Annotated in this window: 45 protein-coding genes, 1 tRNA gene and 3 pseudogenes (2 of these 49 cut by a window edge); 26 read left to right on the top strand and 23 right to left on the bottom strand. The window is 54.7% G+C overall.

All coding sequences use genetic code 11. The features are described 5' to 3' along the window. Both bacA and folB read right to left on the bottom strand, forming a co-directional pair. Window positions 1–15, bottom strand: partial view of an undecaprenyl-diphosphate phosphatase gene (bacA, locus tag ABU178_RS14470; RefSeq protein ID WP_397216126.1) — the start only. Its footprint begins 804 nt before the window's first position; 15 of the gene's 819 nt are visible here — the first part of the coding sequence; its start codon is at window positions 13–15; its stop codon lies beyond the left edge, outside the window. A gap of 191 nt (window positions 16–206) precedes the next feature. Next, on the bottom strand, window positions 207–566 hold the full coding sequence (folB, locus tag ABU178_RS14465) for a bifunctional dihydroneopterin aldolase/7,8-dihydroneopterin epimerase (protein ID WP_397216125.1): 360 nt from the start codon (window positions 564–566) through the stop codon (window positions 207–209). A gap of 107 nt (window positions 567–673) precedes the next feature. Here folB and plsY point away from each other — a divergent pair, with 107 nt between their 5' ends. Next, the gene (gene plsY / locus ABU178_RS14460; protein WP_397216123.1) at window positions 674–1,276 is read left to right on the top strand and encodes a glycerol-3-phosphate 1-O-acyltransferase PlsY; all 603 of its coding nucleotides are present in this window, start codon (window positions 674–676) and stop codon (window positions 1,274–1,276) included. 33 nt (window positions 1,277–1,309) lie between these two features. On the opposite strand, the gene tsaD is transcribed toward plsY, so the two are convergent. Continuing rightward, window positions 1,310–2,323 (bottom strand): tRNA (adenosine(37)-N6)-threonylcarbamoyltransferase complex transferase subunit TsaD, encoded by a 1,014-nt coding sequence (gene tsaD / locus ABU178_RS14455; protein WP_397216121.1) that lies wholly within the window; start codon window positions 2,321–2,323, stop codon window positions 1,310–1,312. A 278-nt stretch (window positions 2,324–2,601) separates the two neighbouring features. Here tsaD and rpsU point away from each other — a divergent pair, with 278 nt between their 5' ends. The 3 genes from rpsU (at window position 2,602) to rpoD (ending at window position 6,775) form a co-directional block, all read left to right on the top strand. Further along, window positions 2,602–2,817, top strand: coding sequence for a 30S ribosomal protein S21 (rpsU, locus tag ABU178_RS14450; protein ID WP_001144069.1), 216 nt, complete (start codon window positions 2,602–2,604; stop codon window positions 2,815–2,817). Between the two features lie 118 nt (window positions 2,818–2,935). Continuing rightward, complete coding sequence (gene dnaG, locus ABU178_RS14445) at window positions 2,936–4,684, top strand: DNA primase (protein WP_397216101.1); 1,749 nt, start codon at window positions 2,936–2,938, stop codon at window positions 4,682–4,684. A gap of 246 nt (window positions 4,685–4,930) precedes the next feature. Then, window positions 4,931–6,775 carry an RNA polymerase sigma factor RpoD gene (gene rpoD, locus ABU178_RS14440; RefSeq protein ID WP_397216100.1) on the top strand — a complete coding sequence of 615 codons (1,845 nt, stop codon included), beginning with the start codon at window positions 4,931–4,933 and terminating at the stop codon, window positions 6,773–6,775. Window positions 6,776–6,822: 47 nt separating this feature from the next. Here the strand turns inward: rpoD and ABU178_RS14435 are convergent, their stop codons facing one another. Together ABU178_RS14435 and mug are read right to left on the bottom strand one after the other, a co-directional pair. Beyond that, on the bottom strand, window positions 6,823–7,575 hold the full coding sequence (locus ABU178_RS14435; protein ID WP_397216098.1) for a substrate-binding domain-containing protein: 753 nt from the start codon (window positions 7,573–7,575) through the stop codon (window positions 6,823–6,825). Window positions 7,576–7,685: 110 nt separating this feature from the next. Next, on the bottom strand, window positions 7,686–8,204 hold the full coding sequence (gene mug / locus ABU178_RS14430; RefSeq protein ID WP_397216096.1) for a G/U mismatch-specific DNA glycosylase: 519 nt from the start codon (window positions 8,202–8,204) through the stop codon (window positions 7,686–7,688). Between the two features lie 509 nt (window positions 8,205–8,713). Here mug and ABU178_RS14425 point away from each other — a divergent pair. The 3 genes from ABU178_RS14425 (at window position 8,714) to ABU178_RS14415 (ending at window position 10,704) form a co-directional block, all read left to right on the top strand. Then, window positions 8,714–8,789, top strand: a tRNA-Ile gene (locus tag ABU178_RS14425). A gap of 553 nt (window positions 8,790–9,342) precedes the next feature. After that, window positions 9,343–9,525 carry a hypothetical protein gene (locus ABU178_RS14420; protein WP_397216095.1) on the top strand — a complete coding sequence of 61 codons (183 nt, stop codon included), beginning with the start codon at window positions 9,343–9,345 and terminating at the stop codon, window positions 9,523–9,525. Window positions 9,526–9,528: 3 nt separating this feature from the next. Beyond that, a complete protein-coding gene (locus ABU178_RS14415) occupies window positions 9,529–10,704 on the top strand; it encodes a hypothetical protein (protein WP_397216093.1) in 1,176 nt (391 codons plus the stop codon). A 557-nt stretch (window positions 10,705–11,261) separates the two neighbouring features. Here ABU178_RS14415 and ABU178_RS14410 read toward each other — a convergent pair. Then, a pseudogene (locus ABU178_RS14410) lies at window positions 11,262–12,008 on the bottom strand (hypothetical protein); the annotation flags it as partial. A 31-nt stretch (window positions 12,009–12,039) separates the two neighbouring features. Here ABU178_RS14410 and ABU178_RS14405 point away from each other — a divergent pair. Both ABU178_RS14405 and ABU178_RS14400 read left to right on the top strand, forming a co-directional pair. Further along, a pseudogene (locus ABU178_RS14405) lies at window positions 12,040–13,061 on the top strand (phage integrase). Between the two features lie 11 nt (window positions 13,062–13,072). Further along, window positions 13,073–13,588, top strand: coding sequence for a hypothetical protein (locus ABU178_RS14400; RefSeq protein WP_397216092.1), 516 nt, complete (start codon window positions 13,073–13,075; stop codon window positions 13,586–13,588). Between the two features lie 311 nt (window positions 13,589–13,899). Here ABU178_RS14400 and ABU178_RS14395 read toward each other — a convergent pair. Continuing rightward, window positions 13,900–14,069: pseudogene (locus tag ABU178_RS14395) on the bottom strand (phage tail protein); the annotation flags it as partial. A gap of 230 nt (window positions 14,070–14,299) precedes the next feature. Between ABU178_RS14395 and ABU178_RS14390 the strand changes: the two are divergent. After that, window positions 14,300–14,458 (top strand): hypothetical protein, encoded by a 159-nt coding sequence (locus tag ABU178_RS14390; RefSeq protein ID WP_397216090.1) that lies wholly within the window; start codon window positions 14,300–14,302, stop codon window positions 14,456–14,458. Between the two features lie 123 nt (window positions 14,459–14,581). Here ABU178_RS14390 and ABU178_RS14385 read toward each other — a convergent pair whose 3' ends face one another. The 3 genes from ABU178_RS14385 to malT all read right to left on the bottom strand — a co-directional run bounded on the left by ABU178_RS14385 (window position 14,582) and on the right by malT (window position 19,738). Next, window positions 14,582–14,890, bottom strand: coding sequence for a hypothetical protein (locus tag ABU178_RS14385; RefSeq protein WP_397216088.1), 309 nt, complete (start codon window positions 14,888–14,890; stop codon window positions 14,582–14,584). Between the two features lie 297 nt (window positions 14,891–15,187). Further along, window positions 15,188–16,480, bottom strand: a complete 1,293-nt coding sequence (locus tag ABU178_RS14380) for an HAAAP family serine/threonine permease (protein WP_397216086.1) — start codon at window positions 16,478–16,480, stop codon at window positions 15,188–15,190. A 555-nt stretch (window positions 16,481–17,035) separates the two neighbouring features. Further along, window positions 17,036–19,738, bottom strand: a complete 2,703-nt coding sequence (malT, locus tag ABU178_RS14375) for an HTH-type transcriptional regulator MalT (protein WP_397216085.1) — start codon at window positions 19,736–19,738, stop codon at window positions 17,036–17,038. Window positions 19,739–20,021: 283 nt separating this feature from the next. Here malT and malP point away from each other — a divergent pair, with 283 nt between their 5' ends. The 4 genes from malP to ABU178_RS14355 are packed head-to-tail and all read left to right on the top strand — an operon-like array spanning window position 20,022 to window position 25,032. After that, window positions 20,022–22,427, top strand: a complete 2,406-nt coding sequence (malP, locus tag ABU178_RS14370; protein ID WP_397216083.1) for a maltodextrin phosphorylase — start codon at window positions 20,022–20,024, stop codon at window positions 22,425–22,427. Window positions 22,428–22,435: 8 nt separating this feature from the next. After that, window positions 22,436–24,499 carry a 4-alpha-glucanotransferase gene (gene malQ, locus ABU178_RS14365; RefSeq protein WP_397216081.1) on the top strand — a complete coding sequence of 688 codons (2,064 nt, stop codon included), beginning with the start codon at window positions 22,436–22,438 and terminating at the stop codon, window positions 24,497–24,499. Further along, window positions 24,447–24,710 carry a hypothetical protein gene (locus ABU178_RS14360; protein ID WP_397216079.1) on the top strand — a complete coding sequence of 88 codons (264 nt, stop codon included), beginning with the start codon at window positions 24,447–24,449 and terminating at the stop codon, window positions 24,708–24,710. The genes malQ and ABU178_RS14360 overlap by 53 nt, the downstream gene beginning before the upstream one ends. Continuing rightward, on the top strand, window positions 24,703–25,032 hold the full coding sequence (locus ABU178_RS14355; RefSeq protein ID WP_397216077.1) for a helix-turn-helix domain-containing protein: 330 nt from the start codon (window positions 24,703–24,705) through the stop codon (window positions 25,030–25,032). Before ABU178_RS14360 ends, ABU178_RS14355 begins: the two co-directional genes overlap by 8 nt. Window positions 25,033–25,168: 136 nt before the next feature. Here ABU178_RS14355 and malM read toward each other — a convergent pair whose 3' ends face one another. The 3 genes from malM to malK form a co-directional block, all read right to left on the bottom strand. After that, entirely contained in the window at window positions 25,169–26,101 is a 933-nt protein-coding gene (gene malM, locus ABU178_RS14350; protein ID WP_397216075.1) for a maltose operon protein MalM, read from the bottom strand. Between the two features lie 94 nt (window positions 26,102–26,195). Continuing rightward, window positions 26,196–27,521, bottom strand: a complete 1,326-nt coding sequence (locus ABU178_RS14345) for a maltoporin (RefSeq protein ID WP_397216074.1) — start codon at window positions 27,519–27,521, stop codon at window positions 26,196–26,198. Window positions 27,522–27,534: 13 nt separating this feature from the next. Next, the gene (malK, locus tag ABU178_RS14340) at window positions 27,535–28,668 is read right to left on the bottom strand and encodes a maltose/maltodextrin ABC transporter ATP-binding protein MalK (RefSeq protein ID WP_397216072.1); all 1,134 of its coding nucleotides are present in this window, start codon (window positions 28,666–28,668) and stop codon (window positions 27,535–27,537) included. Between the two features lie 376 nt (window positions 28,669–29,044). Between malK and malE the strand changes: the two genes are divergently transcribed. The 4 genes from malE (at window position 29,045) to ddlA (ending at window position 34,002) form a co-directional block, all read left to right on the top strand. After that, the gene (gene malE, locus ABU178_RS14335) at window positions 29,045–30,235 is read left to right on the top strand and encodes a maltose/maltodextrin ABC transporter substrate-binding protein MalE (RefSeq protein ID WP_397216070.1); all 1,191 of its coding nucleotides are present in this window, start codon (window positions 29,045–29,047) and stop codon (window positions 30,233–30,235) included. Window positions 30,236–30,303: 68 nt separating this feature from the next. Beyond that, window positions 30,304–31,842, top strand: a complete 1,539-nt coding sequence (gene malF / locus ABU178_RS14330) for a maltose ABC transporter permease MalF (RefSeq protein WP_397216068.1) — start codon at window positions 30,304–30,306, stop codon at window positions 31,840–31,842. Window positions 31,843–31,852: 10 nt separating this feature from the next. Beyond that, the gene (gene malG / locus ABU178_RS14325; protein WP_397216066.1) at window positions 31,853–32,743 is read left to right on the top strand and encodes a maltose ABC transporter permease MalG; all 891 of its coding nucleotides are present in this window, start codon (window positions 31,853–31,855) and stop codon (window positions 32,741–32,743) included. Window positions 32,744–32,904: 161 nt separating this feature from the next. Next, window positions 32,905–34,002, top strand: coding sequence for a D-alanine--D-alanine ligase (gene ddlA, locus ABU178_RS14320; protein ID WP_397216064.1), 1,098 nt, complete (start codon window positions 32,905–32,907; stop codon window positions 34,000–34,002). Window positions 34,003–34,028: 26 nt separating this feature from the next. Here the strand turns inward: ddlA and ABU178_RS14315 are convergent, their stop codons facing one another. The 4 genes from ABU178_RS14315 to ABU178_RS14300 all read right to left on the bottom strand — a co-directional run bounded on the left by ABU178_RS14315 (window position 34,029) and on the right by ABU178_RS14300 (window position 39,220). Beyond that, window positions 34,029–35,441 carry a diguanylate cyclase gene (locus ABU178_RS14315; RefSeq protein WP_397216062.1) on the bottom strand — a complete coding sequence of 471 codons (1,413 nt, stop codon included), beginning with the start codon at window positions 35,439–35,441 and terminating at the stop codon, window positions 34,029–34,031. A gap of 295 nt (window positions 35,442–35,736) precedes the next feature. Beyond that, a complete protein-coding gene (locus tag ABU178_RS14310) occupies window positions 35,737–37,194 on the bottom strand; it encodes a SulP family inorganic anion transporter (RefSeq protein WP_397216671.1) in 1,458 nt (485 codons plus the stop codon). A gap of 2 nt (window positions 37,195–37,196) precedes the next feature. Further along, entirely contained in the window at window positions 37,197–37,832 is a 636-nt protein-coding gene (locus ABU178_RS14305; RefSeq protein WP_397216060.1) for a carbonic anhydrase, read from the bottom strand. Between the two features lie 578 nt (window positions 37,833–38,410). Beyond that, window positions 38,411–39,220: a 5'-nucleotidase, lipoprotein e(P4) family gene (locus ABU178_RS14300; RefSeq protein ID WP_397216058.1), complete on the bottom strand. Its 810-nt coding sequence runs from the start codon at window positions 39,218–39,220 to the stop codon at window positions 38,411–38,413. A 108-nt stretch (window positions 39,221–39,328) separates the two neighbouring features. Between ABU178_RS14300 and ABU178_RS14295 the strand changes: the two genes are divergently transcribed. After that, window positions 39,329–40,054, top strand: coding sequence for a polyphenol oxidase family protein (locus tag ABU178_RS14295; RefSeq protein WP_397216056.1), 726 nt, complete (start codon window positions 39,329–39,331; stop codon window positions 40,052–40,054). On the opposite strand, the gene ABU178_RS14290 is transcribed toward ABU178_RS14295, so the two are convergent. The 3 genes from ABU178_RS14290 to ABU178_RS14280 form a co-directional block, all read right to left on the bottom strand. Then, window positions 40,051–41,370: a gluconate:H+ symporter gene (locus tag ABU178_RS14290; RefSeq protein ID WP_397216054.1), complete on the bottom strand. Its 1,320-nt coding sequence runs from the start codon at window positions 41,368–41,370 to the stop codon at window positions 40,051–40,053. The genes ABU178_RS14295 and ABU178_RS14290 overlap by 4 nt on opposite strands. 98 nt (window positions 41,371–41,468) lie before the next feature. Then, window positions 41,469–42,500, bottom strand: a complete 1,032-nt coding sequence (gene idnD / locus ABU178_RS14285) for an L-idonate 5-dehydrogenase (protein ID WP_397216052.1) — start codon at window positions 42,498–42,500, stop codon at window positions 41,469–41,471. 187 nt (window positions 42,501–42,687) lie between these two features. Next, on the bottom strand, window positions 42,688–43,377 hold the full coding sequence (locus ABU178_RS14280; RefSeq protein WP_397216050.1) for a response regulator: 690 nt from the start codon (window positions 43,375–43,377) through the stop codon (window positions 42,688–42,690). Window positions 43,378–44,225: 848 nt separating this feature from the next. Between ABU178_RS14280 and ABU178_RS14275 the strand changes: the two genes are divergently transcribed. From ABU178_RS14275 to ABU178_RS14265, 3 genes are all read left to right on the top strand, one after another. After that, a complete protein-coding gene (locus tag ABU178_RS14275; protein WP_397216048.1) occupies window positions 44,226–45,842 on the top strand; it encodes an ATP-binding protein in 1,617 nt (538 codons plus the stop codon). A gap of 112 nt (window positions 45,843–45,954) precedes the next feature. Further along, window positions 45,955–46,578: a LuxR C-terminal-related transcriptional regulator gene (locus ABU178_RS14270; RefSeq protein ID WP_397216046.1), complete on the top strand. Its 624-nt coding sequence runs from the start codon at window positions 45,955–45,957 to the stop codon at window positions 46,576–46,578. A 338-nt stretch (window positions 46,579–46,916) separates the two neighbouring features. Then, window positions 46,917–48,938, top strand: a complete 2,022-nt coding sequence (locus tag ABU178_RS14265) for an oxidoreductase (RefSeq protein WP_397216044.1) — start codon at window positions 46,917–46,919, stop codon at window positions 48,936–48,938. On the opposite strand, the gene rlmG is transcribed toward ABU178_RS14265, so the two are convergent. Next, window positions 48,939–50,057, bottom strand: coding sequence for a 23S rRNA (guanine(1835)-N(2))-methyltransferase RlmG (gene rlmG, locus ABU178_RS14260; RefSeq protein ID WP_397216042.1), 1,119 nt, complete (start codon window positions 50,055–50,057; stop codon window positions 48,939–48,941). A gap of 82 nt (window positions 50,058–50,139) precedes the next feature. Here rlmG and ABU178_RS14255 point away from each other — a divergent pair, with 82 nt between their 5' ends. Then, window positions 50,140–50,643, top strand: coding sequence for a M48 family metallopeptidase (locus ABU178_RS14255; protein ID WP_397216040.1), 504 nt, complete (start codon window positions 50,140–50,142; stop codon window positions 50,641–50,643). Here the strand turns inward: ABU178_RS14255 and ABU178_RS14250 are convergent. After that, window positions 50,640–52,328: a chloride channel protein gene (locus ABU178_RS14250; RefSeq protein ID WP_397216038.1), complete on the bottom strand. Its 1,689-nt coding sequence runs from the start codon at window positions 52,326–52,328 to the stop codon at window positions 50,640–50,642. The two genes, ABU178_RS14255 and ABU178_RS14250, sit on opposite strands and share 4 nt — an antisense overlap. 150 nt (window positions 52,329–52,478) lie before the next feature. Between ABU178_RS14250 and ABU178_RS14245 the strand changes: the two genes are divergently transcribed. The 3 genes from ABU178_RS14245 to sstT all read left to right on the top strand — a co-directional run bounded on the left by ABU178_RS14245 (window position 52,479) and on the right by sstT (window position 56,170). Next, a complete protein-coding gene (locus ABU178_RS14245) occupies window positions 52,479–53,477 on the top strand; it encodes a Gfo/Idh/MocA family protein (RefSeq protein WP_397216036.1) in 999 nt (332 codons plus the stop codon). Between the two features lie 253 nt (window positions 53,478–53,730). Next, window positions 53,731–54,702: a TerC family protein gene (locus tag ABU178_RS14240; protein ID WP_397216034.1), complete on the top strand. Its 972-nt coding sequence runs from the start codon at window positions 53,731–53,733 to the stop codon at window positions 54,700–54,702. A 235-nt stretch (window positions 54,703–54,937) separates the two neighbouring features. Beyond that, window positions 54,938–56,170: a serine/threonine transporter SstT gene (gene sstT, locus ABU178_RS14235; protein WP_397216032.1), complete on the top strand. Its 1,233-nt coding sequence runs from the start codon at window positions 54,938–54,940 to the stop codon at window positions 56,168–56,170. Window positions 56,171–56,202: 32 nt separating this feature from the next. On the opposite strand, the gene ABU178_RS14230 is transcribed toward sstT, so the two are convergent. Continuing rightward, window positions 56,203–57,671 carry the 3' portion of a UxaA family hydrolase gene (locus ABU178_RS14230; RefSeq protein ID WP_397216031.1) on the bottom strand. The gene runs 22 nt beyond the window's last position, so only the last 1,469 of its 1,491 coding nucleotides appear in the window; the start codon falls outside the window, past its right edge; its stop codon occupies window positions 56,203–56,205.

The raw sequence follows: 57,671 nt of genomic DNA, 5'->3' as shown, positions 1-57,671 counted from the left end.
ATGAATATCTGCCATCAAATTTTCCTCTATCCATTTTTAACCATTAAAAAGGCGGTAGCGTGCCGCTCCCGCCTGAAATTATGCATATGCCAGAATTAGCGAAACCTTAACGTTTCCCGCCACTTTGGTTCGCGTAACCGAAACGGCAATCGTTATGACACACAATAATTTGGTTTGGTTTCATTGTGATGGCAATCACATCGGATTTATTTAGGAATAGTCCCGCGTTCCAGACGGACGCCAACCTGCGCCGCCTGGGCGACCGCGCCCGGTTTGCTGACCTTGATGCGCACGCCCGGCGTGTTGAATCGCGTCATCAGCAGGGAGGCGACCTCTTCCGCCACGCGCTCCACCAGGGCAAAGCGATGACCGGTAAGATGTTGCAGTATGGCGTCAGCCACATCGGCATAGCTCAGGCAGTGGTTCACGTCGTCGCTGGCCGCCGCCTGACGGTTGTCCCACGCCATTTCGACATCGAGCACCAGCTTTTGCTGAATGCCTTGTTCCCAGTCATAAACGCCAATGGTGGTAAACACCGTGAGTTGATCGATAAATACGATATCCATGATGACAGTCTCTGTTTTTGGCCATGCCGGATACCACTTCCGGCGGATTATGCGTATTATCCACTGTTGAAGAGAACAAAACGACCCTAAAGGAACGGTACGGTGTTATGAGTGCTATCGCGCTTGGTATGATTATTTTCGCGTATCTTTGCGGTTCGATTTCCAGCGCGATTTTGGTGTGCAAACTCGCCGGCCTGCCCGATCCACGCACTCACGGCTCAGGAAATCCTGGCGCGACTAACGTATTACGCCTCGGCGGCAAGGCCGCAGCGGCGGGCGTGCTGATCTTCGATGTTCTGAAAGGGATGGTTCCGGTCTGGCTGGCGTATCTGCTGCATGTATCGCCGCTTTATCTCGGCCTGACGGCAATTGCCGCCTGCCTCGGCCATATCTATCCGGTCTTTTTTCACTTTCGCGGCGGCAAAGGGGTCGCTACCGCCTTTGGCGCTATCGCGCCCATCGGCTGGGACTTAACCGGGTTGATGACCGGCACCTGGCTGCTGACCGTGCTGCTCAGCGGTTACTCCTCACTGGGGGCGATTGTCAGTGCGCTGATTGCGCCCTTCTACGTCTGGTGGTTTAAACCGCAGTTTACCTTTCCGGTTTCGATGCTCTCTTGTCTGATTCTGTTGCGTCATCATGACAATATTCAGCGCCTGTGGCGCGGGCAGGAAGGGAAAATCTGGAAGCGGAAGAAGAAAAAAGAGTGAACACAAAAAAGCCGACGATTGTCGGCTTTTTTATTATATGGCGGGCAGTTCGGCTAGCGGCCAGCGCGGCCGCACGCTGACGCTGAGATCGCCGCGCGTACCGCCCTTCAGGCGCACCATACCGGCATAGGCGATCATCGCGCCGTTATCGGTACAGAATTCCGGACGGGCGTAGAACACTTCGCCGCCGCGCGCCTGCATCATCTCCGCCATCCGCTCGCGCAGGGTGCGGTTAGCGCTGACGCCGCCGGCAATCACCAGACGCGTAAAGCGCGTCTGATCCAGCGCGCGTTTGCATTTTATCGCCAGCGTCTCCACCACCGCATCCTCAAAGGCGCGTGCGATATCGGCACGGGTTTGCGCGTCGTTATCGTGCTCGCGGATGGTGTTTGCCGCAAAGGTCTTCAGGCCGGAAAAGCTGAAGTCGAGGCCGGGACGATCGGTCATCGGACGCGGAAAAGTAAAGCGCCCCGCCGTGCCCTGCTGCGCCATTTTCGATAGCATCGGCCCGCCGGGATAGTCGAGTCCCAGCAGCTTGGCGGTCTTATCAAAAGCCTCACCGGCGGCATCGTCAATCGACTCGCCCAGCAGCTGATATTCGCCAATGCCAGTCACGGCAATCAGCTGCGTGTGGCCGCCGGAAACCAGCAGCGCGACAAAAGGAAACTCAGGCGGATTGTTTTCCAACATCGGTGCCAGCAGATGCCCTTCCATATGATGCACCGGCACCGCCGGCACCTCCCAGGCAAAGGCCAGCGAGCGCCCGATAGTGGCCCCGACCAGCAGCGCGCCTACCAATCCCGGACCAGCGGTATAAGCGACGGCATCAATCTGTTCCGGCTGCAGACCCGCCTCTTTCAACGCGGCCTGAATCAGCGGGACGGTTTTGCGCACGTGATCGCGCGACGCCAGTTCCGGCACCACACCGCCGTAATCGGCATGCAGTTTGACCTGACTGTAGAGCTGATTGGCCAGCAGACCGGCCTCATCGTCATAGATTGCGATGCCGGTTTCATCACATGACGTTTCAATACCCAGAACTCGCATAGCAGTTACCTCTTCTTGCGGCGCGCAGTGTATCACAGCTGATGTTGCGGTTGAGGTCGCTTTGCGTGGAAAAAGTGTTTTTCTGCCGCGCAATGAGTGCGCTATACTCAGCGCCCTGAAAAAACCGGCAGCCGCACAGGCAGACGCTCCTGTTGGTTTCAAATTGTTCATGGTGCTTTACAAGCCAACCCGTGTTGGAGTAAAATGCTGCACCATTTTGAAATGAGCTGGCGCCGCAGCCAGCAGCAAAAACCGAATTTTATCGAGGTGAGAGTTACATGCCGGTAATTAAAGTACGTGAAAACGAGCCGTTCGACGTAGCACTGCGTCGCTTCAAGCGTTCCTGCGAAAAAGCAGGCGTTCTGGCTGAAGTTCGTCGTCGTGAGTTCTATGAAAAACCCACTACCGAACGTAAGCGCGCTAAAGCGTCAGCAGTTAAGCGTCATGCCAAGAAACTGGCTCGCGAAAACGCACGCCGCACTCGTCTGTACTAATCTGTTTCGGAGGTTCGCCTCCATCGCGTTTTAAACGCAGAGCGAGTTACGTAAAAGGCCGTGCTTTCCGAAGGGAAGCGCGGCTTGTTGCCGTTTATGAGCTGAAAAACCGGGGCTTATGGCTGGACGAATTCCACGTGTATTTATAAATGATTTACTTGCCCGCACGGATATCGTGGATCTTATCGACGTCCGCGTAAAGCTGAAAAAGCAGGGCAAGAACTTCCACGCGTGCTGTCCTTTTCATAACGAGAAAACCCCCTCTTTCACCGTAAACGGCGAAAAACAGTTTTATCACTGCTTCGGCTGCGGCGCTCATGGCAACGCCATCGACTTCCTGATGAATTACGATCGTCTGGAGTTTGTGGAGAGCATCGAAGAGCTGGCCACCATGCATGGCCTTGAAGTGCCTTACGAAGCAGGCGGTAGTGGTCCGAGTCCACTGGAACGGCATCAGCGTCAAACGCTCTATCAGCTGATGGAAAGCCTGAACGGCTTTTATCAGCAGGCTCTCAGGCAAAACGACGCACAGCGCGCGCGCGACTATATCAGCGGTCGCGGTCTGAGCCAGGACGTTATTGACCATTTCGCCATCGGCTATGCGCCGCCGGGCTGGGATAACGTACTCAAGCGTTTCGGCAGTAACCGTGACGACCGCGACTCCCTGATGGAAGCGGGCATGCTGGTTAAAAACGATAACGGCCGCACCTATGACCGTTTTCGCGATCGCATGATGTTCCCGATTCGCGACAAGCGTGGACGAGTGATTGGTTTTGGCGGACGCGTGCTGGGCAACGACACGCCCAAGTATCTTAACTCGCCGGAAACCACCATTTTTCACAAAGGCCGTCAGCTTTATGGCCTGTTTGAAGCGCATAAAAATCATCCGCAACCTGCCCGCCTGTTGGTGGTGGAAGGTTATATGGATGTGGTGGCGCTGGCGCAGTTTGGTATCGATTATGCCGTTGCGTCGCTGGGCACCTCAACCACGGCTGAGCATATCCAACTTCTGTTCCGTACCACAGATACCGTTATTTGCTGTTATGACGGCGATCGCGCCGGTCGTGAAGCGGCATGGCGCGCGCTGGAAACCGCATTGCCTTACATGAATGACGGGCGTCAGCTACGCTTTATGTTTCTGCCTGACGGCGAAGACCCGGATACACTGGTGCGTAAAGAAGGGAAAGCAGCATTCGAAGCGCGCATGGAGCAGGCGACGCCGCTCTCCACGTTTCTGTTTGACTCGCTGTTGCCGCAGGTCGATCTGAGCACCCGCGACGGGAAAGCGCGCCTGAGTACCCTGGCGCTGCCGTTGATTAGTCAGATTCCGGGTGAAACGCTGCGTATTTACATGCGTCAGGAGTTGGGCAACAAGCTGGGCATTCTTGACGACCGCCAGCTGGAAAAGCTGATGCCGAAACAGGCAGCAAGCGGCGCGGCACCCGTGGCGCCTCAGCTGAAGCGCACCACCATGCGCGTGCTGGTGGCCTTGCTGGTGCAGAATCCCCATCTGGCAGCGATGGTCCCTTCTTTGCAGGGGCTTGAGCAGTCAAAAATGGCAGGTTTACCGCTGTTTGTGGAGTTAGTAACACGTTGCGATGAGAACCCTGGCCTGACCACTGGTCAGCTACTAGAGTTATATCGCGGCACAAATTTTAGTCAGACACTTGAAACGCTGGCAACCTGGAACCACATGATAGTGGATGAAGAAGTTGAAGCGGTGTTTCAGGACTCACTGGCAAGTATTTACGATTCTGCGCTCGAACAACGGCTTGAAGCACTGATTGCGCGCGATCGTACTCAAGGCTTAAGCGCGGAAGAGCGCCGCGAGCTGCAGTCATTGCTGACCGCGCTGGCAAAGAAATAACAGTTTTAACTGGATCGAGGGTTGACGGATTAGCCAGCTCCGATAGTGCACGGTCCAGGGGGCATTAAGCGGCAAGTAAGCCAGCTCCGACAACGAATTAACGCAAGCGGCTTCGGTGCCGATAATAATGGGCAAAGCCCTGGCCGCGACGAAGGCAGCGGCGATAATATCAAACGCCTTCATTGTTATTGTTGGCTCGCTGCCGACCAACACCAATCAAATTAACAGAAGTGTGGATACCGTCTTATGGAGCAAAACCCGCAGTCACAGCTTAAGCTACTTGTCACCCGTGGTAAGGAGCAAGGCTATCTGACCTATGCTGAGGTCAATGACCATCTGCCGGAAGATATCGTCGACTCCGATCAGATCGAAGACATCATCCAGATGATTAACGACATGGGTATTCAGGTGGTGGAAGAAGCCCCGGATGCCGATGATCTGATGCTGAATGAAAACAGCGCCGATACTGACGAAGATGCCGCGGAAGCCGCCGCTCAGGTGTTATCCAGCGTTGAATCTGAAATTGGCCGCACCACCGATCCGGTGCGCATGTACATGCGCGAAATGGGTACCGTTGAACTGCTGACGCGTGAAGGCGAAATCGACATCGCAAAACGCATCGAAGACGGTATCAACCAGGTTCAGTGTTCCGTTGCGGAATATCCGGAAGCGATCACTTATCTGCTGGATCAGTACGATAAAGTTGAAGCGGGCGAATCTCGCCTCTCCGATCTGATTACCGGTTTTGTCGATCCCAACGCCGAAGAAGATCTGGCGCCGACCGCGACGCACGTCGGCTCTGAGCTGTCTGAAGAAGATCGCGACGACGAAGATGATGAAGACGAAGAGAGCGACGACGACAGCTCGGATGACGATAACTCTATCGATCCTGAACTGGCGCGCGAGAAGTTCGTTGAACTGCGCAACCAGTATGAAGTCACGCGTACCGTCATCAAGAGCAAAGGCCGCAGCCACGCCGATGCCGTCGCCGAAATTCAAAACCTTTCTGACGTTTTCAAACAGTTCCGCCTGGTGCCGAAACAGTTCGACTACCTGGTGAATAACATGCGTGAAATGATGGAGCGCGTCCGTACTCAGGAACGCATCATCATGAAGCTCTGTGTTGAACTGAGCAAAATGCCGAAGAAAAACTTCATCACCCTGTTTACCGGCAACGAGACCAGTGAAAGCTGGTTCAAAGCCGCGCTGGCGATGAACAAGCCGTGGTCTGAAAAGCTGCGCGATGTGGAAGAAGATGTGCAGCGCTGTCTGCAGAAGCTGACGCAGATTGAAGAAGAGACCGGCCTGACCATCGAGCAGGTGAAAGATATCAACCGTCGTATGTCGATCGGTGAAGCCAAGGCGCGTCGCGCCAAGAAAGAGATGGTGGAAGCGAACCTGCGTCTGGTGATCTCTATCGCCAAGAAATACACCAACCGTGGCCTGCAGTTCCTCGACCTGATTCAGGAAGGCAACATTGGCCTGATGAAAGCGGTTGATAAGTTTGAATACCGTCGTGGTTATAAGTTCTCTACTTACGCCACCTGGTGGATCCGCCAGGCGATTACCCGCTCTATCGCGGACCAGGCGCGTACCATCCGTATTCCGGTGCATATGATTGAGACCATCAACAAGCTCAACCGTATTTCGCGCCAGATGCTGCAGGAGATGGGCCGCGAGCCTACGCCGGAAGAGCTGGCTGAGCGTATGCTGATGCCGGAAGATAAAATCCGTAAGGTGCTGAAAATCGCTAAAGAGCCGATCTCCATGGAGACGCCGATTGGTGATGATGAAGATTCGCATCTGGGCGACTTTATCGAGGACACCACGCTGGAGCTGCCGCTCGACTCCGCCACCTCAGAAAGCCTGCGTTCTGCAACGCATGACGTGCTGGCTGGCCTGACCGCGCGTGAAGCGAAGGTGCTGCGTATGCGTTTCGGTATCGACATGAATACCGACCATACGCTGGAAGAGGTAGGCAAACAGTTTGACGTAACGCGTGAGCGTATCCGTCAGATCGAAGCGAAAGCGCTGCGTAAACTGCGTCATCCGAGCCGTTCGGAAGTGCTGCGCAGCTTCCTCGACGATTAAAATAAGCTACGATGAAAACCCCGGCCTGCCGGGGTTTTTTTTGCCTGTCAGAAGGGCGTCAGCCCCTTTTCCGTCATCATCTCCCGCGCCTTATCTGAATTCAGATAATGAATAAACTCCCCGGCTTTTTGCGGCTGGCTGCTGGATTGCGTCACCACGGCGCCATACAGCGTATCCTGCTGCACTGATTGCGGAATCAATCCCACAATGGTGATCCCTTTCACCGCCTTCAGCTCGCTGTTTTGTTGGAAGCCGATAGCCGCTTTGCCATCCGCCACCACTTTGCCGACCGGCGTCGCCGGTATCACCACGACCTTCTTCGCTGTTTTACCGCCTAACCCGAGCTTAGCGAGCATCTCAGATTTAATGTAGCGACCGCTGGCGCTGTCCGAGATAGCGATGGAGTCAGACTCGGTAAGCACCTGCTTAAATTTCTGTACGTTGCTGATGTCCGGCGGCGTCACACCCTTTTTTACCGCCATCGCGATAAATGAGTGGGCCAGCACCTTATGGCTTTGCGCGCGCACCAGCCTCTCGTTTTCCAGCGGCTTGATGGCGTAATCCACCATGACCAGCACATCCGCATTATCCTGACGCGCCAGACGTTCAGGGATAGCCTGCGGCGTTTTTCCCATAGAAGGCGCTGCCTCCAGCTCGATTTGCGTGCCGGTTTGCCGCAGATAATCGCTTTTCAGACTTTCAATCACCGGATACATACCGCCGGAACAGAAAACGCGCAGCGTCGTCTGCGTCGGGGCAGCCCACCCCTGACCGGTGGTTAACAGAACTGCCAATAGCATTGTTAATCGTTTCACGCCTTTCCCCATTTATTGCCATAAAGAAAAGGGTTTAGCCCGTAACGGGGCGGCGAACAATCGGGGAAGAAGAATTAATCAGGCTGGCTCACGTTTCAGCGCTGATTTTTCTGTAACACAACATAAAGCTGTCGATACGCCTCGACCATCTCCTCCAGCGAAGCACGGTTTAATCCACTGGGATTCGGCAGCACCCAGATTTGCGTAGCGCCAGCGCTAACAGGCTGCTCTCCCCACTCCACTTTGTTCTGGCTGAAGGCGCGCTTATAGGCTTCCTTCCCCAACACGGCCAGCGCGCGTGGCTGATAGCGCTCAATCTTATCCTGTAGCCGCGCGCCACCCTCTCGCAGCTCCTGCGCTGCCAGCTCACTGGCCTGCACCGTCGGTCGCTCGACCAGCATGGTAATGCCGCAGCCGGTTTCCAGCAGCTGCTGCTCCTGTTCCGGCCTGAGCTGCTTATCAGTAAAACCAGCCAGATGGATCACCTTCCAGAACCGGTTGCCGGGATGAGCAAAATGAAAGCCGGTATGTGCGGACGATCGGCCGGGATTGATGCCGCAAAACAGAACGTTGAGATTGGGCGCCAGGATATCGGTAATACCGTGTTCACTCATGCTGCTTGTTTCTCCAGACCTGCTTTAAATTTGATGCTACGCCACTTGCGGCAAGGAGCGCACCGGCGCACTGTTTATCAACGCCTACAGCGGACGGCCGTGAGCCTTCTTAACGCTGCTACGCTGATGTCTGCTGTACCGACTTCATGCATGACGCATGCTGCTTCAGCAAGGAAACCTTTACAGCAGGGATAGCGATCATAGCAATTATTACGACCATCCTGTTCCAGCTTCGGAGATTTTCGATCGTTCCGGTATGAGGATTAATGACATTTCCGCTGAGATGATGATGAAGGCCTGCAGGCGGTGGTGAATGCGGCGCTGGCCAGGCTGGAGAGCGGCGAGCTGGTGGCTGTCCCGGCGCAAAAGTTTGTTATTTACGCCGTTTCTGATGAAATTATCGAAATTTCCGATATTTATCAATAAGTCAGCATTTGCTGCTAATTTAGCCAACCAACTTTAGAGCGCTGGATCGCCCCGGCCAGATACTTTATAATCCCCGCTCCGCTGGCCCCTTAGCTCAGTGGTTAGAGCAGGCGACTCATAATCGCTTGGTCGCTGGTTCAAACCCAGCAGGGGCCACCAAATTTAGTTAGTGATTTAAATCATGCAATTAAGCCATCTTTCGGAGGTGGCTTTTTTGTTTCTGATAGTTAACTGTCCCCTTTTTGTCCCCTCAGGCTTAGCTACGTACCAGCTGAACAGATGAAGCTTGAAATGCCGAACGCTCTCATCTGAAGGGCGTATACCTTTGTTGAGGAGTGTCAAAGTCCTCTTTACCAGGTTAAACCTGCATTTCCTTCCAGATGCTTTAATATATTGTTATGCAAAAATACCTAGCCATGAAGTATATGACATTATAATCAATTACTTACAAATGAAATTCTCTCTAATGGCGGCAAAATGTCGACAGCGATTTTGCTAGCCTTACCTCCCTATAAAAAATTAGTGCCATGTATGTTTGAACAACATACAATCGGATTTTAAATTAGTTTATCATAGTGGTGATTGACAATTAGGCTCAACCCACTACAAAAGCGCGCTTAACGAGTCAGTACCATACAAATCAATAAGCCAGCCTAAAACACACTCATTCACTTTCTAAGTTAGAATTACATCATTATATGGAACAAAAAAAATGAATATACCTCAAAGAGATCAGTTAATTCAGCTTATTGAAGAATTCGACGTTAGTGAATTAAAAGTATCTCTTGCTGAATATTGCAAAGATGACGAAGACATTAACGAAACGTTAATAAATGGAATACCAGTAGCTTATTATCTTTCACTGACTACTAAAGTTATCAAGCAATTACACTAAGAATTGGAAGATTCGGGTTACATTACATTACCTACAGCTTATGCATATGGAAGCGAGATTGGCAACGGTAATCTGGTTAGTGATTTATCAAGCTTAATTTCTCATATAAATTCAGAAAACTTTAATGCAACCACACAATTTCTTTTACGACTAGCGCATTACCAACGAGTTAACGGCTTTTGGGAGCTGAATATAAGAAGAACTATAAAAAAGAGCGAAAAAAAAATTGCAGAGGAAACCGATTCCTTAGAACTGCAGAAAATGGTTATTCGAGAAAGAGTCGAAGAACTTAAAGTTATAAAATCAGAAGCGGAAGAATATAAAAATAATGTTTTGACTTTTCTCAATGAAAATTCATCTCAAGTTAAAACACTTGAAGCAGCACTGCAGAATTTGATAAATCAAAGTGACAACATCAATAATATGTATACCAATGCATCTAACGTTGTTGAGAAGATAAACTCACAATTATCATTAGGAGAAAGTAAAAGAAAAGACATAGAGTCCCTTCACGATGAATCAAAAGACGAACTATCCGAAATAAAATCGAAAATTTCAGAAATTAAAAACGAAAACAATGATAACATTAATATATTTAATGCTCTCAAAAGGTCTTTTGAAGAAAAGCTAAGCTTCGTAGAAGATAAACATTCTCTATTTGTAGAGAGGAATAAATATTTAGATGATCTTATAGGTAGAGAGGTGGGTGCTTCGCTGTTCGAAACATTTAAACAGCGTAAAAATGAACTTTCCCCATCAGTGAAATTTTGGAAAATTGCAGTACCTCTATTAGCCTTCTTTTGTATTGTTTGGGTATTTCTTCTCTTTCACTGGAGTGAACCACAGCAAATTGACTACAAAATACTCTTAATAAATTCACTAAAAGCTCTCCCAGCAATTGGATTGTTATTATTTGGCATTGCACAATATGGGAAGGAAAGAAATTTTCAAGAAGAGTATGCTTTTAAGTCTGCTGTAGCGCTCACTCTCAATTCATATGCTGAACAGCTTTTATCAGATGAAAATAAAGACGCTCTTATATTAGCTTCTGTATCATCCATATATAAATCGCCTATCCACCAATCAAAAATTAAGATTGAAGATGGTAAAAGTGCTGTTGAATCTTTGTCTGATCTCATTTCGAAAATTAAAGAAATCAAACCTAAAACCAAAGAGTGAAGCATTTAAAAGGGGAGTAAAAAGCTACTCCTCTTTTATTACGAAAGCATTTCATTAATTTCAGTACACCCTCACCAACCCATTTAATTAAGCCATTGAAATACCATAATATTTTATAGATCGAGCAAAAAAGCAATTTGACCATTCTATTCTTAAGTTGCAGCAAAAAAACAAAAAAAATAAAAGGTTTATAAAAATACTTGAACTTCCATTGATCCTTAAAACATGAAAAGACTGAAATTCTTTTCGCTCTTTTCAGTTGGCGGACTCTAGCAGAAACCCAGCACCGGCGCGGTCTGACCATACCCTTTGTAAAAAATTAAAACTGAAAAATTTCTATGATGCAAAACCTGCAGGCGGGTGCGGTGTAGCGCCGATTTTGTCTGCGCGGCGATTATTTTGCCGGGGCTGACGCGCAGCCAGTGCCACGCTCTGCGGATGATCTTTCAGGGTTAATGTGCGTGATGGCTGCGCCTTTACGTGGCGCAGCGTACGTCTGATGCGTTCTGATAACGGGTAATAAAAAACCCGCTGTGATAGCGGGTTGGTGTGCTGGCTTACTTGCCGATGACGGGTGAATATTTCTTACTGAGCGCGGCAGCGTGCTGGCTACTCTGTGCGATGGCACTGCTGTTCGTGGGCTGGCCGGTTGACGGGTGCGTATGGCTGGCCAGCTGGTCAGCCAGTTGCTGCACAAGCGCCACGGTATCGAGCATCAGATGGGCCACGTTAATCTTCTCTGAACCAATCCACACTACCGGCGCGATAATTTCCTGACGCGTCCCGGCAATGCTCTGGCGCAGCTGGCCGATTTTCTCAGTCAGCTCCTGGCCGACTTTTATCGCCGCATTGCCGGTAATGTCCGTTTCGGCATTACCGCCCACTGTAACCAGCTGATTCTGCTGTGCGGTCACGCTGTAACTGCCGGTAGTGACGTGCTGAATTGCACCGGCCATCAGTGACGCCGTTCCGATCACAGTGGTCCTGTCCCTGGCTTTGACTTTCGTTTCCCTGCTGACTAGCTCACGCGTTTCCGTATCGGCTTTAACTTCCCGGCTCATGGACGTTTCACGGATGGCCTGATCGGTCTGGCGTTCCCAGTCTCCCGCCTGCGTTACGCGCTGTGATACTTCCGCGCGCTGCTGCTGTTCGCCCGGCTTCACGTCCGGCAGGCTGGTCCCTTCCGGCATGGTCTGGCGCACAAACGGCTTGCCCGGGCGTCCGCCGGTGAACCCGACCTCAACCAGCGTACACTCTGGCGGGAACTGAAACATGCCGGAATCATTACCGGCCATCGGAACAGGTGCTCGCATTGAGTACTTTTAAAGACAAAGCATGGCGATAAACAAATTACCCAACGGAAAATGGCAGGCACAGGTTTTCCCAAACGATCGCGACGGCAAAAGGATTCGCCGACAGTTTGCGACGAAGGGTGAAGCACAATCCTATGAGAAGTTCGTAAAAGAGCAGGCTCAAGATAAGCCCTGGCTGGGAGAGAAAGCACATAAGCGGCGGGTAATTGAGCTGGTTAAATTATGGTTCAACACGCATGGCATTACGTTGGCGGATGGTGAGAAGCGGCGAACCACGATGGCGTTCGCCTGCGAAGCGATGGGAAACCCACTCGCAACCGAGTTTAACGCGAAAATTTTTGCGTCTTACCGCGAGCAACGGTTAAACGGGAAGATCACCCGCTCCAGTCGAGTGAAAAAGGTTACGCCGCGCACGGTTAATTTAGAGCTGGCGTATTTCAGGGCGATGTTTAACGAACTGCGCCGGTTGGATGAGTGGACCGCCCCAAATCCGTTAGAGAACGTGCGCGAGTTTAAAATCAGTAAATCGGAGATGGCATATCTCACCATTGAGGAAATCAGAACTCTCCTCGCCGAATGTGAGAACAGCCGATCTAAAGATTTAACTACCATTGTGAAAATCTGCCTGGCAACTGACGCACGATGGAGTGAGGCCGAAGGCTTGAAGGGAAACCAAATCCGCGCTGGTCAGATCATTTATGTGAAAACTAAAGGCAAGAAAAACCGCGCGGTGCCGATAACTGAAAAATTACAGGCTGAACTGCCATCCAGCAGGAAAGCACAGGTGCTCTTTAAACCATGCTATTCAGCCTTTAGAAAGGCCATGCAGCGTGCCGCGGTATCGAAACAACTGCTGGGCAGCTTACGCATGTTTTGCGTCACACTTTCGCGTCTCATTTCATGATGAACGGGGGTAATATTCTTGTGCTTCAGCGGATTTTGGGGCACACGGATATAAAGGTGACGATGCGGTATGCACACTTCTCACCAGATTACTTAAACGAAGCTATCTTCTTTAATCATTTGGAAAAATCCAGATTATAATGGAATGACTTATGCTAGATAAAACTACATTAATGCTCCGTTTGGCGTCACCTACGAAAGAATCAACAATTGAGTATAAAAATGAATACAAAGAGCTTTGCGGGATCGCTGGAGAAATAATAACCCGTAATTTTTTGGATCTATGGAATACGCAGTATTTTCATATTGAACAAAGTTGGGGCACTAAGCCCGTATGGTTGTCTAATGGCAAGAGGCCTGATTTCATAGCATTTACTTCAGACCCATCTGAATTAATTCTGATCGATGCAAAATTCCACACGCCATATAAAAATAAATTTAGACAGAGCAAATCCGACCTAAATCAGTACAAGCAACTTGTAGATAATTTAGCGAGCAATGGAAGAACGGTAAATCTTATTTTTATAATGCCGATTGGGGGTGTAGCTATTAATTCATTTTATTGTTATACACTTGAGGATTTCTTGTCCGGTACAGATAGCGAAGATGGTGAGAGTAAACTGGTTGAGCTTTCTCAACCACTTAATGCACTCGAAATCCATTATTAATGGTTCATTATATGTTCCGTCGAGTCTTGAGGCAAAGGCAGCAGCAGAGCGCAACGCTATGTGCCACTTTTCATCACTATTCGGCCTGAAGAAAACATATAAATCAGTAAGTTAATGATTTCTCTGGCTTCAAATTGGGACTCATAATCGCTTGGTCGTTGATTCAATTCCAGCAGTGTCCACAACATTTGTTTAATAAACTCACAAAGTTAATCCAATTTTCGAAGCGGGATTTTTATTGCCTTATTGCCTGCTTTCTAAGAAGCGGTGAAATGGCGGTGTATCTTTACCGCCTCTTCCTCCAGCCTGGCTACCTGCAAGGTGCAGGTGTAACTCGCCAAAGCAAAAAGCGGATTGTTGCTGCAGGTGCGGTTGCCTCAGAAGCGAAAACCGTCTTTGCGGATGAGGGTTGTCACGTACGCCTCGTTGAGCAAGCCTGTTGCAGATCCCAGAATACTGAGGCAGAAATGCTGGTCACGCCAATATCGGCAAGGCTTACCAATACAATCTGTAACTGCTCATGCTGGATATGTGGCAATCAGCGCTTTCATTGCGGAATGAACATACAAGAAGTAAAAGCCAGGCTTGTAGACTAAACAATTAAATCCACCTTGATGGTGGTTCATCTGTAAGCAAACACCATTTAATAACCACCTTGTAAGCCCTTCGCCCGCTAACTACAATCCCAACGAGTACAACAAGGAACATACAATGCAAAATCGAGCCACCAACGCTAAGATCACCAAAGCACAAATCTATCGCTCTGTAGCGAGTTCAACAGCTATCGAGACAGGCGAAGCTGTGCAAAAAATTGAGCAAAATCTCAAGCAGTATCAAGCTCAAGCAAAAGCGGTGGGTTTGGCTTGTTAACCTGCCAAGATATCGTTAACCAGCTGCATCACAGGCTTATAGTTACCTGAGACGGCCACCTTTTCAGCAGCCGACTGTTTAAAGATATATCAGCAAAAACCATCCTGACGCCTGAACCTATTCTTACCTTCTGCCCTTCGATACAGAGACTGACCAATTAAAATCGCCCACCTCACTCTCCTTCATCGCTGAAGGTTTCTTTTTACGCTGCGGTTTTTTCATTTTCCGTTCCGTCTCGGCTTTTTCCTTTTCCAGCTTTACCGCCATTACTGCTTGTCGGGCTTCGGCGTTTAGCTCTTTCTCTTTTTTACTGTCCGGTTCCTTTCCGGTTCGCTGACGATACTTATCCATCAACCCCTTGAGTGTTTCATCTACTGCAACTCTTTCATCAGCGCTGAACTGATCGATGGAAATCATCTTCTTGTCATTCATAAATTTTGCCCGATAGTGATTTTACTGAACAAGTATACAGCATAGCCGGGCGTTTGACGGCGATTAAATCCAAATCGGCAATTTAAGTCTTTATGATTAATAAAGTCAGAATATAATGGCTGTTAAAATAAAATCATGCTCTTGCTTAAATAGTGAAATAATAATTTTCCGGTCTGCAATATATAATATTGCGTGCGCTATCTATGAAATTCCCTTAAGCGATAATCCCTTCAACCTGCACGGTCGAACACTCCCCCTGCCATAAAAACAAAGCGCCGTTATACGGCGCTTTCTGAATCAGTTAAACAGCGAATAGAAAATAGCTGAAATTGCCACCAGCCCCATCGCCGCTACAAACAGATTACTGATCTGTCCACTGTAGCGACGCATAGCGGGCACCTTTTGGATAGCATACATTGGCATCAGGAACAGGATCATCGCAATCACCGGGCCGCCGAGGGTTTCAATCATACCGAGAATGCTCGGGTTAAGGGTCGCGACAAGCCAGGTAGTCAGCAGCATAAACAGCGCGGTAAGCCGGTTGAGCTTCTGCGGAGCGATGGTTTTACCCCTGCTGCGCAGCGATTTAATCACCAGCCCGTTAAAACCTTCCCGCGCGCCCAGATAGTGGCCGAGGAATGATTTGGTAATCGCCACCATAGCGATCACCGGGCCCAGCCAGGCGATAACCGGCACATTAAAGTGGTTAGCCAGGTAAGAGAGAATAGTGATGTTCTGATCCCTGGCCGCATTGAGATCGGCAGGCGACAGGCTCAGCACACAGCTAAAAACAAAAAACATCACCGTCAGCACCATCATGATGTGGGCGTAAGCCAGAATACGGGAACATTTTTTCTCAGCCTCAGCACCATACTCCTCGCGCTTCGCCACGGCGAAAGAGGAGATAATCGGTGAGTGGTTAAATGAAAATACCATCACCGGAATCGCCAGCCAGAGAGTCATCCATAAACCATTGTCGTTGACACTGTGATCCAGCGAAAGCGTCTCCAGCGCCGCGCCGTGCCAGTGAGGAATCAGGTAACAGGCCATCAGCATCAGTACCGCCACAAAGGGGAACACCAGCACGCTCATCGCCTTCACAATCATCTGCTCGCCAAAGCGCACTACCGTCATCATTCCGAGGATCAGAAGCAGCGACAGCACAGCGCGTGGCGGCGACGGCATCTCCAGCTGATGGGTGATAAAGCTCTCCACCGTATTGGTGATTGCCACGCTGTACATCAGCAGGATCGGGTAAATGGCGAAAAAGTAGAGCAGCGTAATGATCTTGCCAGCCCCGACGCCGAAATGCTCTTCCACCACTTCGGTGATATCCTCGCCCGGATTTTTACCGGACAACACAAAGCGGGTCAGCGCGCGATGGGCAAAGAAGGTCATGGGAAAAGCGAGTATCGCCATGATAATCAGCGGGATCATGCCGCCCACCCCGGCATTGATCGGCAGGAAAAGAACCCCGGCGCCGATGGCCGTGCCGTATAAACCCAGCATCCACATGGTATCTGTCTTGCGCCATCCCGTTTTTGCTGGCGCCTCAACGGCGGCACTCCGGCCGGTTTGAGTGGTTTCCATCAGAATCTCCAGAATAGTGTTGATGTACAGCAAAATTACAAAAAACAGCCCCTGATAGCAGAGATAAATCCCGCCTTATTAGCATTTCTCGTAATTTATGTCGGTCTTGATAAACAAGCGGTACGGTACATTCAGATTGTTTATCTGGCCGTGAGCGCGATCTCAACTTAAGCGCAACAGCCTGTTTTTGGTAAAAATAATCGATAAGCTTCAAATTATTTCGACTATCTTTGCCTCACAAAATGAACGCAATCGATTGCTTTGTTTTCGGTTAATGCTGTTGATCCGCAGAGCATCCAGGCGTTTTTTTCCGCTATTAATCGAACCTGTATGTTAAAAAATGAACGGCTTTTAGCCCGCGCCAAAAATTCGGGCTGAATCATAAATCAGCTTTAACGTTACGTTAAAGCGTTAAGGCGTTGAACCGAAACAACCGCCTGTTCTTTGCGCAGCAGAACAAGGCACGAAAATATTTCAGGCCGGAAAAGAAAAGGAGTATGCGAGGCGTTTAAGCAGAACCACAGAAGGGATTATTTTTTACCGATTCGGGGCATGTCACACATATCCCATCATTCTCAGCAGCGACTGCGCCTGGTTCATGGCATCGGCGCGGTGCGAGACGCCCAGCTTCTGATAGAGATTACGGATATGCGTTTTGATGGTCGTCGCTGCGACTGCCAGCTCACCGGCAATTTGATCGTTACTGTAACCGGAATAAATCAGTCCCAGCACCTGCCACTCACGTTGCGTAAGCGGACTGGTGCGGATCAGCTCAGGCACTTCGGGATGATGGAGCAGGCGGCTGACAAAGCCTTCGTCAAAGTGGGCGAACTTATGGCGATGATGCTTATTAATTTCCCGCAAAATGCGCTGGGCACGATGGCTGTCCAGCTCGGAAAGGGTATTGAGCTGAATAAGCTGGCGTAGCTGTTGCGCCATCATCTCCCCTTCAATCACAAAGTGACTGACGAATCCGGTGCTGCGCGCCAGCTGTAGCGCCTCAATCAGCACCCGCTGCGCATCCCCTTTGCGTCCGATCTGCCAGTAAAGCTGGTTTTGCAGCAACAGGTTACGGTTCAGATCGCTCATCAGACGCAGCGCGCGCGCATTGTCATTCAGCTCTTCCAGCACCACTTCAGCCTGCCCGACATCACCCAACAGAATCTGCGCGCGGGCAATATTGCGCCACTGCCCCTGCAAAAAATGATTATTCGCGAATGCGGGCTTCGGCGTTTGCTGCAGCCAGTAAGCTGCACTTTTACTGTCGCCCATCATCTGCCAGTAGATCACGCGCACCTCATCGGCGTTGGCAATCCAGTCGCTGTGCCAGTTGCCGTTATTAAGCAGGTTTTCCAGGCGGTTAAGATGGCTGCGGGCATTATCCAGATTGCCGCGCGCCAGCGAACACTGTACCAGCAGCGCCAGACATTGAATTTGTTGCTGTGGCTGATAGCGGGCAAGCACTTTAATTCCCTCGCGCGCCGCGTTTTCAGCCTCATCCAGCCGCCCCCACGCCCACAGCAACTGGGCGCGGATGCGCAGCAGAAACTCATGCAGGGGAAACAGCGCCAGATGCTGCTCATTCACCAGGCTGAACGCCCTTTCCTGCGTCTCAAATGCCGCCTGCAAAAAACCCTGGGCAAACAGGATTTCACTCTGCTGGATCAGGCTCCAGAGCGCGTAGTGCCAGGCTTCATCGCGGCGCGCCATCTGTTCGGTCTGCTGCATCAGCCTGAGGGAATTCGCCAAATCGCCTTTGCAGTGCATCACCTCGCCATGCACCGAGGTGGCGACGATACGGCTGTAAAAGCTGGCCTGCGGCAGCGTATCCAGCGCCTGTTTTGCCAGCTGCTCGGCCTCATCGGTTTCGCCATTGTTGATAGCGACCTGCGCACGTAGCGCATCAAATTCGCCACGCAGCGTATTGCAGACCGCGCTGCGGCTCTCCTGCTCAAAACGCGCCAGCAGACTGTTTACCTCGGAATAGCGATGCTGACTCTGCATCAGCCAGGCTTGTAGCAGCACCAGCCTGGGATTCTCCAGCAGGCAGCTCCACGGCAGCGCTTTCATCGACGCCTCAAGCAGCGTCAGCTCGCTGCGATTGAACAGCACCCAGCCGTGGCTCACCAGCACATCGCGCAGCATGCTGGCATCGCCGGAGGCGAGCGCATGATGCATCGCTTCGCCGGGAAAGCCCTGCGCCATCCAGCTCTCTGCAGCGGCGCGGTGTATCGCTGGCAGTTCGGCCGCCAGCTCCCACTGGCAGCGCTGACGCAGAAAGCTGCCGAACAGCGGGTGATAACTAAACCAGCGGCCGGAGTCGTCCATGCGTTGCAGGAACAAGCCCTGCCGCTCAATCTCCTCCAACCGCATCTGGCCATTCTCTTCGCGCGTTACGCAGGCGATCAGTTCATCGTTCATTGAGCGCAGCAGCGCGCTTTTCAGCAGGAAATGACGCGTCGGCAGCGCCACGTTGTTCAGCACTTCCTCCACCAGATAATCGGAGAGGTGGCTGGCGTTGATGCCGGAAAGGCGACGCGCTGAATGCTGCGCGGAGCCGCTGCCCTGACGCGCTGACAGCGCGATCAGCTGTAGCGCGGTTACCCAGCCCGCCACGTCATCGCACAGGCGGCTGCTCTCTTCTGACTCCAGCGGCGCCGCAAGTCGGTGATCAAAGAACTGCTTCGCTTCCTGATGGGTAAACGCCAGCTGCTGGCTGCCCAGTTCGATCAGCTGCTCGCGCACGCGCAGGTTAGCAATGCCCAGCTGCGGCAGGTTACGCGACAGCAGAATCAGCGTGAGGTTTTCCGGCTGATGGCGCAGGAAAAAACGCATCGCTTCGTGAATGGCCGGGTTGGTAATCAGATGGTAATCGTCGACGATCAGCCACAGCGGCTGCTGCCACTCGGCCAGTTCGATAAAAAGTTGGGAAAAAAGTGCGTTCAGGCTGACGTATTGACGTTTTTGCGCCAGCGCCTCGCTGCGCGGACAGTGCCCGCTGCTCGCCTGCTGCAGCGCCGCAATCAGGTAATCGGCGAAACGCTCCGGCTGGTTATCTCCTTCATCCAGCGAGTACCAGCCCAGCTCACGCTTGCCCGCCGCCCATTGTGATACCAGCGTGGTTTTGCCGTAGCCCGCCGGACTGGTGATCAACACCAGCCGATAGTTGCCTGCGGCAGTCAATTTCTTGATTAAACGTTCACGCGCCACGGTGCCATCAAGGCGGACGGGTCGGCTGAGCTTGGACGGTATCAACATAGGCGCTCGTTTCACCCTCTAACATTCAGCGCATTATTTTTACGCCTGGTAATTATTTTTCACATAAGGTCATCCATATTCGCACTTTATGCAAGCAAACAGCTTAAGCAATCTTTACAAAAGTGCACGTAATCACATTCCTGCGCCGCTTTCAGATAAGGCTCACCTTTCTCCGCCCTTCCCCTCCTCCCTGCAGAATTCCTGGCGGGAGGAGGAGGCGCGAAAAACAGACAGGCACACTACGGCAAAATCCGTTTCACTCGCCTTTACAGGACGATGACCTATGACACAGCCTGCCTTTGATCGTGATCACTTCACCCATGCCCTGACGCGTCAGTGGCGACGTTTTGGCCTGGCGGACGCCACGGCGATGACGCGCCATCAATGGTGGCAGGCGATTAGCGGCGCGCTGGCCGATTTGCTGGCGGCGCAGCCCGCCGCCGCGCCCGCCGACGCGCCGCAACGGCACGTTAACTATCTCTCGATGGAATTTCTCATTGGCCGACTCACCGGCAACAACCTGCTGAATCTTGGCTGGTATCAGGCGGTCGATGCGGCGTTGGCATCCTGGGACATCCGGCTGAGCGAGGTGCTGGAAGAAGAAGTCGATCCGGCACTGGGCAATGGCGGTCTGGGACGTCTGGCGGCCTGCTTCCTGGATTCGATGGCGACCGTGGGCCAGCCCGCAACAGGCTACGGCCTGAACTATCAGTACGGCCTGTTCCGCCAGCGTTTTGTCGAAGGCGCGCAGCATGAAGCGCCGGACGACTGGCAGCGCGATCGTTATCCCTGGTTCAGCCATAACGCGGCGCTGAATGTGCAGGTGGGCCTGGGAGGCAAGGTTATCGGCGAACAGGGTCAGCTGCGCTGGCAGCCTGCTTATATTCTGCAGGGGGAAGCCTGGGATCTGCCGGTGGTGGGCTACCAGAACGGCGTCACGCAGCCGCTGCGCCTCTGGCAGGCGAAACATGCTCATCCCTTTGATTTAACCAAATTCAACAACGGCGATTTTCTCAAGGCGGAGCAACAAGGGATCGATGCGGAAAAGCTCACCAAGGTGCTTTACCCCAATGACAACCATCAGGCCGGGAAAAAGCTCCGCCTGATGCAGCAATATTTCCAGTGCGCCTGCGCGGTGGCGGATATTCTGCGGCGCCACCGGCAGGCGGGACGCGCTATCGCCGACCTGCCCGATTATGAAGTGATTCAACTCAACGATACCCATCCCACTATCGCCATTCCCGAACTGCTGCGCGTGCTGCTGGATGAGCATCAGCTCAGCTGGGACGAGGCCTGGCAGATCGCCAGCCGCAGCTTCGCTTATACCAACCATACGCTGATGCCGGAAGCGCTGGAGCGCTGGGATGTGCGCTTGCTGCGCAGCCTGCTGCCGCGTCACATGATGATTATCAACACCATTAACGCCCGGCTGAAAAAAGAGGTCAGCGCGCAATGGCCGGGCGACGAGGCGAAGTGGGCGAAACTGGCGGTGGTGCATAACAATCAGGTGCACATGGCAAACCTGTGCGTGGCGAGCGGCTTTGCGGTGAACGGCGTGGCGGCGCTGCACTCGCAGCTGGTGAAAACCGATCTGTTCCCGGAATATCATCAGCTCTGGCCGCAGAAGTTTCACAACGTGACCAACGGCGTCACTCCGCGCCGCTGGATCCAGCAGTGCAATCCTCAGCTGGCGGCGCTGTTCGACAGCACCCTGCAAAAGCCCTGGCAGACCGATCTTGATGCGCTGATCGATCTTGAACGCCACGCTGACGATGCCGCGTTCCGCGCGAAATTTCGCACCATTAAGCAACAGAATAAAGCTGAGCTGGCGCACTGGATCGCCGCGCGCACCGGTATCCATATCGATCCTGCCGCCCTGTTCGACGTGCAGATCAAACGCCTGCACGAGTACAAACGCCAGCATCTGACCCTGCTGCATATTATTGCGCTCTGGCAAACGCTGGTGAGCGATCCGCAGGCCAATCGCGTGCCGCGCGTGGTGCTGTTTGCTGCCAAAGCCGCGCCGGGTTACTACCTGGCGAAAAACATCATCTACGCCATTAACAAAGTGGCGGAGACGATTAACCAGGATCCGCGCGTTGGCGATCGGCTGAAGGTGGTTTTCGTGCCGGACTACAACGTTTCAGTGGCGGAGCGGCTGATCCCGGCGGCGGATCTGTCAGAACAGATCTCTACCGCCGGAAAAGAGGCGTCCGGCACCGGCAACATGAAGCTGGCACTGAACGGCGCTTTGACCATCGGCACGCTGGACGGGGCCAACGTGGAAATTGCCGAACAGGTCGGCAGTGAAAATATCTTTATTTTTGGTCACACCGTTGAGCAGGTCACTGCCCTGAAGGCGAAAGGCTATGCGCCGCAGACGTGGCGCAAAAAGAATGCACAGCTCGATCGGGTCATGCAGGCGCTGGAGGATGGCACCTTCAGCCAGGGCGATAAACATGCCTTTGACGCGCTGCTGCACAGCCTGGGTCCGGAAGGCGGCGATCCTTATCTGGTGCTGGCAGATTTTGCCGCCTTTGTTGAAGCGCAGGCGCGGGTAGAGGCGCTGTGGCAGGATGAGGAAGCCTGGACGCGCGCCGCCATCCTGAACAGCGCGCGCTGCGGCATGTTCAGCGCCGATCGCGCCATTCGCGATTATCAACAACGCATCTGGCAGGCCGCGCGCTGAGGTATGTCATGAAACCAGACTTCCATCATAATGCGGCAAGCGCCGCGGGCATCGCGCCCGATTACATCAACGCCCACGGTCAGACGCAGTCGATCTCATCAGAGACCCGCCAGCGTCTGCTGGCGGCGATGCAGTGCGTTGACATCACAGAGGAGCCGCTGCCGCCGGTGGCGCTGTTCCGCAAGCACCAGCCCGTGAAGCTGACGCCCGGCGGCACGGCGAGCTATCGCTGGCAGCTGACCAGCGAGGCGGGCAGATGCTGGTCCGGCGAGATCGCTGGCGGCGCGACGCTGCACCTGCCGCGCCTGGCTGAAGGCTATCATCATCTTACGCTGTTGCAGGATAACGCCCAGTGGCAGTGCCGCATTATCGTTGCGCCGCCGCGCTGCTACGAACCTGCGGCATTGCAGGCGGACGAAAAGCTCTGGGGCACCTGCGTGCAGCTCTATACGCTGCGCTCGGCCAGCAACTGGGGCATCGGCGATTTTGGCGATCTGCGGCAGATGCTGAGCGAAGTCTCGCAGCGCGGCGGCGCCTTTATCGGCCTTAATCCAATCCATGCGCTCTACCCTGCCAATCCAGAGAGCGCCAGCCCCTATAGTCCCTCCTCCCGACGCTGGCTTAACGTAATGTATATTGATGTCGCCGCCGTGACGGATTTCCGTCAGAGCGCGAAGGCACAAATCTGGTGGCAATCTGACGAGACGCAGCGGCAGCTACAGGCGGTACGCGCCACGGATAATGTGGATTACGCGGGCGTTACCCGGCTGAAGATGACGGCGCTGCGGCTGGCATGGCGACAGTTCAGCCTGCGCGGCGCGGCGGACCCTGAGCTTCACGCTTTTGATCGCTTTATTGACGACGGCGGCGAAAGCCTGCTGCATCAGGCGCTGTTTGACGCCCTGCATGCCTGGCAAAGCGCGGAAGATCCGTTGCGCTGGGGCTGGCCGGTATGGCCTGCGGCGTGGCAGCAGCCCGACACGCCTGAGGTGCTGGCTTTCCGTCAGCAGCATCACGATGAGGTGCGTTTTTATCTCTGGCTACAGTGGCTGGCCGCCAGCCAGTTCGCCGCCTGCTGGCAGTTCTGTCAGCAGCAGGCGATGCCGATCGGGCTTTATCGCGATCTGGCGGTGGGCGTGGCGCAGGGCGGCGCGGAAACCTGGAGCGACCGCGCGCTTTACTGTATGCAGGCGAGCGTGGGCGCGCCGCCCGATATTCTCGGGCCGCTCGGCCAGAACTGGGGTCTGCCGCCCATGGATCCGCGCATTATGCGGGCGCGGGCTTACGATCCCTGGATTGCGCTGCTGCGCGCCAATATGCGCGACTGTGGCGCGCTGCGCATCGATCATGTGATGGCGCTACTGCGGCTGTGGTGGATTCCCCAGGGGGAAGGCGCTGCGCAGGGTGCCTACGTGCATTATCCCATTGACGATCTGCTGGCGATCCTCGCGCTGGAGAGCCAGCGCCATCGTTGCATGGTGATCGGCGAGGATCTCGGCACGGTGCCTGAGGCGATTGTAGGCAAGCTGCATGAGAGCGGCGTTTACTCTTATAAAGTGCTGTGGTTTGAGCAGACCTCGCCGACCCGTTTCCGTCCTCCGGCCCACTGGCCCGTTCAGGCGATGGCCGTGGCGACCACGCACGATCTGCCCACGCTGCGCGGCTGGTGGCAGAGCGACGATTTAACGCTGGGCAGCAGATTGGGGCTGTATCCGGATAAAGTGATTCTGGCCGGAATCGCACGGGATCGCCTGGCAGCGAAGCAGGCGCTGCTGGAGAGTTTGCACCTTGCCGGCAGCCTGCCGAAACGCGCCGGACGGCAGGCGCGTCGCACCATGATGGGCAAAGCCCTGAACCGCGCGATGCAGCGTTATCTGGCCGACAGCAGCAGCGCGCTGCTCGGGCTACAGCCGGAAGACTGGCTGGACATGGCGTCGCCGGTAAATATTCCCGGCACCAGCGATCAATATCCCAACTGGCGGCGCAAGCTGAGCGCCTCGCTGGAAACGATGTTTAGCGATGCGCGGATTAACGCCCTGCTGCGCGATATCAATCGTCGGCGGCGCAGGTAAACACTGGCTCACCGTTGATAGCACATCCATTAACTGTATAAAATATAAACGCATTGTATTGAAAAAATCCGGCAAAGAGCTTGAGGATGATGAAATTGCATCTTATTGCGATACCGCGGCAGATTTTTTAAGCATGAGCGATGTTGTTATTCAAATGCTGATAAAAGAAAAGGCATTGATTGAGTTAAATGAGGTGAAAATCGATGAGTGATCGTTTAAAACGCCTTCAAAGCATGGCTAAACGCTATAACAAGCTGGGCGCAGTTTCCGATGAAACCGTGGCAAAAATTGATGCGCGCGTTAAAGCGCGCCAGCTTCGTGAAAGCCTGCCAAAAATTCGTCCGATGAGCGGTACTGAAATTAAAGAAATGCGTACCCGTTATGGACTCTCTCAATCTACCCTCGCACTGACTATGGGTATGTCGGTTGAAAGCGTCTCTAAATGGGAACGTGATGAGGGTCAACCTGGTAATGCGGCTTTACGCATCCTTAACACGATTGATGCCAAAGGCCCGGAAGTGTTTGCCACCTGAAGCAAAGCCCCGCCAGCGGCGCTTTTATCTCTTCAGAGCGTGGGCGTTACAGAACTCGCTCTGTAACGCATCACATAAATGTTAAAAAGGGTGCGCCGGAGCGCACCAGGTCTTACAACATCAGCACTGTCGGGGATTAGCCCTTGCCTTTTACACTGCTGATAAAGGTTGCGCGTGCCGATGTGGAGCCAAGACGTTCCGCCTCGTTCATCAGCTTCAGCGCTTTATCGATATCACCCGCTTTCGCGGCTTTACGGATGCCGTCGTCAAAATATTTTTCGGTGTCGTTCAGCATCGGCTCAGCCTTCGCGGCAGGCGCAGCCATCGGCGTGCCGACGGTCGGCTGTGCCGATGCCGTTGCGGCACTGGCGCTGCCCACTACCACCGGCTTCGGCTCACCGGAGCCGAACAGCTTGCCGATCATAATGTTGCCGCTGTTCTGCTCGCTCTTCACTTTCAGCGACAGCGTGCCGGTATTGATATGTTGCACCACCGGATCCGGCACGTCAGGAATAGCGTTGCTGGCCCCTTCCGCGTAGAGTTTCGCCGGGTTTATCATGGTGGAGGTTCGCGCCAGATCGCGCGTAGTGGTGTAGATCAGCAGGTAAATCTGTTTTTGTCCCAGCACCGGCGTCAGCTTCATGGTGCCTTCCAGCCGGTTAGTGGCGACGATGCCCGGCTTCTGGTAGGTGAAATAGCTGCTGGGGAAATAAGCCGCTGGCTGCAGCTGGCTGTCCAGCACCAGCACGTTCGGCGCATAGACGCGTTGATCTTTCATGAGGCTGGCCAGCGTAACTTCCAGCGAGCCCTGATCGGCGGGCAGCGCAATGGCGGCTACCGGGCCGCTGAGGTCGCCTTCATTCAGGCTGACTGAGCCAGTATTCAACACAATATCCTGGCTCACCGGCGGTGCCAGCGGCAGCCACGAGAGACGCTGCAACTTTTCCGGGGCGACCGATGGCGCGGTGGCGACATTCTGCGGATTAAGCGTGGTGCTGGCGGCGAAGGCGGGCAGCACAGTAAAGCTCAGGGCCGGAAACAGGCAGAGCGCGAGTAGATGTTTTTTCATTGTTTTATCCTCAAGAGAAACCCGTCTCTCTCAGGCAATAGAGAGACGGGCTAAGGCAAGACTCGGGCTGGCTATGCCCGGTCAGGTTGTCTTATTACCACCAGGCTTCCATCTGGATACCGAAGGAAAATTCGTCATTATCGCCACGGCTGAAGGTGTGCGTGCCGTTATCGCTATAGGCAATGCCCGCGGTGGTGCCCGGCAGATCGCCAACGTAGTTCTGATTGGCTGAGTCAGAGGACGCGTAGCCCCATTTCTCATCCCACTTGGCATAGGTTGCGAACACACGAATGGCCGGACGCGACCAAATGCTGGTGCCTGCCTGCCACTGCTGGGCCAGAGTGACCTTATACTGGCTGTTGCGGTCACCGGTGCGCTGCGACTTAACGTTGTCATAGCCTGCTTCCAGCAGGGTGCTCATAATCGGCGTCCATTTGTACATCGGGCGCACGCCCACGGTGTACCAGGTGGTGCCGTTGTCGTTATCGCGATCCACGTCCTGATACATACCGACATACATCAGGCTCCAGGTATCGTTGAAGTCGATCGCGCCGTGATCGATTACGCGGATCATCGAGCCGTTGTTGTTTTCTGCGGTGCCCGGACGACCGTTGCGATTCTGGGTCATCGCATCGGTGGCGTATTGCACAACGAATTTGTTCAGGCTGGTGCCGTAGAACGTCTGGGTATGCTCCAGCGTGGCCATCCAGCCATCATCGGAAGCATCTTCATTATTTGGGCTGTAGCCTTTGGTATCGTTCGCGCTGCCGTAGTCAAAGCCCAGCTCCAGGGCTCCGCCGGGGTTCACTTCCATGCCGCCGATACGCACGTCAAAGATATCGTTGGCGCGATCTTTATTCGCACCGCGCGTATTGCCGTTAACGAAGGCCGAAGAACCGCCTGCTTCGCTGCTACGGGTCGCCGCCAGAGACAGCTTACCGAAGCCGAGATCGATATCCTCAATACCGCCGCCAGGACCAGAAATATCCCAGTAGTAAAAGTCGATCATATGCACATCATGGCGTTTGTAGTAGCGCTTACCGGCCCAGATGTTGGCACCCGGCAGTGCATCAAACAGGTTTTTACCCACCACGTTCATCTGACGTACCGCTGGAGAGTCTTCTTCATAGTCGTTCTGCTGCGCTACGCTGTAGCCGATCATGCTATCGACGTAGAAGCTTTTCTCGCCCTCTTTCCACACTTCCTGGCCGAGTTCAATTTCCGCATAGGTTTCACATTCGTTGCCAAGACGGTACTTAGCGTTCGCACCGGTTGCCTGGAAACATTGCTGCTCACCGCCGCTGCCGGTCCAGCCGATGCCGGAACGGGCATAACCTTTGAAATCCACCGCGCTGGCGTGCGGTGCGACAACTGCGAGGGCCACTGCCAAGGCCAGAGGGTACTTAGAGCGCGTTAACATCGCTGTTCTCCTGTTATGATTTTACTGTTATGTGTGCTTCTACGCCGGGTTCGCTGTGTAACCGACGGCAGGCGCGTCCATCTTCACGAAACAGATGGCAACGCTCTGGCGGCAGTCCGATGGCGTATTGGGCACCTTCTTCAACCAACACCACGTCGTTCTGGCGGTACACCAGGTTCTGACGGATGGCGGGGATCTGGATATGGATTTGTGTTTCATTGCCCAACTGCTCTACCACCTGCACATCGCCTTCGAGCGTGACGTCGGCGATATCTCTGGCGAGCAGATGTTCCGGGCGAATGCCTAACGACATATTGCTGCCGACCTGAACGTCAGCGCTGTCCACCGGTAGCCAGACCAGCTGACGATTCGGCAGCTCCACCTGCACCTGATCGATGGCGGTGGCAGTGACTTTGACCGGCAGGAAATTCATTTTGGGCGAGCCGATAAAGCCTGCGACGAAGCGGTTGGCCGGATAGTGATAGAGTTCGAGCGGCTTGCCGATCTGCGCCACGCGCCCGGCGTCGAGCACCACGATCTTGTCCGCCAGGGTCATCGCCTCGACCTGATCGTGAGTGACATAAATCATGGTGCGCTGCAGGCGCTTGTGCAGACGGGCGATCTCAATGCGCATCTGCACGCGCAGCGCTGCATCCAGGTTGGAAAGCGGCTCGTCCAGCAGGAACACGCGCGGCTCCGCCACCAGCGTACGGCCAATCGCCACGCGCTGACGCTGTCCGCCGGAGAGCGCCTTTGGGCGACGATCCAGCAGGTGCGCCAGCTGTAGCACTTCCGCCACCTGAGTGACGCGCTGCTGAATTTCCGCTTTTTTCACGCGGGCCAGCTTCAGGCCGAAGGACATGTTCTCCGCCACCGTCAGGTGCGGATAAAGCGCATAGGATTGAAACACCATGCCGATGCCGCGCTCGGCGGGCGGCACTTCATTCATGCGGGTGCTGCCGATCAGCAGATCCCCGCTGGTAATGGTTTCCAGGCCTGCAATCATGCGCAGCAGCGTCGATTTTCCACAGCCTGACGGGCCAACAAAGACCACAAATTCGCCTTCGCCAATCGTGAGATCGACATTCTTCGATACCACCGTCTCGCCCCAGGCTTTGGTGACATTGCGTAATTCAACGCTCGCCATGACCCTTTTCCTCATTGCTGACTTGCTGTTCCCTGCCCCAGGCAGAGTCATCCCGGCAATCACTATGGGTAACGACGCTGACAGCGACATCCTCCACCGGTCAGCGATTTTGCGGGGGAGGAGGCGGGAGGAGGAGAATCGGCTGCGGGCGCAACGGCAGCGGCGCATCGGGTGAATTTCGTGATCGCTGACGCATCCTGAGCGTGACTTTTATGTGCGCCAGTCCGTTGAAAGCGGTGCGTTTTGTTAAGCCGATCACAAGCGGCGCGCGCGGGGCGTAGAGCGCAGGAGGATGAGAAGCAGGAGCGGATGCGCACAATGTGTGCGGGTACAGCAACCACCGCATCTGCGTGCTTCAGCAAAAAGGATGGGATTTATGACGATGAAAACCGGCGCACATATTCTGGCCCTCTCCGCCCTGACCGCCGTGCTGTTTTCGGCTTCCGCCGCGGCAAAAATCGAAGAGGGAAAACTGGTCATCTGGATCAATGGCGACAAAGGCTACAACGGCCTCGCCGAGGTGGGCAAAAAGTTTGAGCAGGACACCGGCATCAAGGTGACGGTGGAGCATCCGGATAAAATGGAAGAGAAATATCCTCAGGTGGCCGCCACCGGCGACGGCCCGGATATTATTTTCTGGGCGCACGACCGTTTCGGCGGCTATGCGCAGTCGGGGCTGCTGGCGGAAATCACCCCGGACAAAACGTTTCAGGAGAAAATCTTCCCCTTTACCTGGGATGCGGTGCGCTACAACGGCAAGCTGATCGGCTATCCCATCTCCGTCGAGGCGCTGTCGCTGATCTATAACAAGGACCTGCTGCCCAATCCGCCGAAAAGCTGGGAAGAGCTGCCCGCGCTCGACAAGCAGATGCGCGCAAAAGGCAAGAGCGCCATCATGTTTAACCTGCAGGAGCCTTACTTCACCTGGCCGCTGATGGCGGCGGGCGGCGCTTATGCTTATAAATCTGTCGATGGCCGCTACGACGTTAAAGATCTCGGCATTGATAACGCCGGCGCCAAAGCGGGCCTGCAATTTCTGCTGGATCGGGTCAAGGCGAAACAGCTGAATGCGGATACCGATTACTCCATCGCCGAAGCGGCCTTTAACAAGGGCGAAACGGCGATGACCATCAACGGTCCCTGGGCCTGGACCAATATCGATAAAAGCGGCATTAACTATGGCGTGACGCTGCTGCCGACCCTGAAAAACCAGCCGTCGAAGCCTTTCGTCGGCGTGCTCAGCGCAGGTATTAACGCCGCCAGCCCGAATAAAGAACTGGCGAAAGAGTTCCTTGAAAACTACCTGTTAACCGACGCTGGCCTGAACTCGGTGAACAAAGATAAACCGCTGGGCGCGGTGGCGCTGAAATCCTTCCAGCAGACGCTGGAGAAAGATCCGCGCATCGCCGCCACCATGGCTAACGCCCGCAACGGCGAAGTGATGCCGAATATCCCGCAGATGGCAGCCTTCTGGTATGCGATGCGCACCGCCACGCTTAATGCGCTGGGCGGGCGTCAGAGCGTCGATGCCGCGCTGAAAGATGCGCAGACGCGCCTCAGTAAATAATTTTGTTTCCACCCGGAGCCGGGTTTCCCGGCTCACCTTGTCAGACAGGCTGTAAAGGAAAACCGCTCATGTCAGGAAAACCGAAATCGGGATGGCACAGCACGCTGCTGAAAGGCTCTCTCATCGGGATCTGTTGTCTGCTGGTCGGCTATCTGGTGGTGCTGATGTATGCGCAGGGCGAGTACCTGTTCGCTATTCTGACGCTGATCCTCTGCTCGCTGGGCATCTGGGTATTTGCCAACCGTCGCGCTTACGCCTGGCGCTATGTGTATCCCGGCGCGGCCGGCATGGCGCTGTTTGTGTTGTTTCCGCTGGCCTGTACCGTCGCTATCGCCTTTACCAACTACAGCAGCACCAACCAGCTCACCTTTGAACGTGCGCAGCAGGTGTTGCTGAGCCGCCAGTATCAGGCGGGCAACGCGGTGAACTTCAGCCTGCTGGCGACCGGCGAACGCTGGCGTCTGCTGCTGACCGATAACCAGAGCGGGCAAAGCTGGCTCTCTGCCCCCTTTGCCTTTGGCGGCGAACAGCGTCTGAAAATGACCGCCGCCGCCGCGCCTGCGGACCCGCGCGCCACCCTGCGCGTCATTACCGGCAACCGCCAGGCGCTGAGCCAGATTACCGCCGAAATGCCGGATGGTAGCCAGCTGGTGATGAGCTCGCTGCGTCAGTTTTCCGGCACGCGTCCGCTCTATGTGCTGGCCGGAGAAGGCGCGTTGACCAATCAGCAGAGCGGCACAGTCTATCGCCCCAACGCACAAAGCGGCTTTTATCAGCCGCTGAACGCTGACGGCAGCTGGGGCAGCGAAAAGTTGAGTCCCGGCTATACCGTGACCACCGGCTGGCAAAACTTCCTGCGGGTATTTACCGACGAAGGCATTCAGAAACCCTTTCTCGCCATTTTTGGCTGGACGGTGATCTTTTCCCTGCTGACGGTGATCCTGAGCGTGGCGGTGGGCATGGTGCTGGCCTGCGTGGTGCAGTGGGAGGCGCTGCGAGGCCGGGCGATCTACCGCGTGCTGCTGATTTTGCCCTACGCCGTGCCCGCCTTTATCTCGATCCTGATTTTCAGGGGCTTGTTTAACCAAAGTTTCGGCGAGATCAACCTGATGCTCGGCGCGTTGTTGGGCATTCAGCCCGCCTGGTTCAGCGATCCTTTGCTGGCGCGCGCCATGCTGGTGATCGTCAATACCTGGCTGGGCTATCCCTATATGATGATCCTCTGCATGGGCCTGTTGAAGGCGATCCCGGACGATCTCTATGAGGCCTCAGCGATGGATGGCGCCGGGCCGCTGCAAAACTTTTTCCTCATCACCCTGCCGCTGCTGATCAAGCCGCTGCTGCCGCTGATGATCGCCAGTTTTGCCTTCAACTTTAATAACTTTGTACTGATTCAACTGTTGACCAATGGCGGTCCCGATCGCATCGGCACGACGACTCCGGCGGGCTACACCGATCTGCTGGTGAACTACACCTGGCGCATCGCTTTTGAAGGGGGCGGCGGCCAGGATTTCGGTCTGGCGGCGGCGATCGCCACGCTGATTTTCCTGCTGGTGGGCGCGCTGGCGGTGATCAACCTGAAAGCCACACGCATGAAATTCGATTAAGGAGGCTGTTATGGCCATGGTGCAACCCAAATCGCAGAAGCTGCGCCTGCTGTTGACCCATCTGCTGCTGCTGGCGTTTATCGCCGCCATTCTGTTTCCGCTGTTGATGGTGGTGGCGATCTCGCTGCGCGCCGGTAACTTCGCCACCGGCAGCCTGATCCCCGATCAGATCTCCTGGGAGCACTGGCGACTGGCGCTGGGCTTCAGCGTGGAACATGCCGATGGCAGCGTCACGCCGCCGCCCTTTCCGGTGCTGCTCTGGCTGTGGAATTCGGTAAAAATCGCGGCGATCAGCGCCATCGGCATCGTGGCGCTTTCCACAACCTGCGCCTATGCTTTTGCCCGCATGCGTTTTACCGGGCGCGCCTCGCTGCTGAAAGGAATGTTGATTTTCCAGATGTTTCCGGCGGTGCTGTCGCTGGTGGCGCTCTATGCGCTGTTCGATCGCCTGGGCCAGTATCTGCCGTTTATCGGTCTGAATACCCACGGCGGCGTGATCTTCGCCTACCTCGGCGGCATCGCTCTGCACGTCTGGACCATCAAAGGCTACTTTGAAACCATCGACGGCTCGCTGGAAGAGGCCGCCTCACTGGATGGCGCCACGCCCTGGCAGGCGTTCCGGCTGGTGCTGCTGCCGCTCTCGGTGCCGATTCTGGCGGTGGTGTTTATTCTGGCTTTTATCGCCGCGATCACCGAGGTGCCGGTCGCTTCGTTGCTGCTGCGCGACGTTAACAGCTATACGCTGGCGGTAGGCATGCAGCAGTACCTGAACCCACAAAACTATCTGTGGGGCGATTTTGCCGCGGCGGCCGTGCTCTCCGCCATTCCGATTACCCTGGTGTTTTTGCTGGCGCAACGCTGGCTGGTAAACGGACTGACCGCCGGCGGCGTAAAAGGCTAGCTTGTCGCAAAGAGTTCATCATTGTTGTTGCCACTGCTTCCTCAATGCCCCCTACGATTGAGGTTATTTGGCGGCCTGCGGGCCGCTTTTTTTTCTGCTTTTCTCACCTTGCCCCGCCGCGCTATCTTACTTCTTCTTGCAATACCAACCGGATAACAACAATGGCGAAACTGCGCGTAGGGATCGTGTTTGGCGGCAAGTCAGCCGAGCATGAAGTGTCATTACAGTCGGCAAAAAACATCATCGATGCCATCGATAAAACCAGGTTTGACGTCTCGCTGCTCGGCATCGATAAGCAGGGCCAGTGGCACCTGAACGAAGCCTCAAACTTTTTGCTTAATGCGGAAAACCCGGCGCTAATTGCGTTGTACCAGTCAGGTAAAAGCGTGGCGCTGATCCCCGGCGAGGCGCAGCAGCAGCTGATTGAGTCACAGAGCGCGCAGCCGCTGTCGCAGGTGGATGTGATTTTCCCCATCGTGCACGGCACGCTGGGCGAAGATGGATCGTTGCAGGGTATGCTGCGTATGGCGAACCTGCCTTTTGTCGGTTCAGGCGTACTGGGCTCGGCGGTGAGCATGGACAAAGATATCACCAAGCGCCTGCTGCGGGACGCCGGGCTGACGGTCGCGCCCTGGATCAGCGTGACGGCTGCACAGCGGCCGCAGCTGTGCGTTGAAGAAGTTATCGCCCGCTTCGGCCTGCCGCTGTTTATCAAACCGGCGAACCAGGGTTCTTCTGTGGGCGTCAGCAAGGTCAACAGCGCGGCGGAATTTGCTGAGGCGCTGGATCTCGCCTTTACCTTCGATCGTAAGGTGCTGATTGAACAGGCGATAGCCGGGCGTGAGATCGAATGCGCGGTATTGGGCAACGAGCAGCCCGAGGCGAGCCAGTGTGGTGAGGTGGTGGTACACGACGCCTTTTACTCTTATCAGACCAAATATATCTCGGAAGATGGCGCCGAGGTGGTGGTGCCAGCCATGATCTCTCCGGCGGCCAGCGAGGCGATTCGCGCGGTGGCATTGAAGGCGTTCAGCGCGCTGGAGTGTAGCGGTATGGCGCGCGTGGATGTATTTCTGACCAGTGACGAGCAAATCATCGTGAATGAGGTCAACACCCTGCCCGGCTTTACCAATATCAGCATGTATCCCAAGCTGTGGCAGGCGAGCGGATTAAGCTATTCCGATTTGATTACCCGCCTGATTGAGCTGGCGCTGGCGCGCCATCAGCAGGAGATGGCGCTGAAAAGCACGCTGGTGTAACAGCAACGGGGCGAGACGATTCGCCCCTATGCCACTTTATCGACCGCCGCTATCATCGGCGATGTCTGGTTACGGCCATTGCGCTTGGAGAGGTAAAGGCTTTTATCTGCAGTGGAAATCAGTCGGTTAATCACCTCGTTCCACTCCTTTTCGTCTCCTGCGCAACCGTGCGCAATGCCTGTGCTGACCGTTATCGTCACGGTATTGCCCAGCAGCCAGAACTTCTCTTTTACCATGCTTTGCCGCACCGCTTCTGCCAGCTGATAAAGCTGCATGAGCGAATTATCGAACACCACGACCACAAACTCTTCGCCGCCGAAGCGGCAGACGCGTCCGCGATTGCCCACGACGCGCTGCATGCGGCGCGCAATCTCTTCCAGCACCACATCACCCGCATCGTGGCCAAAGTTATCGTTGATCGTTTTGAAGTAGTCGACGTCAAGCAGCACCACTCCCGCCTCGCGCCCCAGCGACCATGGCTCCTGCTTCAGACTCTCATACAGGCCGGAGCGCGAAAGCTGCTGAGTGAGGAAATCGTAATTAGCGCGCAGGGCGAGACGCTGATTAAGCTGACGAATGGCATCCATGCTCATCGCCACGATCAACGGGCTGACGGCGATGGTCGCCACGCCGAGACGCGCCGAGGTAAGGTGGCTGAGCGGCAGTATGCCGTTGCCCTGAACACTCATCACGCCATGCGCTACCAGAACGATTTCGCTGATGCCGGTGAGCAGCACCACCAGGCTGGTAACCGGAACAGGCAATACGATGGCGCACCAGATCAGCGCCGGTACCGGAAACGTCAGGCTGCCCGCTCCGCCGATCATCGCGCCCAGGCTCAGCGAGGCGACCACTGTCAGTATCGGCAGCAGCCTGCCGGGACGCAGCAGATCGCGTAGCGGCCCGGTGCGCCATGGTCGCGTCAGCAGAAACGGCAACAGCATCACGCCGGTAGAGAACTGCTCGCTGAGCCAGTCGCTCCAGGCGATAATCAGCTGCTGATTAAAGCTGCCATTTTGAGCCAGCGCGCCCCAGGTGGCGCAGGTCATCGAAGCCAGCAGACAGGCGGGAAAGATGCGCAGCGCGTTCGTCACGCTCGCGCTGCTGCCGCGCAGCGAAAAATGCTTTATCAGCATCGCCACCGCGACAACGATAAACAGGATATTGGCGAAGTTCAGGGTCACCGCGGGTAATGCCCAGCCGGAAAACACCGTATCGTTGAAAATCATCGCGCCATAGCAGACCAGATAGTAACGGATGGAATGCAGAAAAGGATGGCGCACAATAATACCGGCAAGCAGCGCGTTCACCGGCCAGAAGAGCGAAAGATCCTGCGGCACACGCAGGTGGCTGCCCATAAAGCAGAACAGCGCCGTAATGATAAACAGCGAAAGGGCATTCTTTCCGGGATGGTGCTCTGCAAACAGCTTAACGCGCATACGTCTGGTACCTGTACCTTAGAAAATTCACGCCATTACGCCAGCCGGAGAAATGCGGAGCTGACGTAAGGTAAATTAAACCCTAACTGCTCTGTTTGTTATCCGTTGAATAAGAGGATGTTTCCTGCCTGACTCTGCTTGTGAGCGGTGTTACATCTCTCTGTTGACTGGGGCGGCATTTTACACGAGCGTCAAAGCAGAAGTGAGGGAGAGAATCTGATTATATTTGGCCGATAAAAAAACCGGATATCTGAGATATCCGGTTTTTCAGGCCGCTGCCTTGCGTGAGAAAAGGTTATTTCACCGCCACCGGCCACTGACTAAGGCGGATGCCGCGTTTGTCGGCATTTTCGCCAAAATCCTGCAACACCGCTTTCACGTCGGGATCCATATACTCCGCATTGTCGTGATCGACGATCACCACGCTGTTTTCCGGAATTTCCGCCAGCAGCCCCTGCAGTTTTGGGTTGTGCATAAAGGTCAGGTTTTGCTGAAAGCGCAGCACGTAATGGTCGTCATAGCGGGTGAGCTGCAATGCGTTGCGATGACTTTTGTAAATGCTGCACAGAATCTGCGTAGCGATGCCGATGCCGATACCCGCCAGCATGCCGAACAGAATAATGCCGCCGATGGTGGCGAGAAAGGGTATGTACTGCTGAGCGCCCATCCGCATCTGATCGATAAACAGACGCGGCGTGGCCAGCTTGTAGCCGGTATAGAGCAGCACTGCCGCCAGGCTGGCCAGCGGAATAGCATTCAATACATTGCTGAACCACAGGCCGCAAATCAGCAGCAGCGCGCCGTGGATCAAAATCGACAGCTTGCTCTGCGCCCCGACGCTGACGTTAACTGAACTGCGTACGATCACGGCGGTGATCGGCATGGCGCCAAGCAAGCCGGCGGTGAGGTTGCCGACGCCCTGCGCAAACATCTCTTTGTTCGGCGACGGCGGCGGGTTCTGCGGGCGCAGCTTTTTCAATGCCTCCTGGCTGAGCAGCGTCTCCAGGCTGGCAACCAGCGCCAGCGTCACGGCGACCACCCAGACAGAAGGATTGCGCCATGCCAGCCAGTCCGGTGTCTCCAGCTCGGCGGTCAGCGCCGCGATGCTGTCAAAGGCGGGCAGCGCAATGCGCGGCAAACCGCTGGCCAGTTGCGGCACAAACAGCGTCGCCAGACAGCCTGCCAGTACCGCTACCAGCGGTCCAGGGATCCAGCTCAGCACGCTGACCTTTTTGATCGCCGGGGTGCTCCAGAGCCAGAGCAGCAGCAGACCACAGCCCGCGACCAGCATCGCCGGCGTTGAGAAAGTAAAATCGCCATTCGCCAGCGAGACCAGTTCGGCATCGCCTGCGGCGCCGAGCGCTACCGGAATTTGCTGCATAATCAACAAAATACCGATAGCCGCCAGCATCCCTTTGATCACGCTGCCCGGCACCAGCGCGATAAAGCGGCCGGCGCGCAGCAGGCCGAACAGACACTGCAACACGCCGGCAATCACCAGCGCGGTGAGAAAGGCGGAAAAGCTGCCCAGGGTTTCAATCGCGGCCACCACAATCGTCACCAGCCCGGCAGCCGGGCCGCTGACGGCGAAGCGCGACGGGCTGAGCGAGGTGACAAGCAGACCGCCAATCACGCCGGTGAGCAGACCGGCAAACGGCGGCAGTCCACTGGCCTGCGCAATGCCCAGACAGAGCGGCAGCGCGACCAGAAATACCACCAGACCGGCGGGAATATCCTGACGAAGGGCATTCAGATTCATGGTGAAGGTTCCTCTGCAGATTGCTGGATTAACTCTTTCAGATGTCCCGACTGCAAATCATAAACACAGCCGAACACACCCAGCTCTTGTCCTGTCTGCCACGCCTGGCGCACCGGTTCGGTTTTTACCAGATGAGCAAACTGGGCCAGCACATTCGCTTCCACCAGCTGGTTAAGTTTGTCGCTCTCCTGCGCGTCGGAAGCGTGGTAATCGCGTAAGCCCTGTTGCAGGGCGTTTCGCAGCGCGCTGACGCGCCGCGCAAGGGGGGAATCTTCATCGGCAAGCGGACTTTCCGGCAGGCTGAGCGCCGCCTGCACGCCGCCGCAGCCATAGTGGCCGCACAGCACAATGCGTTTCACGCCGAGATAAACCGTGGCGTATTGCAGTACGCTCATGAAATTGTCGTCCTGCGCCAGCACCATATTGGCGATATTGCGATGCACAAACAGCTCGCCCGGATGCGACCCGGTTAAGACTTCGGCCGGAACACGACTATCGGAGCAGCCGATCCACAAGGAATGCGGCTTTTGTTGGTGAAGATAATTTTCGAAATAGTTCGGATTACGCTCGCGGCGCTGTAATGCCCAGCTGCGATTTTTCGCTAATAAGGGTTTAAGTGTCGTCACAATCATCTTCTCTCTACGTCCGGGAATAGTGCATCCTGGCTTCCCACGAACAGAAATAGCGCTGTGAAATGCCACAGGCCACCACCAAAATCAGAACTGGTTCACAGAAAAACATTACCGATATTAAAGCGTAATGGCGCAGCGCGAATATTTCCATATTTATCTGATAAATTCTTAATGTAAATTTTTATTATAATTACGTCTGAGAAAAGTAAATTAAACGGATTGGCACAGAGAATGAAGCAGAAATAGAAATTATTTTAAATGATTTAAAATCAATAAATTAATAACAAACACCCGACAAAATCTTTGCGACTGAATTGACAAAAAAATACACGCAACAACAGCAAGGTTGTAAGATATCTTTTTCAGGAATGGAATAATTAGCTTAAGAATTCACAGTTAAAACGCTTATCATTAGAGAATTAAACTGGCTGCCTGCGACTTTATCGCTATATTGTTTTGTCGGGAAAATAAGAAGGCAAGATTAAAGGCGGGGATTATTTATATGTGAATTATGATCAGACTTACTAAATAATCTCAGCAAATAAGGTTCGCCGCAGCGAACCTTTTTTCATGCCGGATTATTTACCGCTCCAGGCATTCAGGCGATTTTCCCGCGTATTCACCTTCTGCTGCGGCGTCAGCTTGTTATAGTTTGCTGCCATGCCGCTTTCCCAGTCGCCATAAAGCGGGTTGGGCAGAATAATATATTGCGTGCCGAAGCGCTGATGATTCAGATTCACGAATTCACGTCGTTGCGCATTGCCCTGATGATAAGTTGCCGCGCCAAAGTCATTCAAATTGTCGCCAACGTAGAGCACGACGTTATAACCGGCATCCCTGATAGCATCGAAACGGGCCTGCTTGTTGGAGCTGCCGGTGCTGAGACGCACGGTTTTTTCCGAGATGTCGGGAAAACCCAGCTGCTGCATATTGGCGACGGTGGCGGCGAAATCTTGCTGGTCGCGGTTAGAGACATAGAACAGCGTCGCGCCGTGATGGGTCACGTAACGGGCGAAATCCACCGCGCCAGGCACGGCGAGCGCCTGACGCGCCTGCGTCCAGGCTGACCAACTTTTCGCGCTGAACGGCTGGTTAGCTTTGGCCTGCCACGCGCTATAAGCGCTGTTATCCAGCATGGTTTCATCCAGATCCACAATCACCGCTTTCGGCTTGCCGGTCAGCGATGGTGCCTGATCGAACGCCATTTTAGCGCTGTTGAACGCCTGCCAGGTTAAAGCCTGATATTCTCCTGACTGCTGAAACCAGTTCAGCGCCAGCACTGATTGCTCGCTGAGCTGCTGTTGCGCCTGTTGCTGCGAAGGCTGGGCGCAGCCGGTTAACAGCAGCGCCAACAGCGCCGGGGCACCACAAAAAGTGAATTTATTCATCGTGTCGTCCTGAACAGGAAAGGGTCAATTTTTGTAAAGCTTTAAAAATGTAGCAGTTAACCTAAACTCCAGGCAGCAGATTACTTTGCCTTTTAAAAGGAAATCCTTATGGCTGACACTACCAACTCCGGCTGCCGCTCTGCCCTGCTTGATTCGCTGGGCTGGGTCGATCACGCTTTTCAGGCCGCTGGCGAACCGCCGCCGCCCGAGGCGGCTTATGGTCATCAGCGTCACAGCCCTACGGTGGTGCTGGATGAAGAGAACGTTCCGCCAAAAAGCTGTGAATCGGACGGCCTTATCGGCGTCACGACGCGTCCGGTCGCCGTTTACACCGCAGACTGCCTGCCGGTGCTGATCGCCGATGCGCGCCAGCATCATGTCGCAGCGGTACACGCCGGATTAAAAGGCGCGCTGGCGGGAGTATTGTTTTCTGCCGTAGCGCGGTTAAAGGCGCTGGGCGCCAGCAGCGACAGCCTGTTCGTTGCCATCGGACCGGCAATCTCACCCTGCTGCTATGAGCTGGGTGAGAACGTGCTGAGCGACATCAAGCAGAATCCCCGTGTGCGTCAGCCGGTCGCCTGGACGATTGAACAGCCTCACAACCCGCTGGCGGTGCGGCCGCAGGCACAGGCGCAGCAGCAGGGGATCTGGTTCGATCTGCCGCAGCTTGGGCGTCAGATGCTGCTGCAGATGGGCATCCCTGCCGAGCAGATTGAGCTGCTGAACATTTGTACCTACTGCATGGCGGAAACCGGCGCCAGCTACCGACGCAATACCCATTTCAACAGCGGCTACCGCTCACGCTACTCCTGGATTCAGCGCGTCGGGGCTTAATGAATGATGCTGTTCAGCACCAGCACACCCGCCAGACCGAGGATGGAAATCAGGGTTTCCATCACCGTCCAGGTTTTTAGCGTCTCCACTACGCTGAGGTTGAAGTAGCCTTTGAACAGCCAGAAGCCGGGATCGTTTACGTGCGAGGCGATCACGCTGCCGGAGCCGACCGCGAGCACCATCAGCGCCGGATCGGCATGGGTCGCGGCGATGATCGGCATAACGATACCGGCGGTGGTGATGGCGGCTACCGTTGCCGAGCCCAGCGCAATGCGCAGCATCGCCGCCACGGTCCAGCACATCAACAGCGGCGACAGCGAAGAGCCTTTCATCAGGTCGGCGATGTAGTTGCCGACGCCGCTGTCCACCAGTACTTGCTTAAACGCGCCGCCGCCCGCGATGATAAAGACAATCATGGCGATGGCGGCAATCGAGTTGCCGCACATATCCATGACTTCGTCCATTTTGCGACCGTTGCGCAGGCCGAGCGTGAATACCGCAATCACCACGGCAATAAACAACGCCACCGCCGGGTTGCCGATAAACTCAAAAAACTGCCGGATCGCGTTCTCTTTCGGCATTGTCAGTTCGCATATCGCGGCGAAAGCCATCAGCACCACCGGGATCACCGCAGCGAAAATGCTGATCCAGAAGCCAGGCATCTCATTTTCCGGAAAGATTTTCGGGTTATACAGTCCTTCCGGCGGTGACTTCTCAAAACTTTTCAAGAATTTCGAAAAGATTGGACCGGCAACGATCACCGTCGGGATGGTAATGATCAGCCCGTAGAGCAAGGTGGTGCCCAGATTCGCGCCAAAGATGGTGGCAATTGCGGTAGGGCCGGGATGCGGCGGCAGAAAACAGTGCGTGACCGACAGCGCGGCCACCATGGGTACGCCGACATAGAGCAGCGGTAAACCGGCTGCGGCCACAATGGTAAATACCAGCGGCAGCAGCAGGACAAAGCCCACTTCGTAGAACATCGCCAGCCCGACGATCAGTCCGGTTACCACCAGCGCCCATTGCAGACGCTCTTTACCGAACACCGTAATCAGCGTGGTGGCGACCCGTTGCGCCGCGCCGGTATCCGATACCAGCCGACCCAACATCGCCCCCAGCCCCAGGATCATCGCCAGGCCGCCCAGCGTCGAGCCGATGCCCTTCTGGATCGATGCCATAACTGCCAGCGGGGCCATGCCTTCCGCAATGCCAACCACCGCCGAAACGAATATCAACGCGATAAAGCCGTTGACCTTAAAAACAATCATCAATACCAGCAGCAGGATCACACCAAGAACAATGATCGTGATGGGCATGTTATTTTCCTTATTGTTTTAGAGTGAAGAGGTAAGGTTCAGGCGCGCTCATCGCGCGACGCCCGTATCGCCCCGGGGAAAGTCCGTTAACAAACCAGTTAAAATGTTAGCTGCACCTTGGCGGCACGGGTTTTATCACCGGCAAATTGCAGCGCAGCATCAATCTCCTGCCAGGAATAAGCGCCGCTGAACAGCGGCAGCGGATCCACGGTGCCGTTAGCGAGCCACTCCACCGCGGTGTTGAACTCATGGGTAAAACGGAAGGAGCCCACCAGATTTATCTCTTTGGCGATAAGCGTCATGATGGGAAACTCGGGGATCGCGCCGCTCATCCCTACCTGCACCAGCGTGCCTTTCGCGCGCACCACATCAAGGCAGCGTTGTAGGGAGGCGGGATGACCCGCCGCTTCAAAAGCCACGTCGAAGCTGCCTTTGTCGCGCAGATAAGGCGAGAAATCACCGCTGGCCGCATGAATCACCGAGGTTGCGCCCATCTGCTCCGCCAGCAACAACGAACGTTCGCTGATATCGCTACAGACAATGCTGGCGGCACCACGCGCTTTTGCGGCGGCGGCAATCAGGCAGCCAATCGGCCCCACTCCGGAGATGAAAATATGTTTCCCGGTTAACTCTCCCGCCTGGTGCGTGGCGTGGAGGCATACCGCCAGCGGCTCGGCAAACACCATCACGGCATCATCGGCGCTGTCGGGAAAAGGCACGCACTGGCTGGTATCGACCACTTTATATTGTGAAAAGCCGCCATCTACATGGGGAACGTACATGGCGCTGCCGAAGAACCGCATCGCGATGCACTGATTCTCCTGCTGTTTCAGGCAGTATTTACATTCGCCGCAGGGTTTTGACGGATTGATGGCGACTTTCTGGTTCGGCAGCAAGCGCGCATCGTCACTTTCCACCACATAGCCAATCACTTCATGGCCAAGGACCATCGGCATTTTCACCTCAAAGCTGCCGACTCTGCCTTCCTGATAATAGTGCAGATCCGAGCCGCAGATGCCGCCGCGCGTGATACGCACCAGCGTCCCCTTACCATTCCAGGCAAGCTGTTGCGCCACTACTTTTACCTGTTCTTTACCGGTAATCACGCAGGACTGCGTTTCAATGTTCATAACCCCTCGCTTGCAGATGCCGCAAAAGCGCTCATCACACAGGGAATACGCGGTAAAAACAGTTAAGTGGATCACTCAAAAGGAGGTTGAGCGCGGAATGTTACGCATAACGTGACCGGGAGAGCGCTTCTTTGCAACGATTACAGAAAAACAGGGCGACCTGACTGCCGCCCTGGGATGAGAGGCCTTACATCAGATCGTGACTGTATTTGAAGAGCTCAGAGTCGGAACGCAGGCCAAGCTTTTTCAGCGCCGACTGCTTTTGCCCGCTGACCGTTTTTCGGCTGCGCTTAAACTTCAGGGCAATCTGCGACACGCTCAGGCCATCAAGAAAACAGCGCACCACTTCTACTTCGCGCGGGCTGAGCAGCTTAACCTTTTCATACATATTGCCCCTGTTCTCTAATTCGGGTCCTTCCTGAATCGACTCTTCATGAATGACGTAAAGGTTTTCCACTTCGTAGGCCACAGTCGGCGACAGGTAGATGTTACCTTGCGCTACCTGCCGGATGGCAGAAAAAACTTCTTCCATCTGTTGGCTCTTGCCAATAAATCCTCTTACGCCTGCGGTTAACACCATTTTAACGATCGCCGGGCTTTCCATTGAGGATGCGATCAAAATCTTCAGGCACGGATAGTGGTTACGCAGCTGTTTAACCAGCGCCAGGCCATCCAGCTCGCGATCGCCTAACAGGAAATCGAGTACCAGCACATCAACCGACGTGGTTTTCAGCTGGGCAAAAAGCTCGCTGCTGTTTCCCCAGGCGCCGACCAGTTGTATATCCGGCTCTTGCCGGAAACATAACTCGAAAGCGGTACGAATCATCGGATGATCATCAAGCAAGGCCACATGCAGTGGATTATTATGTATTTTCATTGTTATTAATTCCTTTTAAATTATTTTTTAACTTCCGTCCATGGCCATCAAACTCGCTGCCTGGAAACAATGTAAAAGGTCGCTCATCATATTTAATCATTATTACGCGTAAATATAATTAACGACGCGCCAACCATTAACGATCCTGTTTTAGTGTCAGACAGCTGATTTTTTACGGCTTACTTTAAAGGAAACACTTGGTTGTTATCACTTAGCTCGCAAAAAATGAACTATAAATAATGATTCCTCCTTCCCCGATGAGAGTGACAGCAATGTAATTTCTTTTTTCCTTCATATGTCAACGTTTCCCCGTCAAAGCGCCGCCACATTAAATCTTTATTATTAACGGGTTAACTATATAATCTGCAATGACTGCCGCCTGGAAAGGCTATACGAAAACGCTGCTACCGTTACAGCTAAGACATACGAGATTTGTCTTGAAATGTCTGAAGCCTCGAGTCGCGCGTAGCCCGGCGCTCAGTAAAAACATTATATTAGCGAAAAAGGTAAACCTGCATTTCATTCAGATTGGCATTAAGATGCTTCGCATCCTGGACATTTATTTCCGGCTGACGCTTTTATCGTATTGATTATAACTTGAGAAAGGTCGCAAAAACATCCCCGATGTTAAAAAAGCCATTTCGGGTGAAGGTATTACCCCTGAGCCGCGTCAATGAATAGCAGATTCAAATATAAAAATTTATTTATGTTTTTGGCGATAACGGATCGCAACCTGGCCAGTCCGGTTGTTGTCTGTCATCACAGGATAAAAAAAACCTATTTATGCAAGTAAGGATATCAGGCGGCTTTTGTTACGGGTTCGCTGATAACACTACCGGGAAAATAACATGCTTAGCTTTTTTTGCTTCAGTGTAGTAATGCTGCTGATTTGGCTCCGGCATCGCCATTTTCAGCGCCTCATCAATCAGCATCTTCAGGCCGAGGAAGCACTAAAAGCCTTCCTGGCTGAGATAAGCCATGAAATTCGTACGCCGCTGAATGCCATTATTGGTTTACTGGAAATGGAAACCCGCCAGCAGCCCGCGGAGTCGCTTTCCGAAAATATTAAAGTGGCTTTTGAATCTGCCCGGTCGTTGCGGTCGCTGATCGGCAACGTCCTTGAACTGAATAAAATTGAGTCGGGACGTTATCACTCTGTGCCGGAGCCTACCCTGTTGCCCGATCTGGTTGAACGAGCGGTTACCCTGTTTCGCTATCAGGCGGAAGCAAAAGGGGTTCAGGTGCGGATGCAGATCGCGGTTAACGATCCCTGCGTGAGCATCGATCCGATAATGATCAATCAGATCCTCGTTAATCTGCTGAGCAATGCGATCAAATTCACCGAATCCGGCCAAATAAAGGTCGCTCTGAAGCAGAAAGCGCATCGCGAAGAGTTTTGCCACTATCTGCTTGAAGTCAGCGACAGCGGCTGCGGCATGACCACGCAGCAGCAGCAAATGATATTTGAGCCTTTCGTGCAAGTGGGCAGTCGTCAACAGCAGCTGGCGGGGACCGGTCTCGGACTCACTATTTGTCGCAACCTGGCGCAGCGGCTGCAGGGCGAGTTGAACATAGAAAGCATACCGGGCGTCGGCTCAATTTTTTCATTCTGTTTTCGCGCGCCGCGTGCAACATGGCAATGCCCGCGTCCCGCTACCTTATCCAAACCCGTTGCGCCCATGGCATTGAAGGTTCTGATCGCGGACGATCATGCGCCGAACCGTTTGCTGCTGAGCAAACAGCTGGAGTATGCAGGTCATCGGGTGGTGGCGGCAGAAAGCGCTCTGGAAGCATTTTCTCTCTGGCAGGCGAATCCGCAACGCTTCGATCTGATTATCACCGACTGCAACATGCCGGGAATGAATGGGTTTCAGTTTGCGCAGGCCGTGCGTCGGCAGGAGAGCGAGCAGCATCTGACGCCGGTGACGCTTTTTGGCCTGACCGCCTCAACGGAAAGCCGCATGGTGCAAAGCTGTCTTGATGCAGGCATGAACGATTGTCTGTTTAAACCGCTCGATCTCGATACGCTGTATAAACGTCTGGCGCGCTGCGTCCGACAACCAGACGATCGCCCCGCTCTGCTAAACGCGGATGCATCGTCGCCTTCGCCTGTGGTGGACGCCACTTTCTCACCGCTGCTGGTGCAACTGGCCGAACAGGATCCCGACGGATGCAATATCCTGATTCGCAGCGTAATAGCCAGTAACAGAGAGCTGCTTGCCGCTATTCAGTGCGCAACGCCAGGCAAAAGCCTGTCGCAGTTAGGGCACAAGCTGCAAGGCGGCGCCCGTATCCTGAATGCGACACGGCTTGCCTCATTGTGTCAGAAATTAGAAAAGCACCGCATTAACGGCGCAAATATCCCTGAACTGGTTGCACAGATTACTCAAGAAATAGTTTTGATTGAAAAATATCTGCATCATTTTCAACAACAGCTTAGCGGCAGAAAAACAGAAGCGGAATAACAGCTATTTTATCGAGACGTTTCTCGCTTTCCTCTGTCGCGCACCTGGTTATAATTAGCGCAACCACTGCCTGAATTTTAATAAATTCGCTGATGAAACCAGAGGGGAACAAATGTATAACGCACAGATACTCATCGTTGATGAGCACCGCCTGGTCTCATCGGGCTTACAGGCGCTGCTATTAATGAATGGTTTTAACCGCATCTCGATTGCGAATACCATTAATGAAGGGATTAGCGCCATTACCCATCAACGCGTCGATATTCTTCTGCTTGACCCGGAATTTCAGGAGAATAATGGCATCGCATTCTTGCGGGATATCGTCAAGTCAAAGCCGAATATCAAAACCATTTTACTCAGCCAGAGTAAAAATGAACATCTTATTATGCAGTCCGTTATTCAGGGCACTAACGGTTTTGTCTCAAAACATGACAATATCAAGACCTTAATCGCCGCCATAAACTGCGTATTTAACAGCGTTGATTACCTGCCGGATGACGTGCTTAAGCGGGCAAATCATTATCTGGAAGAGCAAAGGCGTTTAACGCGTTTAACCGCACGCGAAACGCTTATCTTACGTCAGCTGGCGCAGGGTAAAACCAACAAAATTATCGCTAACGAAATGGGTTTAAGTAATAAAACCATCAGTACCTATAAAACAAAAATATTTCAGAAGCTGGAAACAAAAAACCTGGTTAATGTGATCGAAATAGCAAAAAGAAACGGCACCTGTTGAACCTTAAGAGAAACCGAGACAAATCTTGCTGATATATTTTTTCATAGCATGCAGAATAATACCATCTGAACAGGCGAAACCCTTTCAGTTAAAATAGCGTTAACCCAAGCCCGTATGTTTTATAAATTACCAGAGCTAAAACATTAGCCCCTCTACCTTATATTAGCGGGGGCATAAGTCTCTTTCCGTGCTTGTACGAAAGAAAGTTTTTCTTTCGTCTGCGACTTATGCGCCCTGCCGTTTTTTGATGCTTCTCACAGCTTACTTCTCTTATTCTGCTTTTCCCGTCAAACCAGGTTACAGTCCACTCATCCGACCACCTGATATAAAGAGTGACTATGACGCTGCCCTCTACCGCTTATCCTTCGCTCTTTGCGCCACTCGATCTGGGCTTTACCCGGCTAAAAAACCGTTTTCTGATGGGTTCAATGCATACGGGCCTGGAAGAGCATCCTGAGGGCGCTCAACGTCTCGCCGCTTTTTATGCCGAACGCGCACGCGCGGGGGTGGCCCTGATTGTCACCGGCGGCATTGCGCCCTGCCCGGAAGGCGTAGTGGCTCAGGGCGGCGCGATCCTTAATGACGAAACGCAATGCGGCTGGCACCGGCAGATTACCGATGCCGTGCATCAGGCGGGCGGAAAAATTGCTTTGCAGATCCTGCACGCCGGACGCTACAGCTATCAGCGCAAACTGGTCGCGCCCTCTGCGATTCAGGCTCCCATCAACCCCTTTCTTCCTCAGGCGCTGAGCGAAGAGGCTATCGAACAAACCATTGCCAGCTTTGCTCGCTGCGCCGCGCTGGCAAAAGCCGCAGGCTATGACGGCGTGGAAATCATGGGTTCAGAGGGCTACTTAATTAATCAGTTTCTGGTTGCGCGCACCAATCAGCGTGATGACGCATGGGGCGGCGATTTTGTCCGCCGGATGCGTTTTCCGCTGGCAATCAGCCGGGCGATACGCGCCGCGACCGGCGAGGGGTTTATCACGATTTTTCGCCTCTCGATGCTGGATCTGGTCAGCGAAGGCAGCACGCTGGAAGAGACCTTGCTGCTGGCAGGCGAACTGGAGAAGTGCGGCATTACCCTGTTCAACACCGGCATCGGCTGGCATGAAGCGCGTATTCCCACTATTGCGACCTGCGTACCCAGGGCGGCATTCGGCTGGGTGACGAAGCGGCTGCGCGAGCACGTTTCGGTGCCGGTGATTGCCACTAATCGCATCAACCATCCTGCCGTTGCGCAGCAGCTGCTCGACAGCGGCTGTGCGGATATGGTCTCGATGGCACGCCCGTTTCTCGCGGATGCAGAATTTGTCAGCAAGGCGCAGCAGGGTAAACCCGAGGCGATCAATACCTGCATCGCCTGTAATCAGGCCTGTCTCGATCAAATTTTTCAGGGCAAGGTGACGTCCTGCCTGGTCAATCCCCGCGCCTGCCATGAAACCCTGATGCCGATCGTTGCCGCTACGGAAAGCAAGAATTTCGCAGTGGTGGGCGCCGGTCCGGCCGGAATGGCGTTTGCGCTACAGGCGGCGCAGCGCGGTCACCGGGTGACGCTCTGGGAAGTAGCCGCAGAGATTGGCGGTCAGTTTACTATCGCCCGTCAGATCCCCGGCAAAGAGGAGTTTGCCGAAACGCTGCGCTACTTTCGTCATCAGCTGGCAGCGGCAAAGGTGGTGATTAATACCGGCTGCAGGGTCAGCGCCGGGATGCTGGCAGAGGCGGATGAAGTGATTCTGGCGACCGGCATCGTGCCGCGCCTGCCAGCCATTCCCGGCCTCGATCACCCCAGCGTACTGAGCTATCTCGACGTACTGCGTGACAAAAAGCCAGTGGGTCAGCGCGTGGCGATTATCGGCGCAGGCGGCATCGGCTTTGATACGGCGGAGTATTTAGCGCAGTCTGCGGCCGGGCAGGATCTCACAGCCTTTTACGACGAATGGGGTATTGACCGTGAATTAACGCAGCGCGGCGGTTTGCGCCCGCCGGTCACCCTTGCCTCGCCACGACAAATCTGGCTGCTGCAACGGAAAGCCGGAAAGCCCGGCGCTGGCCTGGGCAAGACTACCGGCTGGATCCATCGGGCCAGTCTGCTTTCCCGCGGCATAGAGATGTGGGGCGGCGTGGAGTATCTGAAGATTGACGATCGGGGTTTGCATATTCGCCGCGAAGGCGAAACGCTGACGCTGCCGGTGGATAATGTGGTGATCTGTGCAGGTCAGGAACCGCAGCGCGCTCTGGAAGCGGCGCTGCGTGACAGCGGGAAAAAGGTGCATCTGATTGGCGGAGCGGATGTCGCACTGGAGCTTGATGCGCGCCGCGCCATCGCGCAGGCTACGGCGCTGGCGCTGCGTCTCTGATTAACGCACTTTCACCGAACGCAGCACCACAAACTTCGCATTAGAGGCAACGATGCTACAGTTGCCAAACAGCTTTTTCAGCTTGTGATGATAGTCAAGATGGCGGTTGCCAACGATACGCAGCTCGCCGCCATATTGCAGGCAGCGCCTGGCATCACGGAACATTTGCCAGGCGATATGATCGGTTAACGCATGCTGCTGATGAAACGGCGGATTGCACAGCACGGCGTGCAGCCGATCGGCCGGAAAGCCGCTCAGCGCATTGTTCACCCGATAATGGCAGCGCCCGCTGTCCTGCGGCCGGTTGGTTTCCACATTCAGCTCGCTGGAGGCGACCGCCATCCAGGACTCATCGACAAAATGCACTTCAGCCTGCGGATTTTTCTCCAGCGCCAGCAAACCAATGATGCCATTGCCGCAGCCGAGATCCACAATCTCCCCTTCGATATTTTCCGGCAGGTGCGCCATAAAAAGACGTGCGCCCAGATCCAGCGAGGTGCGGGAAAAAACGTTTGCGTGATTGTGGATCTGATAAGCGGTGCCATCCAGCGGCCAGACGCGCGTTGACGCCTGCTCCGGCAGATTTGGCGCGGAGAAGCGGCTGTAAACCAGACGCGCTTTTTTCCATGCCAGTGAGGTTTTGGTTTCACCCAGAACACGCTCAAACAGCTGCAGCGTTGAGCTGTGAATATCCTTCGCCTTGGCTCCGGCAATAATGACCGTTTCCGGCGTTACCACGGCGCGCAATGCTCGCAGCTGATGCTCCAGCAGCGCCAGAGATTTCGGAATTTTGATCAGCACGCTGGCGGGCGCGTCCGGCAGTGGCGCCAGGCTATCGAGAAAGGTGACGGCGGAATCATCCAGGCCGTTGAGCCGCAGATTTTGTCGCGTCGCCTGCTGGCTGATCCAGGAGTCGCTGATGTGCCACAGCGGGCGCGGGCTTAATGCGCAGGTCAGCGCGCCGAAACTGTCATTGAACAGCAGCACCGGTCCTTCCGGCAGCGTCTGCTGTAACAGATATTCGTCGGCTGCGTCCCAGGCCTGTAAAGGACTCTCTTCGCTCATTTGTGGGAAACGATGCAGGATCAGCGTGCGATCGTTCAGTTCAAGTTGGCTCATGAATTCTCCGGCATGGTACACTTTGCGCAAATTTCGCCCTGAAAAGGGGGCGCAGTATACTGTCTTTCGTCGGGAATCTCTAATGTCGTCACTGATCTATCTTCAAGGCTATCCTGAACCCGTGCTGGAGCAGGTAAAAACGCTGATTGAACATCAGCGCCTGGGTGCATTTTTGCAGCAGCGCTACCCCGACACGCACGACGTCATCAGTGACAAAGCGCTGTATGATTACGCGATTGCGCTGAAGAATCGTTATATGCGTAATGCATCACCGCTCAGCAAAGTGGTGTACGACAATAAAATCAAGGTGATGAAACATGCGCTGGGCCTGAATACCGCTATTTCGCGCGTGCAGGGCGGCAATCTGAAGGCGAAAGCGGAAATCCGTATTTCGACCTTTTTCCGCCTCGCCCCGGAACCTTTTCTGCGCATGATCGTGGTGCATGAGCTGGCGCACCTGAAGGAGAAAGAGCATGACAAAGCGTTCTACCAGCTCTGCTGCCATATGGAACCCGCTTATCATCAGCTTGAGTTTGACGCACGCCTGTGGATGACCGACCAGGCGATGCGCGGCAACGCGGCCTAAAGAAACTCCTGCGCCTTCTGAATCAGGCTGGTTTTGGTTAAGGCGCCGAGAAAGCGACGTTCCTGCGGATTATTCAACACCGGCAGACGCTCCAGCGTGACGCGGGCGAAGGCTTCCCAACCTTCGCGCATGCTCTGGTTTTGGTAAGCCACCGGAAAGTTATCGTCCATCACCACGCTGACCGGCGAATCCAGCGTTATCTCCTGTGCCAGCACCTTGCGCGAAATGTCATGAATAGAGACCACGCCAAGAAACTGTCCGCTGGCGTTAATCACATAGACATAGCGTTCCCGCTTCAGCGAACTCACCGCCAGCGCCTGCCCCACCGACTCATTGGGTTGCAGCGCCGCGCCGGGTATGATCAGCTCCGCCACCAGCATATTGTCAAAATCGAACTTCGCTTCGGAGCGGCTGAAGTGGGTGCTGACCACTGGATAGGTACTGGCGGCCTGCAATCGGTACACCACCATTGAAGCGAGCACCGAGGCGATCATCAGCGGAAACAGCAGGCTGCTGTTGAGCGTCATCTCCAGTACCATCAGCATCGCCATTAGCGGCGCCTGGCTCACTGCCGCCAGCACCGCCGCCATGCCGATGGCGGCATAGAGCAAAGTATCGCCCAGCGGCAGATGCAGCGCTGCGCCGAGCGTCGCTACTATCACTCCCAGCAGCGCGCCGATCAGCAGGGATGGCGTAAACAGCCCGCCCACCGCGTTTGATCCCACAGAGAGCGTGGTCGCCACCATTTTCAGCAGCAGCAGCAAAACCAGGCCGGGCAACAGATAATCGCCCGCCATTACTCTGACGATCACTTCGTAGCCGTTGCCAAGAATATCGGTTGAGAGCAGAGCCAGCAGGCCCACGGCGAAGCCGCCCGCGCCGAGGCGCAACGGCAGCGAGCGCACGCATCCAAACAGCTTTTTACTGCGCGCGATCAGCTTAATCAGCAGCCAGCCGGTGATGCCCGCCAGCAGCCCAATCACCACGGTCATCAACAAACTGCTGATATCCATGCGGAAAGCGCTGTCCGCCAGCGGATAGAGCGCGTTGCGGAAGCCGAGCGACCACATGGTCATTACTGCCGCCGCAGAAGCGACAATCAGTGGGATCAGCCTTTGCAACGCCGAAATGCCGAAAGCTATTTCGGCAACAAAAATCGCCGAGGCCAGCGGCGCGTGATAGACCGAGGAAAGCCCTGCGGCGGCGGCCATCGCCACCACATCGCTGTTTTTCAGATTGAGGGATGTCGGCGCCAGGCGTCCGAGCATACTGCCGCACAGCGCGGAGAGCTGCACCATCGGTCCCTCCTTACCGATAGAGGCGCCGCTGCCGATACTGGCGATGGAAGAGAGCGCGCGAAACAGCGAGGTTTTTGTCGGCACCACATCCAGCCGGGCGTTGATCACTTCCAGATAATCGGTTTTTACCGTCTCCTGTTTCTCAATGGAAACGGCAAAACGCAGGAAATAACCGGCGATCAGCCCCCCTGCGCCCACCAGCAGCGGCCAGGTAAACCAGGGCCAGCGGTGCATGGCGGCGGTAATTTCCGCATCGCTGCCAAACAGCAGCTGGTTAATCAGCTCAATAACGCCGCGAAAGCCCAGCGTCACCAGCGAGGCTGCGCAGCCTACCGGAACGGCGATAATCAGCGTTGTCCAGTTCAGTGCATGTTTACTTCCGCTCACCCGCAATCCCTTTTCTGTTCAGCCTGTAAATCGTTGCGCCATCATCATATTGGAATGGCGATCGCAGGATCAATCATCAATCCACGTTGTGCATTGCGCGCATCATCCCACATGCTACTCTGCCGCTTTACCACCTCGCGGGAGAACAGCGTGATCCGTTTTGCTATTGTGGGAACCAACTGGATTACCCGACAGTTTATCGATGCGGCGCATGAAACCGGCAATATGCAGCTGAGCGCCATCTATTCGCGCACCCTGGCGCAGGCACAGCAGCTGGCCGCCGATTATCCCTGTGACGCACTGTTTACCTCACTGGAAGCGCTGGCCGCGTCAGAAAAGATTGACGCCGTTTATCTGGCCAGCCCCAATGCGCTGCACTGCGAGCAGGCGCTACTGTTCCTCTCCCATGGCAAGCATGTGATCTGCGAAAAGCCGCTGGCCTCTAACCTGCGGGAAGCGGAGAAGATGATCGCCTGCGCGCGTGCGCACAACTGCGTGTTATTTGAGGCGTTCAAAACCGCCAGCCTGCCTAATTTTCACGCGCTGCAACAAGCCTTGCCGCGCGCTGGCGTTCTGCGTAAGGCACTGTTCAACTACTGCCAGTATTCCTCACGCTATCAGCGCTACCTTGACGGCGAGAACCCCAACACTTTCAATCCGCAGTGGTCGAACGGCTCTATTATGGATATTGGTTATTACTGTCTCGCCGCCGCCGTCACGCTCTGGGGCGAACCCATCGGCGTAAAAGCGCAGGCGTCGCTGCTGGCGAGCGGCGTGGATGCGCACGGCGTAGTGGTGCTCGATTATGGCGATTTTGACGTCACGCTGCTGCACTCAAAAGTCAGCGACTCGCTGATCCCCAGCGAAATTCAGGGTGAAGCGGGTTCGCTGCTGATAACCAAACTGGCGGAGTGTCAACAGGTCACCTTTACGCCACGCGGCGGCGGTCCCCAGGATCTCAGCCAGCCGCAGCATATCAATACCATGCTGTACGAGGCGGAAACCTTTGTGCGCCTGGTGAAGAATAATGAGGTCGATCATGCGGGGCTGGCGTTGTCACGCACCACAGCGGAACTGCTCACCGAAATCCGTCGCCAGACCGGCGTGATCTTTCCTGCTGACCAGCCTGACGAGCCCGGCGTTATGTAAATATTTCTAAATATTACGGCGCGTCGTTGCTTAATTTTTTCCAACCCCTTACTTTACGCGCTGCAAAGGGGAGTAACTTATAAGCTGCACGATCGTCATTACGTTGCGTTAAGCAACCGGTCGTCAGGCAACCCGGAATCCAATTCTGCGTTGTAAGTGAGACCTTGCCGGAAGGCGAGGTTTGCTTACAGGAAAATAAGCGGCTGGCGTCTTCTGACCTCAGCCGTTTTTTATTTTCACACAGGATACGATTATGCAAACTGTTGGCACACCGTTACTCTGGGGCAGCTTTGCCGTAGTTGTGTTGATCATGCTGGCGATCGATCTCTTTTTACAGGGACGGCGCGGCGCACACACCATGTCTTTCAAACAGGCCGCCGTCTGGTCACTGGTCTGGATCTCCGTCTCTTTGCTGTTCAGCGCCGCCTTCTGGTGGTATCTCGACGCCAGCGCTGGACGTGAATTCGCTACCGCGCAAACCCTCTCCTTCTTGACCGGTTACGTGCTGGAAAAGGCGCTGGCCGTGGATAACGTTTTCGTCTGGCTGATGCTGTTCAGCTACTTTTCTGTGCCTGCCGCGTTGCAACGCCGCGTATTGATCTACGGTGTGCTGGGCGCCATCGTGCTGCGTACCATCATGATCTTCGCCGGAAGCTGGCTGGTCACCCAGTTCAGCTGGATCCTCTATCTGTTCGGCGCCTTCCTGCTGTTTACCGGCCTGAAGATGGCCTTCAGCAAAGAGGATGATGAGAATGCGGTTGGCGACAAGCCGGTGGTGCGCTGGCTGCGCAGCCACCTGCGCATGACCGATACGCTGGAGGGAGAAAAATTCTTTATTCGCAAGAACGGCCTGCTGTTCGCCACGCCGCTGCTGCTGGTGCTGATTATGGTTGAGCTGAGCGATGTGATTTTTGCCGTCGACAGTATTCCGGCGATTTTCGCCGTGACCACCGATCCCTTTATCGTGCTGACCTCGAACCTGTTCGCCATTCTTGGCCTGCGCGCCATGTATTTCCTGCTGGCGAACGTGGCGGAGCGCTTCTCGATGCTGAAATATGGTCTGGCGATCGTGCTGGTGTTTATTGGCGTCAAGATGCTGATTGTGGAGTTCTGGCACATCCCGGTTTCCCTGTCGCTGGGCGTCGTCGGCGCTATTCTCGGCGTGACCTTGCTGATCAACGCCTGGGTAAACCACAGAAATGATCAGAACAAGCTGTCACAATAATTCACTACAGGGGTGCGCTGCGCCCCTTATTTATAGTGAAGAGAAGGCCATTTTTGTTTTATATCTCTGCGGCTCTCCTGTTCTTTAGTGGATTAAAAAGTCAGCCGCTTGCGTGCAGGCGGAATTATCGCTTTTCTCATCAGATCTTTTCCTTATACTGCCGCAGGCAAACACACCCCTGCTCCGGCTATATTCAGGCTTGCGCAGTGAAACGATGAAAAGAGAACAGTAAAAGATGAGAAGTGCAGATAATTCACTGCTACGGCACCTCATGCATGGCAGCCTGGTAAAACAGATTCTTGTGGGTTTGATCGCTGGCGTACTGCTGGCGTGGTGGTCGACCGACTACGCCAACGCGGTAGGTATTCTTGGTTCGCTGTTTGTCAGCGCGCTGAAGGCGGTGGCTCCGCTGCTGGTGCTGATGCTGGTGATGTCATCCATTGCCAGCCACAAGCAGGGGCAAAAAACCCATATTCGCCCGATCCTGGCGCTTTATCTGTTCGGTACTTTCGCCGCCGCTCTCACCGCTGTGGTGGTCAGCTTTGTTGCTCCTTCCAGCCTGACGCTGGTTACCGGTACGGATAAGATCGTCCCGCCTTCCGGCATTGTTGAAGTGCTGCGCGGTCTGTTGATGAGCATGGTTTCCAACCCGATAGATGCGCTGCTGCATGCTAATTATATCGGCATTCTGGTCTGGGCCGTGGGTCTGGGCTTCGCGCTGCGCCACAGCAGCGACTCCACCAAACGGTTGCTGAATGATGGCGCGGATGCGGTGACCTTTATGGTGCGCCTGGTCATCCGCTTCGCCCCCCTGGGGATTTTTGGTCTGGTAGCGTCGATTCTGGCGACAACCGGTTTCGACGCCCTGTGGCGCTATATGCATCTGCTGGTGGTGCTGATTGGCTGCATGCTGCTGGTGGCACTGGTGATTAATCCGCTGCTGGTTTTCTGGAAAATCCGTCGCAATCCCTATCCGCTGGTGTTTACCTGCCTGCGTGAAAGCGGCGTTACCGCTTTCTTTACCCGCAGTTCCGCCGCCAATATTCCGGTAAATATGGAGTTGTCAAAAAAACTGGGGCTGGATGAAGATACCTATTCCGTATCCATTCCGCTGGGCGCCACCATCAATATGGGCGGCGCCGCCATCACCATTACCGTGCTGACGCTGGCGGCGGTAAACACCCTGGGCGTGCCGGTCGATTTGCCCACCGCGCTGCTTCTCAGCGTGGTCGCCGCGCTCTGCGCCTGCGGCGCGTCTGGCGTAGCGGGCGGCTCTCTGCTGCTGATTCCGCTGGCATGCAACATGTTCGGCATTCCCAACGATCTGGCGATGCAGGTGGTCGCGGTAGGCTTTATTATCGGCGTCCTGCAGGACTCCGCAGAAACCGCACTCAACTCCTCTACCGATGTGCTGTTCACCGCAGCGGCCTGTCAGGCAGAAGAGCAGCGCGTAGCTAACCGCGCATAAATCACAAGGGCGGCTTTTGCCGCCCTTGTTGTTTACAGCGTCACGCCGCTTTTGAATATTGCCAGCTCGCGAAAATCGTTAACCTCGTTCTTCGCCGGTTTTCCGTTGGCAATCTCCACGATGTTATCCACAAACGAGGCCAGCAGATCCTCCATGCTGGTGCCATAAATCAGCTTGCCGGCATCAAAATCGATCCAGTGCGGCTTCTTCTCCGCCAGCTGCGAGTTGGTGGCGATTTTCACCGTGGGGACAAAGCCGCCATAAGGCGTGCCGCGCCCGGTGCTGAACAGCACCATATGACAGCCTGCGCCAGCCAGCGCGCTGGTGGCTACCGCGTCGTTGCCCGGCGCGCTGAGCAGATTCAGCCCCGGCGACTTCAGGCGCTCGCCATATTTCAGCACGTCTACCACCTGGCTCCGCCCCGCTTTCTGCGTACAGCCCAGCGATTTTTCTTCCAGGGTGGTAATACCGCCCGCCTTGTTGCCCGGCGACGGGTTTTCATAAATCGGCTGCTGATGATTGATAAAGTAGCGTTTAAAGTCGTTGATCATCGCCACGGTTTTGTCGAATGTCGCTTCATCGCGACACCGGCTCATCAGGATGCGTTCCGCCCCAAACATCTCCGGCACTTCAGTCAACACCGTAGTGCCGCCATTGGCGATCATCTGATCGGAGAAACGCCCCAGCAGCGGATTGGCGGTGATGCCGGAAAAACCATCTGAACCGCCGCACTCCAGGCCAAACCTGAGTTCGCTCAGCTTGCCCGGCTCACGACGGTCGTGACGCATCACGTCGTACAGCGCATGCAGCCGCTCGAGGCCCGCTTCCACTTCATCATCCTGCTGCTGGCAGATCATAAACTGCACGCGATCGCTCTCATACTCACCCAGAGTTTCACGAAAAACGTCCACCTGATTATTTTCACAGCCGAGGCCGATGACCAAAACTGCGCCGGCGTTCGGGTGACGCACCATATTTTGCAGCATGGTGCGGGTGTTTTCATGATCCTGTCCAAGCTGCGAACAGCCAAACGGATGGCTGAACAGGTAAGCACCGTCGATGTCCGCCGCCTCGTTCGTCTCTTTCAGAAAGCGCTGCAAAATCTGGCGCGCAATGCCGTTGACGCACCCGACCGTGGGCAGAATCCACAACTCGTTGCGAATACCGACCTCACCGTTCGGGCGGCGATAGATAGCGACCTCACGATCGCCCACCTGCGGCGGCAGTTCGGCAAACGCTGGCTGGTAATCATATTCATCCAGATCGCTCAGGTTGGTGCGCGCATTCTGCGAGTGAATGGCTTCTCCTGGCGCTATCAGTTGGGTTGCGTGCGCGATGGGCAGGCCATACTTCACCACCAGCGCATCCTGTTGAATCGGCTGCAGGGCGAATTTATGGCCGCGTCCAACCGCCTCGCGCACGGTCACGCTGCTTTCTGGCAGGCTGACAGTGGTGCCCGGTTCCAGATCGCGTAACGCCACGGCAACGTTATCGCGGGGAT

The organism is Pantoea osteomyelitidis (assembly GCF_044342975.1).
GTDB classification, from domain to species: Bacteria; Pseudomonadota; Gammaproteobacteria; order Enterobacterales; family Enterobacteriaceae; genus Pantoea; species Pantoea osteomyelitidis.
The sequence above is the reverse complement of the archived record's forward strand: the minus strand, read 5'-3'. Positions and strand labels throughout refer to the sequence as shown.

Excerpts from the sequence above, each read along its gene's own strand:
- ABU178_RS14400 (WP_397216092.1), top strand. The coding sequence starts at position 13,073 with ATGCTAGATAAAACTACATTAATGCTCCGTTTGGCGTCACCTACGAAA.
- tsaD (WP_397216121.1), bottom strand. The coding sequence starts at position 2,323 with ATGCGAGTTCTGGGTATTGAAACGTCATGTGATGAAACCGGCATCGCA.
- ABU178_RS14270 (WP_397216046.1), top strand. The coding sequence starts at position 45,955 with ATGTATAACGCACAGATACTCATCGTTGATGAGCACCGCCTGGTCTCA.
- idnD (WP_397216052.1), bottom strand. The coding sequence starts at position 42,500 with ATGAACATTGAAACGCAGTCCTGCGTGATTACCGGTAAAGAACAGGTA.
- sstT (WP_397216032.1), top strand. The coding sequence starts at position 54,938 with ATGAGAAGTGCAGATAATTCACTGCTACGGCACCTCATGCATGGCAGC.
- ABU178_RS14345 (WP_397216074.1), bottom strand. The coding sequence starts at position 27,521 with ATGTTAACGCGCTCTAAGTACCCTCTGGCCTTGGCAGTGGCCCTCGCA.
- ABU178_RS14385 (WP_397216088.1), bottom strand. The coding sequence starts at position 14,890 with ATGAATGACAAGAAGATGATTTCCATCGATCAGTTCAGCGCTGATGAA.
- malQ (WP_397216081.1), top strand. The coding sequence starts at position 22,436 with ATGAAACCAGACTTCCATCATAATGCGGCAAGCGCCGCGGGCATCGCG.
- malP (WP_397216083.1), top strand. The coding sequence starts at position 20,022 with ATGACACAGCCTGCCTTTGATCGTGATCACTTCACCCATGCCCTGACG.
- mug (WP_397216096.1), bottom strand. The coding sequence starts at position 8,204 with ATGAGTGAACACGGTATTACCGATATCCTGGCGCCCAATCTCAACGTT.
- ABU178_RS14380 (WP_397216086.1), bottom strand. The coding sequence starts at position 16,480 with ATGGAAACCACTCAAACCGGCCGGAGTGCCGCCGTTGAGGCGCCAGCA.
- plsY (WP_397216123.1), top strand. The coding sequence starts at position 674 with ATGAGTGCTATCGCGCTTGGTATGATTATTTTCGCGTATCTTTGCGGT.
- ABU178_RS14280 (WP_397216050.1), bottom strand. The coding sequence starts at position 43,377 with ATGAAAATACATAATAATCCACTGCATGTGGCCTTGCTTGATGATCAT.
- ABU178_RS14435 (WP_397216098.1), bottom strand. The coding sequence starts at position 7,575 with ATGCTATTGGCAGTTCTGTTAACCACCGGTCAGGGGTGGGCTGCCCCG.
- ddlA (WP_397216064.1), top strand. The coding sequence starts at position 32,905 with ATGGCGAAACTGCGCGTAGGGATCGTGTTTGGCGGCAAGTCAGCCGAG.
- malK (WP_397216072.1), bottom strand. The coding sequence starts at position 28,668 with ATGGCGAGCGTTGAATTACGCAATGTCACCAAAGCCTGGGGCGAGACG.
- malE (WP_397216070.1), top strand. The coding sequence starts at position 29,045 with ATGACGATGAAAACCGGCGCACATATTCTGGCCCTCTCCGCCCTGACC.
- ABU178_RS14315 (WP_397216062.1), bottom strand. The coding sequence starts at position 35,441 with ATGCGCGTTAAGCTGTTTGCAGAGCACCATCCCGGAAAGAATGCCCTT.
- ABU178_RS14305 (WP_397216060.1), bottom strand. The coding sequence starts at position 37,832 with ATGATTGTGACGACACTTAAACCCTTATTAGCGAAAAATCGCAGCTGG.
- rpoD (WP_397216100.1), top strand. The coding sequence starts at position 4,931 with ATGGAGCAAAACCCGCAGTCACAGCTTAAGCTACTTGTCACCCGTGGT.
- dnaG (WP_397216101.1), top strand. The coding sequence starts at position 2,936 with ATGGCTGGACGAATTCCACGTGTATTTATAAATGATTTACTTGCCCGC.
- ABU178_RS14295 (WP_397216056.1), top strand. The coding sequence starts at position 39,329 with ATGGCTGACACTACCAACTCCGGCTGCCGCTCTGCCCTGCTTGATTCG.
- ABU178_RS14240 (WP_397216034.1), top strand. The coding sequence starts at position 53,731 with ATGCAAACTGTTGGCACACCGTTACTCTGGGGCAGCTTTGCCGTAGTT.
- ABU178_RS14420 (WP_397216095.1), top strand. The coding sequence starts at position 9,343 with ATGAATATACCTCAAAGAGATCAGTTAATTCAGCTTATTGAAGAATTC.
- folB (WP_397216125.1), bottom strand. The coding sequence starts at position 566 with ATGGATATCGTATTTATCGATCAACTCACGGTGTTTACCACCATTGGC.
- ABU178_RS14275 (WP_397216048.1), top strand. The coding sequence starts at position 44,226 with ATGCTTAGCTTTTTTTGCTTCAGTGTAGTAATGCTGCTGATTTGGCTC.
- ABU178_RS14360 (WP_397216079.1), top strand. The coding sequence starts at position 24,447 with ATGCGCGGATTAACGCCCTGCTGCGCGATATCAATCGTCGGCGGCGCA.
- ABU178_RS14300 (WP_397216058.1), bottom strand. The coding sequence starts at position 39,220 with ATGAATAAATTCACTTTTTGTGGTGCCCCGGCGCTGTTGGCGCTGCTG.
- ABU178_RS14265 (WP_397216044.1), top strand. The coding sequence starts at position 46,917 with ATGACGCTGCCCTCTACCGCTTATCCTTCGCTCTTTGCGCCACTCGAT.
- malM (WP_397216075.1), bottom strand. The coding sequence starts at position 26,101 with ATGAAAAAACATCTACTCGCGCTCTGCCTGTTTCCGGCCCTGAGCTTT.
- malF (WP_397216068.1), top strand. The coding sequence starts at position 30,304 with ATGTCAGGAAAACCGAAATCGGGATGGCACAGCACGCTGCTGAAAGGC.
- ABU178_RS14290 (WP_397216054.1), bottom strand. The coding sequence starts at position 41,370 with ATGCCCATCACGATCATTGTTCTTGGTGTGATCCTGCTGCTGGTATTG.
- ABU178_RS14390 (WP_397216090.1), top strand. The coding sequence starts at position 14,300 with ATGCAAAATCGAGCCACCAACGCTAAGATCACCAAAGCACAAATCTAT.
- rpsU (WP_001144069.1), top strand. The coding sequence starts at position 2,602 with ATGCCGGTAATTAAAGTACGTGAAAACGAGCCGTTCGACGTAGCACTG.
- malG (WP_397216066.1), top strand. The coding sequence starts at position 31,853 with ATGGCCATGGTGCAACCCAAATCGCAGAAGCTGCGCCTGCTGTTGACC.
- ABU178_RS14355 (WP_397216077.1), top strand. The coding sequence starts at position 24,703 with ATGAGTGATCGTTTAAAACGCCTTCAAAGCATGGCTAAACGCTATAAC.
- malT (WP_397216085.1), bottom strand. The coding sequence starts at position 19,738 with ATGTTGATACCGTCCAAGCTCAGCCGACCCGTCCGCCTTGATGGCACC.
- ABU178_RS14255 (WP_397216040.1), top strand. The coding sequence starts at position 50,140 with ATGTCGTCACTGATCTATCTTCAAGGCTATCCTGAACCCGTGCTGGAG.
- rlmG (WP_397216042.1), bottom strand. The coding sequence starts at position 50,057 with ATGAGCCAACTTGAACTGAACGATCGCACGCTGATCCTGCATCGTTTC.